Consider the following 57,181-nt stretch of genomic DNA (forward strand, 5'->3'; position numbering starts at 1 on the left):
TCGGCGGCGCCAGCGGCGGTTTCACTGCCGGGCGGCGCGAGGTGGTCGACCTGCTGCGGCAACGCTCCAGGCCCTACCTGTTCTCGAACACGCTGATGCCGGCGATCGTCGGCGCTTCGATCGAGGCGCTCAACCTGCTGGAGGCGTCCACCGAACTGCGCGACCGCCTCGAGCGCAACACCGTCTATTTCCGCAAAGCCATCACCGACGCCGGTTTCGAGATCAAGCCGGGGACCCATCCGATCGTGCCGCTGATGGTGTACGACGCCGTGGTGGCGCAGAAGCTGTCGCGCCGCCTGTACGAGCTGGGCGTCTACGCCGTCGGTTTCTTCTATCCGGTGGTGCCGCAAGGACAGGCGCGGATCCGGGTGCAGATGTCGGCAGTCCATGACGAAGCGACATTGCAGCGCGCCGTGGGCATTTTCCGGCAAGCCGGCGAAGAGCTGGGCCTGGTAAAAAACTGAAGAGACGAACGATGAAAAAAATATTGGTAATCGGCGCCAACGGCCAGATCGGCACCGAACTGACGGCGGCGCTGGTCAAGCTGCATGGCGCAAAACAGGTGGTTGCGAGCGATATACAAGCCCTGGGCCGGCACCAGGAACTGGCCTACGAAAAACTGGACGTGACCGACGCCAAGCGCCTGGCCGAAGTGGTGCAGCAGCACGGCATCGGTGAAATCTACCACCTGGCGGCCGCCTTGTCGGCCAAAGGCGAGGAGCATCCCGAGTGGGCCTGGAACCTGAACATGACCGGCCTGCTGAACGTGCTGGAAGTGGCGCGCCAGGCCAAGCTGTCGAAAGTGTTCTGGCCCAGCTCGATCGCCGCCTTCGGCCCGTCGACGCCGCGCGACAATGCGCCGCAAGTCGGCGCCATGGATCCCAAGACCGTCTACGGCATCTCCAAGCTGGCGGGCGAGCACTGGTGCACGTGGTACGCGGAAAAATACGGCATGGATATCCGCAGCCTGCGTTATCCGGGCTTGATCAGCTATTCTGCCGAACCGGGCGGCGGCACCACCGACTACGCGATCCAGGCCCTGTTTGCAGCTGCCGCAGGCCAGGATTACACCAGTTTCCTGGATATCGACAGCACGCTGCCGATGATGTACATGCCGGACGCCGTGCGCGCTACCATCGAACTGATGAGCGCACCGAAGGAACAGCTGAAGGTGGCGGGTTCCTACAACCTGGCGGCATGGAGTTTTTCGCCGCGCGAACTGGTGGATATCATCAGGCAGCATTACCCGTCGTTCAGCGTCGCCTATAAGCCCGATTTCCGCCAGGCGATCGCCGATGCATGGCCGCGTTCGATCGACGATTCGAAGGCGCGCGAAGAGTGGTCCTGGTCTCCTGCATACAGCCTGGCCGACATGGTCGACGACATGCTGGCCCACCTTGCCGCCCGCAAGCAGGTCACGCAAGCGGCCTGAGGCATTGCCAGCTGCCGGCCGGATTGGCGTTGCGCCGATGCGGCCGGTTTTCTATTTTTCCAGCGCCTTGATTTGCTCCCGCAGTTTTTCCGGCACCGGATAAGCAGGATAGGCTTTGTCGAATTTCTCCCATTCTTCCTGGGCATCCCGGCGCAAGCCGGCCTTGATCATTTCCTCGATGACCGACAGCCAGGCTTCGGCCTTGGCGTTTGCCTCGGGTTTTGGAGGAGGCGCGGCTGGCGCCGGAGCAGACGGCGCCGGTGCGGCGGCAACCGCGGCCGGCGGCGCAGGAACGACGATCGCCCTGACGCGCGAATCGGCCGCTTCCTTGCGTGCAAGCGGTTCTGGCGCAGCCGCATAATTCTGACGGATTACAATTTCAGCGGCGCCAAGCTGGGCATTGGAATCGGCCTCCGGCATTGAGGTTCTGGCCTGGGCGGGTGCAGGCGGTGCATCTTGCTTGGCGGCTTTGGGCGGGGATGCTGCAGGAGCGGCATGCGGCTTGCTCGCTACCGGCGGCGGTGGCGCGGCAACGGCCGCAGCCGGCGGCGCTGGCGACTCTGCTTGTGGCGCTTGCGCGACCTGTGCCGGCTGTTCAATTTTTTCTGCCTGTTCCACTGGTTCCACTACCGGTTCGTTCTGCCAGCGCAGCATCACCAGGGTGGCCAGCACTACGCTGGCGGCCATCGCCAGCTGTGTGCTCCAGCGCATCATGAAATGCGGTTGCCGAGGTTTGGCCGTGTTCGGCGCCAAGGCGTCGTTGGCAGCCTCGCGCACCGGCGCCGCAGCTGCAGCCAAGGTTTCTGCCTGCGCCAGTATCGCCGCATCCAAAGCCGCCGACGGCGACGGCTGCGGCAGGGCTTGCAATTTGCGCGCAAGTTCCCCGCGGCCCTGCAGGAATGCTTCGAATTCGGCGTCGTCGTGCTTGTTGTCTTCGGCAGTCATACCGCCTCCTCGTTGGACGTCAGGTCCGGCACCAGGTGCTGGCGCAATTTGCGCATCGCATAGCGCAAGCGGCTCTTGACGGTTTCTACCGGCACAGCGGCAACCTGCGCGATTTCTTCCAGGCTCATGTCATTGAACTGCTGCAAAATCAGGGCCTCTTTCTGTTCGCCGGGCAAACTGCGTATCGCCGCGTGCAGCTCGGCGATGCGCTGCCTGTGTTCCAGTGCGGCTTCCGGCGACATCTGTTCATGGGCGGCGTCGGCCAGGTCATCGAATTCCACCCCGGCTTCGCCGTCGCCTTGGTTGGCGCCGCCGATATCGCTGCTCAACAGCGCCTGGTGCTGGCGCAGCAGGTCGATCAGGCGGTTGCGCGCGATCTGGAACAGGTAGGTGCGGAAACGCGATTCCGGCTGGTAGCGCGCACGCGCGTGATGCACGCCGGCCCAGGCATCCTGGGCGATTTCATCTACCCAGTCGCGGCGCGGCGAGCGCCATGCGATGAAACGATACAAGCCGCGGCTGTGGCGCCGGTACAGTTCCTTGAATGCGCCGAGGTCGCCGTCGCGGTACTTGAGCATCAGCGTTTCATCGGAAGGTTCGGCGTACATGGCGGCTTGTTGTTGTGATTCTTTGCACTGTCGGGTGATAGCGGCGATTGTGAGCGCAGCGCTGCAAGAATGCAACCGCCGGATGCAGCGGCATCTTTTTTTGCGCCGCCGTCGATTTATTTAACCCCGTTCGCGGACCTGGCCCGTTTCATATGACAAGCCGGGGTATCGGCATCAACGGAGAATAAAATGTTACGACGCTTGCTTGGCGCTTTATGCATGCTGGTCCTGCTGCTTCCCGCAGCGCAAGCGATATCGATCGTGCGCCCGCCGCCGCTGATCGTGGCCGGCGGCGAGCAGCCGGTGGTGCTGCAGAGCCTGCGCATCAGCGGCGAAATCAGCGGCGGCCTGGCCCAGACCACGGTGCGGATGGTGTTTTTCAATCCCAACCAGCGCGCGCTCGAGGGGCAATTGCAGTTCCCGTTGCTGGACGGCCAGCAGGTCACGGCGTTTGCCCTGGATATCGAAGGCCGGATGCGGCCGGCGGTGCCGGTGGAAAAAACCAAGGGCCGCCAGATATTCGAAGCGATCGAGCGGCGGCGGGTCGATCCTGGTCTGCTGGAAACCACCCAAGGCAACAATTTCCGCCTGCGCATCTTCCCGATTCCCGCCTACGGCAGCCGCACCGTGGAGCTCAAGTACATGGAGCCGCTCTCGCGCCAAGGCCGGCACTGGGTGTACAACCTGCCGCTGGCCTATGGCGACCGCATGCGCGACTTTGACCTGAGCCTGGCGGTGCACGGCGCCAGCGCCGCGCCGCAAGCCAGCGGTGCATTTGGCGCGCTCACGTTTACCCAGGCCGGCGAGCAGTACCAGGCGCATGTGGCAAAAAGCCAGTTCGCCGCTACGGGTGCGCTCAACATTCAGATTCCCGCCGGCGACAAGCCGCAGAGTTACCTCCAGGCGCGCGACGACCAGACCTGGTTTATCACCGAAATACCAGTGGCTGAGACACGTACGGCGCGCAGCCTGCCGAAGGTGGTCGGCTTGCTGTGGGACAGTTCGGGTTCCGGCGCGGCGCGCGACCACGACGCCGAATTTGCCGTGCTCGACCGTTACTTCAAGGCTGCCGGCAACGCGGAAGTACGCCTGGCCAGGCTGCGCGACAGGCCGGAAGAAGGCGCGTCTTTCCGTGTCGTCAACGGCGACTGGAGCGCGCTGCGCCAGGCATTGCAAGGTACGGTGTACGACGGCGCCAGCGCTCTTGGCGATTGGCGGCCGCAGGCTGAGGTCGGCGAATACCTGCTGGTCAGCGACGGCTTGAGCAACTATGGCAACGCGCCTTTTCCCAAGCTGGCGGCAGGGCAACGGCTCTATGCGCTGAACGCGGCGCTGGCGGCGGATAACAGCCAGCTCGCAGCCTGGGCTGAAAACACCGGCGGGCGCCTGCTGCAGGTGTCGCCGCAACTGGTGACAGCGGCGGCGCAAGCCTTGCTGACCGAGTCGACCCATATAGACGCCTTGAGCGCGGTCGGCGCTACCGATTTGCAAGTCGAATCGCATGAGGTGGCAAACGGCGTCATCCGCGTTGCGGGCCGCCTGCGCGGCGCCGATGCGCAACTCACGCTCAACCTGCGGCAGGGCGGGCGCCAGCAGGTCAAGACCGTGGCGGTCTCGGCCACCGCGCCGGCCCATCCGCTGGCGGCGTACCTGTGGGCGGGGTATCGCTTGCGCGAGCTGGCGGCGAACCAGGACCTGCATCGCGCCGAAATCCGCCGCATCGGCCAGCAGTTCGGCCTGGCGACGCACGAGACTTCGCTGATCGTGCTGGAGCGCCTGGACGACTACGTACGCTACGACGTTGCGCCGCCGGAAGAATACCAGGCCGCATTCAAGCAATTGAAAGCGCTGCGCGAAGCGGATATCCGGCAAACGCGCGATAAACACCTGGAAACCGTGATTCAGCAATTCCAGCGCAAGGCTGCATGGTGGGAGAAAGATTTTCCTAAAGGCGCTGCGCAGCAATCGAAGCCGCCGGTGCAGGGCGAGGCCCGATACGAGGGGCGGATGCGCCTCAATGCCGCCGCGCCGGTGACGCAAGCGCCGTCTGCTCCGGCTCCCGCTCCCGCTGTCAGCGCCCGGCAGAATTTTGAAGCGGTTTCAAATTATTCGGCAAAATCCAAGGCGGATTCGGATACCGCTTCAGCTACGCCCGAGATCACGATGGCGCTGAAAAAATGGAGTGCGACAGCGCCCTATATCGACCGTCTCAAATCGGCCACGCCGGACACCGTGTATGCCATCTATCTCGACGAAAAACCCGGCTACGCCAACAGCAGCGCTTTTTTCCTCGACGCCGCCGATATCCTGCTGGAGAAAGGGCAGCGCGACCTGGCGTTGCGCGTGCTGTCCAACCTGGCCGAGATGGACCTGGAAAACCGCGCGGTGCTGCGCATACTGGGCTATCGCCTGCTGCAAGCCGGTGCGCCGGAACTGGCGATACCGGTGTTCGAGAAGGTCAGGCGGCTGGCTGAAGAAGAACCCCAGTCGTTCCGCGACCTGGGGCTGGCGTATGCCGCCAACAAGCAGTACCAGCAAGCCGTCGACCAGCTGTACGAAGTGGTGTTGCGGCCATGGGACGCCCGTTTCCCGGAAATCGAGACCATCGTGCTGGCAGAACTGAATGCGATTGTCGCCACCTCTGGCGCGCAGCTCGACACCGGCCGCATCGATCCGCGCCTGCTGAAGAACATGCCGCTCGATCTGCGCGTGATCATGACCTGGGATGCGGACAATTCCGACATGGACCTGTGGGTCACCGATCCAAACGGTGAAAAATGCTACTACGGCCATGCGCTGACTTACCAGGGCGGACGCCTGTCGCGCGATTTCACCCAGGGCTACGGACCGGAGGAGTTTTCTTTGCGCAAGGCCAAGCCGGGCAAGTACAAGATCGAAGCCAATTATTATGGCAACCGCCAGCAGGTGATTGCCGGCGCCACCACTTTGCAGGTCAAGCTGGCCACCGGTTTCAGCACCTCCAGGCAGAAGGAGCAGATGGTTACGCTGCGCCTGAAGGACCGCCAGGAAACGGTATTTGTCGGCGAATTCGAAGTGGCGCCTTGACCGCATAAGTATCGGCTATGGAGCCGGCCGTGAAATCGGCCATGAAGCAAAAGGGCGGGAAGACATGAAAGTCTTCCCGCCCTTTTTTCGCCTCCGGGGAGGCGGCAAGCCGGCTTGCTTATTGGCTTGCCTTACTTGCCGGTCATGCCCAGCAGCATTTCATTGAGGCGTTTGACGAAACCGGCCGGATCGGCCAGGGCGCCGCCTTCGGCCAGCAAAGCCTGGTCGAACAGGATGTGCGACCAGTCGCCGAACTTGGTTTCTTCGTACTTCAGGCGCTGCACCAGCGGGTGGTCCGGGTTGATCTCCAGGATCGGCTTGGAGTCCGGCGCTTCCTGGCCGGCGGCCTTCAGCATGCGCAGCAGGTTGCCCGACAACTCATTCTCGTCAGCCACCAGGCAGGCCGGCGAATCGGTCAGGCGGAAAGTGACGCGCACATCCTTGGCCTTGTCTGCCAGCGCGCCCTTCATCTTTTCAACCAGGTCCTTGAACTGGGTTTCGGTTTCTTCGTGCTGCTTTTTCTCGGCTTCATCTTCCAGGGTGCCGAGATCGAGGCCGCCCTTGGCTACCGACGCCAGTTCCTTGCCTTCGAAATCCTGCAGGAAGGACAGCATCCATTCGTCGACGCGGTCGGTCAGCAGCAGCACTTCAACGCCTTTCTTGCGGAAGATTTCCAGGTGCGGGCTATTCTTGGCGGCGGCAAAGGTTTCGCCAGTCGCGTAGTAGATCTTGTCCTGGCCTTCTTTCATGCGGCCGATATAGTCGGCGAAAGAGACAGTCTGCGCCTCGCTGCCGCTGCCATCTGCGTTGCTGGTGGAAGCAAAACGCAGCAGCTTGGCGATTCTTTCCTTGTTGCCGGCGTCTTCGCCTATGCCTTCTTTCAGGACCTGGCCGAACTCTTTCCAGAAGCTGGCGTACTTGTCTTTTTGCGCCTGGTCGTCGCTGTTCGCCAGTTCTTCCAGCAAACCCAGCACGCGCTTGGTGGAGCCTTCGCGGATCACGCGCACGTCGCGCGATTCCTGCAGGATTTCACGCGAGACGTTGAGCGGCAGGTCGCTGGAATCGATCACGCCCTTGACGAAGCGCAGGTAGACCGGCATCAGCTGTTCGGCGTCATCCATGATGAAGACGCGCTTGACGTACAGCTTGATGCCGCCGCGCTTGTTGCGGTCCCACAGGTCGAACGGAGCGCGGCTTGGCACGTACAGCAGCTGCGTGTATTCGCTGCGGCCTTCGACCCGGTTGTGGGTGTAGGTCAGCGGCGCTTCGAAATCGTGCGAGACGTGCTTGTAGAATTCGACATACTGCTCTTCCGTGATGTCGGATTTGCTGCGGGCCCACAGCGCGCTGGCCTGGTTGACAGTCTCGAACTCGTCCTTGACTACGGTTTCCTTCTTTTCTTCGTCCCATTCCTCTTTCTGCATCACGATCGGCAGCGAGATATGGTCGGAGTACTTGCGGATGATGGATTTCAGTTTCCAGGCCGACAGGTATTCGTCTTCGCCTTCGCGCAGGTGCAGGGTGATGTCGGTGCCGCGCGACGGCTTGTCGATGGCTTCGATGCTGAAATCGCCTGCGCCCGCCGATTCCCAGCGCACGCCTTCGGTGGCGCTGGCGCCGGCGCGGCGGGTGTCGACCGTGATCTTGTCGGCGATGATGAAGGCGGAGTAGAAGCCGACGCCGAACTGGCCGATCAGGGCCGCATCTTTTTGCTGGTCGCCCGACAGTTTCGAGAAGAATTCCTTGGTGCCGGATTTGGCGATGGTGCCCAGGTGCGAGATGGCTTCATCGCGGCTCATGCCGATGCCGTTGTCCGAGATGGTGATGGTGCGCGCAGCCTTGTCGAAAGCGACCTTGATCTTCAGTTCAGGATCGTTCTCGAACAGGGCGCCGTTGTTGATCGCTTCAAAGCGCAGCTTGTCGGCGGCATCGGATGCATTGGAAACCAGCTCGCGCAGGAAAATTTCCTTGTTCGAGTACAGCGAGTGGATCATCAATTGCAGCAGTTGCTTTACTTCTGCCTGAAAACCAAGGGTTTGCTTTTCGGATACGGCCATTGTTTCCTCTGTGTGTAAATTAAATAAGCGTAGAAAAAGTGATGTAAAAGCGATAAGGGCGGCAAGACGGCCTGCGTGGCTTCGCTTTTGCCTTGTACATTGCTCGAAAAATGGGGAGTAATCCGGATTTTACAAGAGCGGATCGGGCTGCAGCTGCATAACTTGCTTGTTTGTCATGTTCATTTGCTGCATTCCTGCTCCAGGAAGCGCCAGATGGCCGGGTCCGACATCGCCGCCACGTTGATCCGCATGCGCGAAGAAGGCAGCTGGCTGGGTGAAAACAGGGCGCCGGGGGCCAGCAAAAAGCCTTCGGCCAGGGCTTTTTCCGCCATTACATTGGTGTCGTGGCCGGTATCGGCCCAGACAAAGATGCCGGCCGGGGTGCTGATGTCGACCGTCATGCAGATTCTTTCCATCTGGCGGATGGTGCGGTCGCGCACGCTGTCGAGCTTGCTGCGCAGGCGGTCGAGATGCTTGCGGTAGTGGCCCTCGGACAGGATCTTGTAGACCACGCGTTCGCCGACTTCGGCGCTGGTGAGGTTGGTCAGCATCTTGCGGTCGGCAAAATGCTGGGCCAGTTCGAGCGACGTCGCGATGAAACCGGAGCGCAGGTTGGGCGACAGCGTCTTCGAGAAGCCGCCCATGTAGATCACGCGGTTGAGCTGGTCGAGGGCGGCAATGCGGGTCGCCGGCTGGATCGCCGAGCCGGGATGCATGTCGCAGTAGATGTCGTCTTCGACAATCATGAAGTCGTGCTCCTCGGCCAGCTTGAGGATCTGGAACGCCTTGGCTGCCGACAGCGAGGTCGAGGTCGGGTTGTGCAGCACCGATACCAGCACATACAGCTTCGGCTTGTGCAGCGCGACCAGTTCCGCCAGCTTGGCCATGTCGGGGCCGTCGGCCAGGCGCGGCACGCCGACCACCTTGGCGCCCAGCGCGGCGAACGAGGCGAACATCAGGAACCAGGAGGGATCGTCCACCAGGATCACGTCGCCGGGCTGGGTGAAGTGGCGCGCCACCAGGTCCAATGCCTGGGTGACCCCGGTGGTGGTGACGAATTGTTCCGGCGTGGCGGCGATTTCCAGTTCAGCCATCTTCAGCTGCAATTGCTGGCGCAGCGGCAGGAAGCCCTGCGGAATGCCGTAGGACAGCAGCTGCGCCGGATTCTGCCGGCTGATGCTGCGCAGGGCGTTGGCGATCAGGTCGGCGTCCAGCCATTCGCTGGGAAACATGCCGGAGCCCGGCATTTTCTTGTGCGGCGCCTGCTGGTGCATATTGCGCACCAGCCAGACCACATCGATCAGCTGCGGCTGCTTGTCACTGGCGGCACTGCTGCCGCGCTCGGCCAGCAGCGGCGAGCGTTCGCGCACATAGAAGCCGGAACCGCGCCGCGATTCCAGGCAGCCCTTGGCCACCAGCCGGTCATAGGCTTCCACCACCGTGAAGCGCGACACGCTGTGGCTGTCGGCGAACTGGCGGATCGACGGCATGCGGGCGCCGGTGCGCAGCAAGCGGTCGCTGATGCGGGTTTCGATGCTGCGCACGATCTGCTCGACCAGCGAGGTGTCGCTATCGCGCGACAGCGGCTGCGTGGCGGACGGCAGCTGGCTGTTGCTCAGCTTGCGGGGGGGGACTGTGTTGGTCACTGTGCTGGTTACTGTATTGGTGATTTGGCCGGGACAATGTCAGAAATTACTTGTTTAACTGTATTGGTACTGTATTGGTTTGTTGGCTTAGCATAGACCTAAATCTTCAATGCTGCAAATCCGGAAGCGAATTCGCCATGCAAACACTATTCAAACAGCAGTCCCATACCTTGTCGGGCGGCAGCGTGCTGTCCGGCGTTACTGAGCAGCCGTTGATCCTGAAGGTGGTCAGCGGCCGCGTCTGGGTGACTTTCGAAGGGCAGCCGGAAGATCACTGGCTGCACGCCGGCCGTTCGCTGGCCTTGCTGCCGGGACGGATGGTGGTGGTCGAGGCCGATCCCGGCAACAGCCGGATTACCTTGAGCGGCCAGTCGCAGCGCGGCACGGCCAGCTTGTTGCGCATCATGCTGGCACGCCTGCGCGGGCCCGGCTTCCATCCTGCGACGAGCGTGTCATGATGCTGGAGACCTTGCTGCCGCTGGCCGTATTTGCCTTCGTGTCGTCGATCACGCCAGGGCCGAACAACATCATGCTGACCTCGTCCGGCATCATGTTCGGCTTCAACCGCACCATTCCGCACATACTCGGCGTGACCTTCGGCTTCGGTTTGCTGCTGGTGCTGTGCGCTGCCGGCATCGGCGGCCTGGTGCTGGCGTTGCCATCGATCCATGTCATCCTGAAAACCCTGGGTTCGGCCTATCTGCTGTACCTGGCCTGGAAACTGCGCAACATGTCGTTCAAGTCGGACGCCGGCGGCCACCGGAAGCCGATGACCTTCCTTGGCGCGGCGGCATTCCAGGCGGCCAACCCGAAAGCCTGGATCATGGGCATCACCAGCGCGTCGGCATTTTTACCGCCGCTGCAGCCGATCTGGCTGTCGATCGGCATCTATTGCCTGGTGTTCTGCGTCATCAACCTGCCGTGCGTCGGCGTCTGGGCCGGCGCCGGTTCGGTATTGCGGCGTTACCTGGCGCAACCCTTGTGGCAGCGCGTATTTTGTACGGTGATGGTGCTGCTGACGATTTACTCAGCGGTTTCCATCTGGCTGTGACCGCAACGCGAAAGGCTGGCGCCATGACGGACGAATCCAAAGGCATGTGGCTGGGGCTGGCCGGCGTGGCGCTGTTCAGCCTGACCCTGCCGTTTACCCGCATGGCGGTGGCGGAACTGAACCCGGTGTTCGTGGCGTTCGGACGCGCGGTGGTCGCGGCGCTATGCAGCATGCTGCTGCTGTGGAGGCTGAAAGCCGCGCTGCCGACCGGCGCGCAATGGAAACCCTTGGCGCTGACGGCGCTGGGCGTGGTGGTCGGTTTTCCTGTGTTTTCATCGGTGGCGATGCGTTATGTGCCGGCTGCGCACGGCGCCATCGTGCTTGGCATCCTGCCGCTGGCGACAGCTTTGTTTGGCGCCTTGCGCTTTGGCGAACGGCCTTCGGCCGGATTCTGGATTGCCGCCGTGGCCGGCAGCGCCATTGTTGTCGTTTTTGCACTGAGCCAGGGCGGCGGCGGTTTGCAGGCTGCCGACCTGGCCCTGCTGGCGGCGGTGCTGGCCGCTGCCATGGGCTATGCCGAAGGAGGGCGCCTGTCGCAAACCATGGGCGGGCAGCAGGTGATCGCCTGGGCGCTGCTGCTGTCCTTGCCGGTGCTGCTGCCGGTAACCGTCTGGCTCGGATGGCGCTACGGCGTCAGCGCTTCGCCCAAGGCATGGCTGGGATTCGCCTACGTGTCGGTGTTCTCGATGTTCATCGGCTTCTTCTTTTGGTACAAGGGCCTGGCGCTGGGCGGCATAGCGCGGGTTGGCCAGGTGCAACTATTGCAGCCGTTCCTGACCTTGCTGGGGGCTGCACTGTTGCTGGGCGAGACCCTGGAAGCCCGCAACATGCTGTTTGCGCTGGCCGTGCTGGCGGTCGTGGCGTGCGGCCGCAAGATGGCGGTGCGGCGGCAGGCCGCGTAGGCGGCAAACGCAGCTGCCAAAATACCAAGCTACATTTCGCAATTTGGGCGCTGGGGTGAGATAATCCGATATTGGCCGGAATTTGGCGGGGCGCCAGCCGGCTGTATCCCATTTATCCCGTCATTGCTGCTGGCGTCAAAAGCGCCGGCAAATGATTTTTTTTCGGAGTGTCAGATGTCTGTATATGAAAAGTTGCAAGCCCTGAATATCACGTTGCCTGCGGTAGCCGCGCCTGCCGCCGCCTATGTGATGTACGCCCAAAGCGGCAACACGGTTTACCTGTCCGGTCACTTGTCCAAGAAAGACGGCAAGATCTGGGTCGGCCAACTGGGCAAGGACATCACGACCGACGAAGCCAAGCTGGCCGCGCGCGGCATCGCCGTTGACCTGATCGCCACCTTGCAGGCAGCTTGCGGCGGCGACCTGAAGCGCGTCAAGCGCGTCGTCAAGCTGATGAGCCTGGTCAATTCGACGCCTGATTTCACGGAACAGCACCTGGTCACCAACGGCGCTTCCGAATTGATCGGCGAAGTATTCGGCGAGCAGGGCAAGCATGCCCGTTCCGCATTTGGCGTAGCACAGCTGCCGTTGGGCGCTTGCGTGGAAATTGAAATGATTGCTGAAATAGCGTAGTCCGCGGCGTAATCCTGGCAGCGCCATCCGCTGCCAGCCCAGGAGACGGCAGATCATAAGAACCGCAGGCTGCTGCAATCCGCGTCCGACCCCGGCCGGGCGCTTGACGGCAGCCTCTTAAAATAGATCACTTGAAGAGAACAGTATGAAAATCGAAAATCCAACCCCGCTGCAATGGCGTTTTTCGCAGCGCGCGCAGAAACTGCAAAGTTCGGCCATCCGTGAAATCCTGAAGATCACCATGCGCCCGGAAATCATTTCCTTTGCCGGCGGCCTGCCTTCGCCTGCGACTTTCCCGGTCGAGCAGCTGAAGGTAGCGTTCGACAAGATATTGTCGGAGCAAGGCAAGGTCGCCTTGCAATACGGTCCGACCGACGGTTATGGCCCGCTGCGCGAATGGGTCGCCAACTCCCTGTCGACCAACGGCGCCAAGATCATGGCGAACCAGGTCATGATGACTTCCGGTTCGCAGCAGGGGCTGGATTTGCTGGGCAAGGTGCTGATCGATGAAGACAGCAAGGTGCTGGTTGAAACGCCTAGCTACCTGGGCGCCTTGCAGGCGTTTTCCCTGTACGGCCCTGAGTTTGTTTCGGTGCCCAGCGACGAGGGCGGCCTGATCCCGGAAACCGTGGCGACCCTCGGGCAGGGCGCGCGCATGCTGTACGCGCTGCCGAATTTCCAGAACCCCACCGGCCGCACCTTGTCGGTGGAACGCCGCCACGCGCTGGTGGATATCTGTGCGCGGCTCGGCTTGCCGCTGATCGAGGACGATCCGTACGGCGCCCTCAGCTATCGCGCCGAACCGCTGCCGAAGATGCTGAGCATGAATCCGGGCGGCGTGGTCTACATGGGTTCCTTCTCCAAGATCCTGACGCCGGGGATACGCCTGGGCTACGTGGTCGCGCCGCGGCCGCTGATCGAAAAGCTGGAGCAGGCCAAGCAGGCGACCGACCTGCACACCGCGCAGCTGACGCAGATGGTGGTGTACGAAACCATCAAGGACGGTTTCCTCGACCAGCACATCCCGACCATCCGCAAGCTGTATTCGGACCAGTGCGACGCCATGCTGGATGCGCTCAAGACCTATTTCCCAAGCGGCACCAGCTGGACCAAGCCGGAAGGCGGCATGTTCATCTGGGTCACCTTGCCCAAGCATATCGACAGCGTCAAGCTGCTGGCGGAAGCGGTGGAGCAGCACGTGGCGTTTGTGCCGGGCGGACCGTTCTACGGCAATACGCCGGAACAGCATACCTTGCGCCTGAGCTTCGTGACCGTGCCGCCGGCCAAGATACGCGAAGGCATCGAGCGCCTGGGCAAACTGATCGCTTCCAAGATCTGATGGCTGCGCCAGCGCCGTAGGCTTGCCAACGGAGCCGGGCACGCAGGACAAGAAAAAGCCGGCTTGAAGCCGGCTTTTTCATTTTCAGGGCTGCGCTGTCAGCGTCGCCGGTTTCAGCTTCGATTCCAGCATCTTTCCCTTGCGCGCCCGCTTGCCGATATGCGGCGCCAGTCCCGACGCCGACAAGGCCACCTGCTGCGCCTTGCCGCCGCGGCCGATGCCGGACACCAGCACGCCGCGCTGGCTGATCGGTTGCGCCGCCAGCAGTTTCTCGTTGTTCTCCAGCTCCATCAGGATCACGCCGCGGCCGCCGTTGCTGAGCGACTTGCATTCGTCCAGGCCGAACACCAGCAGGCGGCCCTTTTCCGACAGGCAGGCGATGGCGCTGACATTGGCGCTCAGCGCCTGCGGCGGCAACGGCAGGTCGCCTTCATCCAGCGTGACATAGGACTTGCCGGCCTTGACCCGGCTCAGCATGTCGCCGATCTTGGCGGTGAAGCCGTAGCCGCCGGAGCTGGCCAGCAGCAGCACCATGTCGGATGGGCCGGCGAAATAGTGCATGACGCTGCTGCCGTTAGCCAGGTCGATCAGGGTCGTGATAGGCACGCCGTCGCCGCGCGCGTTCGGCAAGGTGGCTACCGATACCGAGTAGATGCGGCCGTTGGAGCCGAAGGTCAGCAGGTTGTCGACGGTGCGGCACTCGAATGCGCCGTACAGGGCGTCGCCGGCCTTGAAGCCGAACTGGCCGGCGTCATGGCCATGGCCGGTGCGTGCGCGCACCCAGCCCTTTTGCGAAATGATGACGGTTACGGGCTCGTCCACGATGCGGGTTTCCACCACCGCTTTTTCCGCCGCTTCGATCAGCGTGCGGCGGGCGTCGCCGAATTGCTTCTGGTCGGCTTCGATTTCCTTGATCACCAGGCGCTTCATCGAGGCCGGGTTGTCGAGCAGGTCTTGCAGCGTGGCTTTTTCATTGCGCAGCTCGGCCAGTTCCTGCTGGATCTTGATGGTTTCCAGGCGCGCCAGCTGGCGCAGGCGGATCTCAAGGATATCCTCGGCCTGGCGGTCGGACAGCTTGAATGCCTCGATCAGCGCCGGTTTCGGTTCATCCGATTCGCGGATGATCTTGATCACCTTGTCGATATTCAGCAGGATCGCTTCGCGGCCTTCCAGGATGTGGATGCGGTCTTCGATTTTCTGCAGCTTGAACTGCGAACGGCGGGTAATGGTGGCGAAGCGGAAGGTGATCCACTCGCGCAAGATCATGCCCAGGCCCTTCTGGCGCGGACGGCCGTCGCCGCCGATCATCACCAGGTTGATCGAGGCGCTGCTTTCCAGCGAAGTGTGGGCCAGCAGCATGTTGGTGAATTCGGTCTGGTCCAGGTTTTTCGATTTCGGCTCGAACACCAGGCGCACCGGCGCATCGCGTCCTGATTCGTCGCGCACCGTATCGAGCACCGACAGGATCGAGACCTTGAGCGCCAGCTGTTCCGGCGTCAGGGTTTTCTTGCCGAGCTTGATTTTCGGATTGGTCAGCTCTTCGATTTCTTCCAGGATCTTTTGCGACGAGGCGCCCGGCGGCAATTCGGTGACCACCGCCTGCCATTGGCCGCGCGCCAGGTCCTCGATTTTCCAGGTGGCGCGCACCTTCAGGCTGCCGCGGCCGCTTTCGTACATTTCCGAGATCGCGCTGGCCGAGGTGATGATCTGGCCGCCGCCCGGGAAATCCGGGCCGGGAATGATCTGCATCAGCTCGGCATGGCTCAGGCCGGGATTGCGGATCAGGGCTACCGCGGCCTTGGCCACTTCCTGCAGGTTGTGCGACGGGATTTCGGTGGCCAGGCCGACCGCAATGCCCGAGGCGCCGTTCAGCAAGACAAACGGCAGGCGCGCCGGCAGCAGTTTCGGTTCTTCGGTGGAGCCATCGTAGTTGGGCTGGAAATCGACCGTGCCCATGCCGATTTCTTCCAGCAGCAGGCGAGCGATCGGCGTCAGGCGCGCTTCGGTGTAACGCATCGCCGCGGCGCCGTCGCCGTCGCGCGAACCGAAGTTGCCCTGGCCGTCGACCAGCGGATAGCGCAGCGAGAAATCCTGGGTCATGCGCACCAGGGCGTCGTACACCGACTGGTCGCCGTGCGGATGCAGCTTGCCCAGCACATCGCCGACCACCAGCGCCGATTTGCGCGGTTTGGCGGCGGCGTTCAGGCCCAGCTCGCTCATCGCATACAGGATGCGGCGCTGCACCGGCTTCTGGCCGTCGGAAACGTCGGGCAGGGCGCGGCCCTTGACGACCGAAATGGCGTAGTCGAGGTAGGCGCGTTCAGCGAAAGTAGCGAGGGTTAAGGATTCAGCGTCCGGGGTTGGTGCATCTGGCGTAGCAAACAGATCGTTTTGGTCGGTCATGAGGAGTCGGGAAATTATTCGATAAGAGGCGTTGCCGTTGCGGGTATTGCCGCAGCCGGCGGAATTGGAGCAGCGTCCGGCGTCATGGCGGCCGGCATGTTGCTGCGGCCTGGAATCACCAGGCGGATACGGTTCAAGCCGGATTTGGGACCGGCGTCATTGCTGCCGGCGGATTGCGCGAAGGCAGGCTGGTACAGCTGGTAGAACTGCCGCACCAGCTGCACGTAATTGCGCGTTTCGGCATACGGCGGCACTTTGTTATTGTATTTCTGCACCGCGCCTTCACCGGCATTGTAGGAAGCAATCACCAGCTCCTGCTGTGCCGGGTAGAGCTTCAGCAAGTCGCGCAGGTAGCGCGCGCCCAGGCGGATGTTGGTGCGCGGGTCGGTCAGTTTTTTCTCGACCGGTTTCTTGCTGTCGCCGGTCAGGCCGTAACGCTCGGCGGTGGCGGGCATGATCTGCATCAGGCCGATCGCGCCTTTGGGCGATACCGCGCCCGGGTTGAAGCCGGACTCGGCTGCCATCACCGCCTTCAGCAGCGCCGGCTCCAGCGCGAATTCCTGCGCTGCCTGGTTCACCAGCGGTTCGTATTTTTTCAGGTTCGGATGTTGCGACAGGTAGCGGAACAGCGGGCTGTCGCGCAGCTTGGGATTGAGCGGCTTGGCGCCGCCTGCCGCCAGTTGCGATGAATCGAAAAAGCCGTCGCCGCGCATGAAAAGCTGATAACGGTTATCAAGTTTTTCAGTCGAGAAATGCCCCATGCCATCGGCGTCGATATAGCCGAAAATATCCGCGCGTGCGCTGCCGGCAGTAGTCAGCAGTGCAAACGTCAGCAGAGTGGCGGTGAGGAGTTGGCCCAGGTGACGGCGAAGCTGGTTCATCTGCTGTCGGAGGCCAAGCTTGGTCTGTTACGGAATTTCATTAAAAACACTATCCTTTGCAAGCTCGGCGGTGAGCTGCGGTAAAGCCCTGGGCAGCAGGGCGGCTGCGCTATTGCTGCGGCGGACAACGGGGAAGTTCGGCTGCCTGGCGGCCGTCCGGCAAACCGGACCAAGGCGGCAGGAGCCTGGAAACTCTGCCCATGATAATACGTTTCGCCGCCATGCATGGCCGACGGTGAAAACGTTGTCATATCGCCATCGTCCATGGCGCCGGATTCAGATGTCGGCCTCCGCTTCATTGCCGTGTTCTTCGATCCAGGCCCGGCGCGCCGCGGCTTCGCCTTTGCCCATCAGCATGTTGAAGCGGTTTTCCGACGCTTCGATGTCGAAGTTGCCGAGCGAAACCGGCAGCAGCCTGCGGGTATCCGGGTTCATCGTGGTTTCCCACAGCTGTTCGGCATTCATTTCACCCAGGCCCTTGAAGCGCGAGATAGCCCAGGCGCTGTCCTTGACGCCATCCTTGCGCAGCTTGTCTTCGATGGCTTCCAGCTCGCCGTCGTCCAGCGCGTAGATTTTCTGCGCCGGCTTCTTGCCGCGCGCCGGAGCGTCGACCCGGTACAGCGGCGGCCGCGCGATGCAGATGTTGCCGCGATCGATCAGCTGCGGGAAGTGGCGGAAAAACAGCGTCAGCAACAGGACCTGGATGTGCGAACCGTCGACATCGGCATCGGACAGGATGCAGATCTTGCCGTAACGCAGGCCGCTGAAATCGATGGTGTCTGTCTTGCTGTGCGGATCGACGCCGATGGCGACCGCAATGTCGTGGATTTCATTGTTGGCGAACAGGCGGTCGCGCTCGGTTTCCCAGGAGTTCAGCACTTTGCCGCGCAGCGGCAGGATCGCCTGGAATTCCTTGTCGCGGCCCATTTTGGCGGAACCGCCGGCGGAATCGCCCTCGACCAGGAACAATTCATTGCGGCTGATATCGGTGGACTCGCAATCGGTCAGCTTGCCCGGCAGGACGGCTACCCCGGAAGATTTTTTCTTCTCGACTTTTTGCGCCGAACGCAAGCGGTTCTGGGCTTGCTTGATCACCAGGTCGGCCAGTTTCTTGCCGTACTCGACGTGCTGGTTCAGCCACAGTTCCAGCGCCGGCCGGGTATAGGTGGAGACCAGCCGCACCGCATCGCGCGAATTCAGGCGTTCCTTGATCTGGCCCTGGAACTGGGGATCCAGCACCTTGGCCGACAAGACGAAGGAGACGCGCGCAAACACGTCTTCCGGCAGCAGCTTGACGCCCTTGGGCAGCAGCGAATGCATTTCGACGAAACTCTTGACGGCGCCGAACAAGCCTTCGCGCAGGCCGGATTCATGGGTGCCGCCGGCCGAGGTCGGAATCAGGTTCACATACGATTCGCGCACGATGGCGCCGTCTTCGGTCCAGGCCACGACCCAGGCCGCGCCTTCGCCTTCGGCAAATCCTTCAGCGTCGGCATTGGCGTATTGCTCGCCTTCAAACAGCGGGATCAGCGGCTCGGCGTTCGACGACTGCGCCAGCGATTCCATCAGGTAGCCGCGCAAGCCCTGGTCGTATTGCCAGGTCTGGCTGTCGCCGGTCTTGGCGTTGAGCAGCGTGACCTTGACGCCGGGCAGCAGCACCGCCTTGGAACGCAGCAGGCGCTGCAGCTCCGGCTGCGAGATGGCCGGCGAGTCGAAATATTTCGGATTCGGCCAGGCGGTGACGCGGGTGCCGGTCTTTTTATTGTCTTCGCGGCCGAGCGGACGCGACTTGAGTTTTTCAACCACGTCGCCGTCGGCAAACACCATGTGGTGCACGCCGCCTTCGCGCCATACGGTGATTTCCAGCCGCGAAGAGAGGGCGTTGGTGACCGATACGCCGACGCCGTGCAAGCCGCCGGAGAAAGAATAGGCGCCGCCGCTGCCTTTGTCGAACTTGCCGCCGGCGTGCAGGCGGGTGAAGACGATTTCTACCGTCGGGACTTTTTCTTCCGGGTGCATGCCGACCGGGATGCCGCGGCCGTCGTCCTCGACGCTGATGCTGCCGTCGGCATTCAGGGTGACCAGGATATTCTTGCAGAAACCGCCGAGCGCTTCGTCCGAGGCGTTGTCAATCACTTCCTGAATGATGTGCAGCGGATTTTCGGTGCGGGTGTACATGCCAGGGCGTTGCTTGACCGGCTCCAGGCCTTTCAGTACACGGATCGATGATTCGCTATAGTCAGATTGCGGTGATTTTTTGGTTGCCATTCAGTGGTGTAAGGTAAATGTAAATTATTGTTAATTTGCAACTAATTCTCAATGGGGGCGGAGATTACTCGTTATTATCCCTGCGCATTCTAATGAAAAAGCCGTTCGCTTGCGCAAGCAACATACTGAAAACTGCGCGGAAGCCGTGGGAAATCAAATATCCGGGGGAGGCGGCCGGGATGCAGATGCGATTTTGTTGGCCGCCAGCAATCGAATGTTGTTGTTTTGCACAGTGAGCCAATCAGGGTGTAAGTTGAGCAGGGCCGCTGTTATGATGGTTTCGCCAGCGTTCGCGCAGCAGGGATATATAAAAAATGAAAAATCATGATGCATCATTCGCCATCCGTTTCATCGGGTTTTCCACGCGGGAAATCAATATTTTCGACGCCACTTTTTCAGTCGAGCAAAACCGCCGGAAACAGTATTGCCGTTTGCCCGCCGACAGCCTGCAGGAGCCGGACCTGTACCTGGTCAACGCCGACGACCTGAAAGCCCTGGCTACCCTGGCTGACATGGAGCCGAACAACCTGCGGCCGGTGTTGCTGGTCGGCGCTCCCCACGTCGAATTGCCGTTTGCCGCGGTCGAACGGCCGATTCGCTGGCTGAAGCTGTTCGATGCCCTGGATACCTTGATGGAACGGCGCCAGATCATGCTGGCCAAGCAGAACCCGGCCGACGTGGCGCTGGCCGGCAATGTGGCCGAACGCCGCCGGCGCGAACGCCTGGACCTGGACCTGACCGATCCGCTCGAATATGAGCGCATGCGCAGCAAGCCGCCGCAGAGCGACCGCATCCTGGTGATCGATGACCAGTCGACGTTTCGCGACGACCTGGCAATTACCATGGCGCACCATGTGGTGCCGGTAGAGTGGGCCGGCACCCCGGAGGCCGCGGCCGAGGTCTACCAGCACCAGGATATCTCGGTGGTGCTGATCAATCCGCAGCTGGGACGGTTCGATCCCTATGCAGTGTGCACCGCCATCAAGCAGCAGTATCGCGACACCAGGGTAGCGGTGATTTTCCTGATCGACCAGAATTTTGCCTACGACCACGTGCGGGCGCGGCAAGTGGAGTGCGACGGTTTCCTGGACCGGCACCTGGGCCAGCCGCAGATATTGCTGGCGCTGGGGAAATTCCTGTCGCTGCGGCGCTAGAGTCCGTGCTACTTGCTTAGCAGGCGCATGCCGCGTTCCAGGCCGTCCATGGTCACCGGAAACATGCGGTTGCTCATCAGCTGCCGTATCACTTCCACCGACTGCCGGTATTGCCACAGGCCCTCGGGTTCAGGATTGAGCCAGATGAACTTCGGGAAAGCCTTGGTGAAACGCTGCAGCCATTCGGCGCCGGCCTCTTCATTGTTGTATTCCACCGAACCGCCCGGCTGCAGGATTTCATAAGGGCTCATGGTGGCGTCGCCGACGAAGATCAGCTTGGTGTCCGGCGTGTACTTGCGCAGGATTTCCCAGGTCGGGAAACGTTCCGCATGGCGCCGCTGGTTGTTTTTCCACATGTAGTCGTAGACGCAATTGTGGAAATAGAAGAATTCCATGTTCTTGAACTCGGTCTTGGCGGCGGAGAACAGTTCTTCGGTGCGGGCGATGTGGTCGTCCATGGTGCCGCCGACGTCGAGCAGCATCAGCACCTTGATGTTGTTCTTGCGCTCCGGCCGCATCTTGATGTCGAGGTAGCCGGCATTGTTGGCGGTGGCGCGTATGGTGTCGTCCAGCGCCAGCTCTTCGGCTATGCCTTCGCGCGCGAACTTGCGCAGCCGGCGCAGGGCGACCTTGATATTGCGCGTGCCCAGTTCGCGTTCGTCGTCATAGTCGCGGTAAGCGCGCGCATCCCATACCTTGACCGCGGTGCGGTTGCCGCCGCTGCCGCCGATGCGGATGCCTTCAGGATTGCTGCCGCCGTGGCCGAACGGCGAAGTGCCGCCGGTGCCTATCCACTTGCTGCCGCCTTCGTGCCGTTCTTTCTGTTCCTCCAGCAATTCCTGCAGGCGGCCCATCAGCTTGTCGTAGCCGAATTTCTCCAGCTGCGCCTGCTGCTCCGGCGACAATTCGCGTTTCATGCGCTGGATCAGCCATTCCAGCGGGATTTCGGCATTTTTCTCGAAGACGGTCTGGATGCCCTTGAAATAGCGGCCGAAAGCCTGGTCGAACTTGTCGAAGTGGGCTTCGTCCTTGACCAGCGTGGTGCGCGCCAGGTAATAAAAATTATCCAGCGTAGGCGAAATGACCTTGCGCTGCAGCGCTTCCAGCAGGAGCAGGAATTCCTTGATCGACACCGGGATCCTGGCGTCTTTCAAGGTGAAGAAAAAATCGATCAGCACGGGATTTACCGGTTTTTCCTGGCCATGAACACCAGGCGTTCAAACAGATGCACATCTTGCTCGTTTTTCAGCAGGGCGCCGTGCAGCGGCGGCACTACGGCCTTGGCATCGCTGCTGTGCAAGGCTTCCGGCGGGATGTCTTCGGCCAGCAGCAGCTTGAGCCAGTCCAGCAGTTCCGAGGTCGAGGGTTTCTTTTTCAGGCCGGCGACGTCGCGCACCTGGTAGAAAGTTTCCAGCGCTTGCGCCAGCAGGTCTTTCTTCAGGTTGGGGAAGTGCACATTGACGATGTCCTGCATGGTCGCCTTGTCCGGAAACTTGATGTAATGGAAGAAACAGCGGCGCAGGAAAGCGTCCGGCAATTCCTTTTCATTGTTCGAGGTGATGATGACCAGCGGCCGATGCCTGGCGCGCACCATTTCACGTGTTTCATAAACGTAAAATTCCATGCGGTCCAGCTCGCGCAGCAAGTCGTTGGGGAACTCAATGTCGGCTTTGTCGATCTCATCGATCAGCAACACCACCTGTTCATCCGCGTTAAACGCTTGCCACAGGACACCTTTGACAATGTAGTTGTGGATGTCCTTGACCCTGGCGTCTCCCAGCTGCGAATCGCGCAGGCGCGATACGGCGTCGTATTCGTACAAACCTTGCTGGGCTTTTGTGGTCGACTTGATATGCCATTGCAGCAAGGGCATGTCGAGGGCGGCGGCCACTTCCTCCGCCAGCATGGTTTTGCCGGTGCCTGGTTCGCCCTTGATCAGCAGCGGCCTCTGCAGCGTCAGGGCTGCATTGACTGCCAGTTTCAAGTCGTCGGTGGCGACGTAGCTGGGGGAACTTTCAAAACGTGTCTCGGGTCGCATGTCGTTAGTGATGAGGAAGCATCAAGGAAGTAAACAAGGCCGAGTATAAACGAGATGGCCAATTGGCTGGCCCGGGCTCAAAAACGCATTGTCCTTACGAGGCGTGCATATCCTCACTGTTATAAGAATAGCCAATGAAAATTCTGTTTCTCCGCCTGCGGGTGATGTGGCGCCGGTTTCGACACGGCGAGCGGCACCTGGAGGCTGATAGCCGGCACTACGCCACCCAAGCCGACGCCTTGATGCGCCGCGCCAATCCGTTTTATTCCTGGCAGGAACGCGCCAACTGGATCATCGATATCGTCCAGTGGCTGCGCCACGTCCCCAAAGTCTCCATGCTCGACGAAGACGCCAGGCTGCGGGCCAAGCAGCAGCGCCTGCATTTCTTGCTGGAATGGCTGGACAGCAACCGCGACGTGCGGCGGGTGGTGCAAGCCACGCTGCAGAAAACCTTGCGCGAGGCAGCCGGGCCCGAACTGTTTTGCGCCACAGGCTTGCCGCATGAACCGGCGTTCTTCGGCGAGCTGACCGAACACGCGGTGAAGCTGGTGCTGCCGAAACCGCCGTTCGAGGCCGACCTGTCCGCTTTGTTTACCGCCTTGTTTCCAACCCCGGAAGATGCCGACTGGCTGCTGGCGCTGGACAGGCAAAGCGTGGCGCAAATCTGGAAACTGATCGCCGACGACGGCATCGCCCACAGTTACCAGCAGCAGATCGACGAGGCCCTGATCTACCTGGCGGCGACAGTGCTGGCCGACGGCATCAGCAAAGCCTTCCGCCAGAAGCTGGACCCGAAGATGCCCTTGCAGGCAACTCCGTTCATGGTGTTGCGGCGCGAGCTGGAAACCTACCTGTATGTCAGCCCGCGGGATGAAGCCGCCCTGCGCAGCGTGCGCATGCTGATCGCTGTCTGCCAGGCGCAGACCGACAGGATCTACGCCCACCTGGACGAGCACGGGGTGTCGGTCAGCCTGGTCTACCGGGTTGAACGCATGCGCGCCCAGCTGACGCGGATGGCGCTGCTGACTGACCTGCGCTCCGCGATTTTCGGCCACGATACCGAGCCGGGAGCAGGGCAGGTCCAGGCTCTGCTGGGAGACCTGATCGCCGCCCATCACCAGCGTTCTTCGGTGCGCGGGCTGATACAGCGCAGCTTCTCCCTGCTGGCGCGCAAGATGGTCGAGCGCAACGCCGACCACGGCGAGCACTACATCGCCCGCGACAGCAAGGAATACCGCGCCATGCTGAAGGCGGCCGGACGCGGCGGCGTCATCACGGCGTTTACCGTGCTGGGCAAATCCCTAGTGTCGGCGGTCGGCGCGGCGCGTTTCTTCGAGGGCCTGTTTGCGTCCCTGAATTATGCTGTCAGCTTCATGGCGATTTCCGCCGTCGGCGGTGTGCTGGCGACCAAGCAGCCGGCAGTCACGGCGCCGGTGCTGGCCTCCAAGATGGGACAGCTGGATACCGTAGAGGGCTTGCGCGCGCTGCTGAGCGAAATCGCCTTGCTCTTGCGTTCGCAAGCTGCCGCGGTGTTCGGCAACCTGATGGGCGTGGTGCCGGTGATGCTGCTGATTTCCGGCGCCATCCTGCTGGCTACCGACGCGCCGATGATGACTGCCGAGCACGCCAGCGCCAGTTTGCACAGCCTGTCGGTGATCGGGCCGACTCCCTTGTTTGCCGCTTTCACCGGGATCTTGCTGTGGCTGTCGAGCCTGGCCTCGGGTTTTGCCGACAACTGGTTTGCGCTGCGCCGCCTGCGCGAAGCGCTGACCCATCAGCGGCGCCTGGTATTCGTGCTGGGGGCGATGCGGGCCGAGCGCTGGGCTGCCTGGCTGGACCGCAACGTGGCGCAGATTGCCGGCAACGTTTTGCTCGGCCTGCTGCTGGGGATGACGCCGGTGCTGGCCCAGTTCTTCGGCCTGCCGCTGGATGTGCGCCATGTGACGCTGGCCACCGGCACGCTGACCGCGGCCGCCAGCAGCCTGGGCTGGGAAGCGCTGGCAACGCCGCAATTCTGGCTGGCGCTTGCCGGCATCGCCAGCATCGGCGTGTTGAATGTGGGCGTCTCGTTTGCCTGCGCGCTGACCCTGGCCTTGCGCGCGCGCGACGTGCCGGCGCGCATCCGGCGGCTGGTGTTCCGGGCGGTATTGCGCCGGTTCAGCGCCTCGCCGCGCTCCTTCCTGTTTCCCGAGCGGCCGGCGGCTCCAGCCGGCGCAGGAGCGCTGGCCGATGCAGCCACGGCTGGCATCGTCGACAGCGATCCCGCCGGGCCCGTGTCGCCGTCGGAGGCGTCGCCTCCGCGGCACCGCCAGCCCGGCAGCCGTCATGGATGAGGCGGCCGGCGCCGGCAAAAGCCGGCCAATGCGACGAAAAATGATTGTCCCGGTCCCGCAAATGCTGCGATTTTGGCATTGGCGGGCGTGGACTGTGCTTGTTTCTTGGGGTAAAATTAGCCGGTTTTGGTGTAGGGTGGCGACGGCAGTCGGCGTCGGGCAGGGCTACCTTGGCAATAAATGCCGCAGCATATGCAGCAAGGCATAGAGACTATATCTATGGCCTGTGCTGTATTTCCTGCAGTATTTGAGGCAATATTCGCGGCAAGTTCGCAGTAAAAGGCACCAGGAAAACTGAAGTGGGCTGAAGTGAGCCGTAATAAACGGCGCAGGGGCGGCGGGAGACACGCAGCCTGGGCTCGCAACAGGTTTTCCATGGTTCCTTAAACCGGTTTCGCTACAAATTACCCAGCTAATATGAAAAAACTAATTGCACTTCTCGCGCTCGCGAGTCTTGCCAACCTGGCCGCAGCCGCGGACGTGGTAGGCAACGCTAAGGCAGCTGAAAACAAGGTATCGATGTGTATCGGCTGCCACGGTATTCCCGGCTATAAAGCTACCTTCCCGGAAGTCTATCAAGTGCCCATGCTTGGCGGCCAGTCGGCAAAATATATCGAGAATGCACTGGCAGCCTACAAAAAAGGCGAACGCAAGATGCCAACCATGCGCGGCATCGCGGCCAGCCTGTCCGAGCAGGACATGGCGGACATCGCAGCTTATTACTCGCAGCAAAAATAAGGGACCCACATAATGAAAAAGATTTTTGCTGGCGTGGCGTTCCTGCTTTCCACCGCATTCATGCAAGCCCATGCCGCCGGGAACATCGCGGCGGGTGAAGCGGCTACGAAAAAATATGCCTGCGCGTCCTGCCACGGCGCCGATTTCCATACCCCGATCGATCCCAGCTATCCGAAGCTGGCCGGCCAGCCGCAGGATTACCTGCAGCATGCCTTGATCGCCTACCAGCGCGGCAGCGACGGCCCGAACGGCCGCAGCAATGCGATCATGGGCGGCCAGGCCAAGGCCCTGTCGCACCAGGAAGTGCAAGATATCGCTGCTTACCTGCACAGCTTGCCGACCACCCTGGTGCTGCGCAAATAAGGCTTATCCGCTTGCGGACAAAAAACCACGCAATCATCGTTGCGTGGTTTTTTTTCATTTGCCATCCGGGAAAAGCAGCGTGAATACGGTGGCCTGGTCCGCGCTGCGGTTCAGTTCAACCCGGCCGCCATGCAGTTTCATGATCGACTGTACGATAGCCAGCCCGAGGCCGGCCGATGAGGCTGAGTCGCTGCGCGCCGGATCGGCCCGGTAGAAGCGGTCAAACAGTCTCGGGATGGCCGAATCCGCGATCTGCGGACCCGGATTGCTGACCGTGACCACGGTTGCCCGTTCCACCTGCGCAGCTTCCAGCAGGATCGTCTGGCCTGCTTCGGTATAGCGGATCGCATTCGCGACCAGGTTGCTGATCGCGCGCCGCAACAGCATGGCGTCGGCCCGTACCTGGCCGGATGCGGCGATGCTCAGGCGTACGCCGCTGTCCTCCGCCACTCCTTCAAAATAGTCAGCGATGCGCTGCAGCTCCAGGCGGCAGTCGAGCTGCTCGAAGGCCAGCGCCACGTGCGCATGGTCGGCGCGCGCCAGGAACAGCATGTTGTCGAGCATGCGCGCCAGCCGCTCATATTCTTCCACGTTGGACACCAGCAGCCCCTGGTATTCTTCCGGCAAACGCGCCTGCGCCAGCGCGACCTGGGTTTGCACCATCAGGTTATTGATCGGCGTGCGCAAGTCGTGCGCGAGGTCGGCGGAAAACTGCGACAGGCGCTGGAAGCTGTCGTGCAGGCGATCCAGCATGCCGTTGAACGCCGCCACCAGCTGCTGCAATTCATACGGCGCGCTGGCTACGTCCAGGCCGCGGTCCAGGCGTTGCGCGGTGATGGAGTGCGCCTGCTGCGCGATCAGGCGGGCCGGGCGCAAGCCGCGCCGCACCAGCGCATAACCCAGCAGCGCCGCCAGGATTGCTCCCGACAGGGCCGCGCCGAGTATCTGCTTGCGATAGCCGGCCAGCATCTCGATGCTGTCGCTGGTGTTATGGGCGACGATGATCTGCATTTTTTCCCCGGTGCTGTCGATGCTGGCCCAGAGCGCCGTGGCCCGTACCGGCAAACCGGCCGAGGTGCGCAGGTTCTGCCTGGATTTTGCATCCGGCGCCTGGCCGACTGCAGTCATCGGCAGCGGCGGCAAGCTGCCGGCCTCGGGCCGCGTGTCCAGCAGCGGCGCGCCGTCGGCGCTGCGCAATATCAACAGCAGGTCGTCGTGGCCCAGCGTGGCGTCCATGAAGGAATGCGGGTCGTCGCGAATCGCCTGGACCGACCTGGCCTTGGCAGCCAGGTGCCGCATCAGCGTGATTTTTCCCATCAGCTCCTGGTCGTCGTGCTGTTCCAGCTGGCGCGCCAGCGAAAAATACAGGTAGCCGCCGACCAGGGTGAACGTGAGCAGGGTTGCCAGCGCAAACAATAGCGCCAGGCGTACGGTCAGCGAGCGCGGCGCCCGCAGTTTCAAGTCCGGTCCTCCAGCACGTAACCCATGCCGCGCACGGTATGGATCAGCGGCGGCGCATAGGGTTCGTCGATCTTGATGCGCAGGCGCCGGATGGCGACATCGACGACGTTGGTGTCGCTGTCGAAATTCATGTCCCACACCTGCGACGCAATCAGCGAGCGCGACAATACTTCGGACTGGCGCTTGGCCATCAGGTGCAGCAGGGAAAACTCTTTGGTGGTCAGGTCTATCCGTTCGCCGTTGCGCGTGACGCGCCGTTTCATCACATCGATTTCCATGTCGGCGATATGCAGCAGGTCCGATTCGCGGATCGGGCCGCGCCGCAACAGGGTGCGGATCCGCGCCACCAGTTCGGCAAATGCGAAGGGCTTGACCAGGTAGTCGTCCGCGCCCAGTTCCAGGCCCTTGATGCGGTCGTCGACTTCGTCGCGCGCGGTCAGGAACAGCACCGGCGTCGAATGGGTCTTGCGCAGTTCGCTGATCACCAGCCAGCCGTCCATGCCGGGCAGCATGACGTCGAGCACGATCAGGTCGTAGTCTTCCGTGGTGGCGCAGTGCAGGCCGTCGGCGCCGGTGCGCACCCAGTCCACCACATAGCCGGATTCGCTCAATCCTTTGCGCAGGTATTCGCCTGCCTTGGGTTCGTCTTCCACCAACAGGATGCGCATATATCGCCCTTCCGCTTGCGTGTGTTGTTGCTGCCTACCGCCGATTATCTTACAGAACCCGGCAGCGGTGGATTACAAAAGCGTAATCCAGCCGTCACCTTCCGGTTTCCGTCCCCTTCCTACACTTGGCTTTAACGATACGGCCCCGGCAAACGATTCGATGCATCTTCGCAGGCGGGGACTGTGCCGTTGAACTCTTTCTTAATTTTCTGGAGATTGAAATGAACGCTAAACAAATATTCGCCGTACTGACTTTGATGGCCGCCAGCGGCGCCGCATTGGCGCAGGCGCCTGCCGCCGACAAGCAGGCGGCTCCGGCCAACGCCGAAACCGCAAAGGAAACGGGCAACGCGGCCGCCGGCAAGAACAAGTCCGGCTCGCATGACCACAAGCAAGACGGCCCGAAAAAATCGATTTATTCCGGCGCCTGAACCTGGGCGTCAATCTAAACCGTAATTACCCATCGCTCCGACGCAGTGGCCGCGCCGATATCGCCGGCTGGCCGTTGGAGTGTTTCCAGACGAAATGGAGAAGCAGATGAAGATCAAAAAAATGTCCGTCGTAGTTGTCCTGCTGGCTGCGGCCGGCGGCGTGATGGCCCAGCCTGCGCCGCCAGCCGCGGGAAAAACCCGCGCGGAAGTGGTGCGCGAACTGGAGCAGGCGCGCGCCGCCGGCCAGATGTCGGTGGCGGATGCCCATTATCCGAAAACGCCGGCGGGCGGCAGCAAAGGCGGCACGGCGGCGCCGTCGGAACCGGTGGCAGATGAATCGCACCAGAAGGTCGATCCAGCCTACGCCGGCAATTGAGCCATGCCGCGGATTTCATGGCGCGGGCCTGGCGAGCCGTTTGCCCTGCAGGCCGGCATAGCTGTTTTTGGGGAGTAGGGTATGTATAAGCTTTTCTTGCCGCTCGGTCTGGCGGCATTGGCTTGCCAGCCTTCGTTGGCGCAGGAAGCAAAACCGGCGGCCGCACCGCCGGTCATCGATTACAGGCTGCCGCCGCTCAAGAGCAGCGATGCCGGCAGCCGGCTGACGCTGGAACAGGCGCTGGCGCAGGCATTCAAGAGCAATCCGGAACTGGCAGCGGCGGTGCTGGAAGTCGCCGCCGTAGATGCTTCCGTGCTGCAAGCCGGCGCCAGGCCCAATCCGGAGCTGTCGACCTTGCTGGAGGACACGCGCAAGGTGACCCGGACCACCACCATACAATTGAACCAGGCGCTGGAGCTGGGCGGCAAACGCGGTGCGCGGATTGCCGCCGCGGAGAAAGGCCGGGATGCCGCCAAGGCGGACCTGCTGGCCAAACGCGCCGACATACAGGCGGCGGTAGTCGCTGCTTACTTTGCCGTGCTGGAAGCGCAGGAGAACCTGCAGCTGCTGCAAAGCTCCCTGCAGCTGGCGCAACGAGCCACCGCCCTCACCGCGAAGCGGGTGAGCGCCGGCAAGGTGGCGCCGATCGAAGAGACCAAGGCGCGGGTTGCCGAAGCCGGCGTCCAGGTCGAACTGCAGCAGGCCGGCAGCGCCTTGAATATCGCGCGCCGGCGCCTGGCCGCTACCTGGGGCGACAGCAGCCCCGCTTTTGCCGCCGTCGACGGCGAAATCAACGATCTGCCGGCGCTTCCTGCCATCGAAACATTGCAGGCGCGCCTGCGGGATTCGCCTGCTTATGCCAGGGCGCGGCTGGAAGTGGAGCGCCGCCAGGCCATGGCCGAGCTGGAGCGCCGCCGCCGGATTCCCGATGTTACCGTCAGCATCGGCAGCAAGCGGGCCGAGGAGATCGGCCGCAACCAAATGATCATCGGCTTGTCGATGCCGATTCCCGTGTTTGACCGCAACCAAGGCAACCTGCTGGAAGCCTTGCGCCGCACCGACAAGGCCCGCGACGAACAGAAAAGCGCTGAACTGCGCCTCAACGGCGAACTGGCGGACGCCTATGAACGGCTGAAGCTGGGGCGGCAGCAAGTGGTGGCGCTGCAGGATGAAATCCTGCCGGCCGCTCAGAACACCTACGACATCGCCACCAAGGGTTTTGAGCTCGGCAAATTCAGTTTCCTGGAAGTGCTGGACGCGCAGCGCGTGCTGTTCCAGGCCAAGTCGCAGGCCCTGCGCGCACTTGCAGATATCCATCGCGCCGCCGCCGAAATCGAGCGCGTGCTGGGAACCTTTCCGTCAACCGGCCCCTTGTAGTCGGCAAATCAATCAGCCTATCAATCAGCTTATGAAGCAGCCAATATGAACATCAATCTGAGCAAAAGCAAAGCTATCGCGGCCGGCGTCGCGGCGATTATTGTGCTGGCAGCCGCGGGCATATACCTGGGTGGCGGCAGCAACGGCGGCGACAAGCCGGATGACAGCTCGCACAGGGAGGCGGCTGCGCACGCGGATGCCGAACACCACGGAGAAAAGGCATCCGAGAAACATGGCCACGACAGCCAGCATGCGGACGGCGAACACCACCCGGCAGGCGCGGCCGCAAGCGCCGGCCCGCATGGCGGGAAATTGTATGCTGAGGACAAGCTGGCGCTGGAGGTAAGCATGATGGAGGCCGCGGGCGAAGCGCGGCTCCAGGTCTGGCTGTTCAATGACGGCAAGCCGTTGGCGCCCGACGCGGCGAAGCTGGAGCTGGTATTGACCAGGCCGGATGGCGAAGTCCAGGAAATCGGCTTCACGCCGGAAAAGGATTTCCTCAGGAGCGCCGTACCGATAGCCGAACCGCATGTGTTTGAGGCCAGGCTGCAGCTGCAATACGGCAAGCAGGCCATGCAAGCCAGGTTTGCCCAGGAAGAAGGCAAGGTCGAGCTGGACCAGGCCCAGGTTGCCGCGTCCGGCGTCAAGCTGGAGAGCGCCGGCGCCGCCAAGGTCAAGACGTCGATCACCTTGCCGGGAGAGATCCGCTTCAATGAAGACAAGACAGCCCACGTAGTGCCGCGCCTGGCGGGAGTAGTCGAGCAGGTGGCGGTGAGTCTTGGGCAGCAGGTCAAGAAGGGACAGCTGCTGGCGGTGGTGGCCAGCACCGGCCTGGCGGAACAGCGCAGCGAATTGCTGGCGGCGCAGAAGCGCTTCACGTTTGCGCGCACTACCTATGAACGTGAAAAAAAGCTATGGCAAGAAAAGATCTCCGCCGAGCAGGATTACCAGCAAGCACGGCAAGTCATGAACGAGGCTGAAATCGCCTTGCAGAATGCGCGCCAGAAGCTCGATGTGCTGGGCACAGGGACCGGCAGTCCAGGCGCCTTGAACCGCTATGAGATCCGGGCGCCGTTCAATGGCCTGGTGACCGAGAAACACATTGCGCTGGGCGAGGCGGTAGCGGCAGACGCCAGCATTTTCACGGTCTCCGACTTGTCCACCGTGTGGGCCGAGATCATCGTGCCGGCCAAGGACCTGAACCTGGTGCGGCTGGGCGAAAAGGCCAGGATCAGCGCCACCGCCTTCGAGTCGACGGCGAGCGGCAGCATTTCCTACGTCGGCGCGCTGCTGGGCGAACAGACCCGCACCGCCAAGGCGCGGGTCACCCTGGCCAATCCCGACATGGCCTGGCGGCCGGGGCTGTTTGTCAATGTCGAGGTGGTTTCCAGCGATGCCGAGGTAGCGGTGGCGGTGCAGCCGCAGGCGATCCAGAGCGTCGACGACAAGCAGGTGGTGTTTGTCCGCATCGCCGACGGGTTCATGGTGCAGCCGGTGACCGCCGGCCGCGCCGACAGCCAGCACGTGGAGATCGTCAAGGGACTGAAGGCGGGCGCACGCTATGCGGCCGAAGGCAGTTTCGTCCTCAAATCGGAACTCGGCAAGAGCAGCGCCGAGCACGCACATTGATGAAGCAAAGGATCCGATCCCATGTTTGAACGCATCATACGTTTCTCGATCGAGCAGCGCTGGCTGATCATGCTGGCCGTGTTTGCGATGGCGGCGCTCGGCATCTACAACTACCAGAAACTGCCGATCGATGCGGTGCCTGACATTACCAACGTCCAGGTGCAGATCAATACCGCTGCGCCCGGCTATTCGCCGCTGGAAACCGAACAGCGCGTGACCTTTCCGATAGAAACGGTGATGTCGGGCTTGCCGCACCTGCAGCAGACGCGTTCGCTGTCGCGCTACGGCCTGTCGCAAGTGACCGTGATTTTCAAGGATGGCACCGATATCTATTTTGCGCGCCAGATGGTGAATGAGCGGATCCAGGAGGCGAAGGGCAAGCTGCCGGCGGGCGTGACGCCGGCGATGGGGCCGATTTCCAGCGGCCTGGGAGAAATTTACCTGTGGACGGTGGAAGCGAAGGACGGCGCCAAAAAAGCCGACGGCAGCGCCTACACCGCGACCGACCTGCGCGAAATCCAGGACTGGATCATCAAGCCGCAGCTGCGCAATGTCAGCGGCGTCACCGAGATCAATTCGATCGGCGGCTTCGCCAAGGAATACCAGGTGGCGCCGGTGCCGGAGAAGCTGGCGTCCTACGGCCTGACCCTGCAGGATATCGTCACAGCGCTGGACCGCAACAACAGCAACGTCGGCGCCGGCTATATCGAAAAGCGCGGCGAACAACTGTTGATCAGGGCGCCCGGCCAGGTGCAGTCGATGGAGGACATGCGTAACATCATCCTCGGCAATGTGCAGGGCGTGCCGATCCGTATCCGCGATATCGGCGAGGTAGCCATCGGCCGCGAATTGCGCACCGGCGCCGCCACCGAAAACGGCCGCGAGGTCGTGCTGGGCACGGTATTCATGCTGATCGGCGAAAACAGCCGCGCGGTCTCGCAGGCGGTCGACCGCAAGATGGTGGAAATCAACCGCAGCCTGCCGGCCGGGGTCGAGGCGGTCACGGTCTACGACCGCACGGTGCTGGTCGACAAGGCGATCAATACGGTCAGGAAGAACCTGCTGGAAGGCGCGATCCTGGTGATCGCCATCCTGTTCATGTTCCTTGGGAACATGCGCGCCGCGATCATTACCGCGATGGTGATCCCGCTGTCGATGCTGTTTACCTTTACCGGCATGGTCCAGTACAAGGTGAGCGCCAACCTGCTCAGCCTGGGCGCGCTCGATTTCGGCATCATCATCGATGGCGCCGTGGTCATCGTCGAAAACTGCGTGCGGCGCCTGGCCCATGCGCAAGCCCACCATGGCCGGCCGCTGACCCGCAGCGAGCGCTTCCATGAGGTGTTCGCCGCTTCCAGGGAAGCACGCCGTCCTTTGCTGTTCGGCCAGGTCATCATCATGGTGGTTTACCTGCCGATCTTTGCGCTGACCGGCGTCGAAGGCAAGATGTTCAATCCCATGGCCTTGACGGTGGTGATCGCCCTGGTCGGCGCAATGATCCTGTCGATTACCTTTATCCCGGCGGCGGTAGCGCTGTTCATCGGCAAGCGCGTGGCGGAAAGCGAAAATTTCCTGATGCGCGGCGCCAAGCGTATTTACGCACCGGTGCTGGAATGGGTGATGCAGCGCAAAGCCATGGTGCTAGGCGGTGCGCTGGCGGTGCTGCTGCTGTCCGGTCTGCTGGCGACCCGCCTTGGCAGCGAGTTCGTGCCTAGCCTGAATGAGGGCGACATGGCGATCCAGGCGCTGCGCATCCCCGGCACCAGCCTGACGCAATCGCTGGAAATGCAAAAGCAGATCGAGCGCACGCTGAAGCGGCAGTTTCCCGAGATAGAGCGGGTATTCGCCCGCACCGGGACCGCGGAAATCGCTTCCGATCCGATGCCGCCGAACATATCGGACGGCTACATCATGCTCAAGCCGGAAGCTGATTGGCCCAAGCCGAAGAAAACGCGGCCCGAACTGCTGGCGGCCATCCAGGAATCCGCCGGCAAGATTCCCGGCAATAACTATGAGTTTTCGCAACCGATACAGCTGCGTTTCAACGAACTGATTTCCGGCGTGCGCAGCGACGTCGCCGTCAAGATATTCGGCGACGACATGGCAGTCCTGAACGATACCGCCGACAAGGTTTCGACCGTGCTGGGCAAGATCGCCGGTGCTGCGGAAGTGAAGATTGAGCAGACGTCAGGGCTGCCCATGCTGACGGTGAATATCGACCGCGACAAGACCGCCCGCTACGGCCTGAACGTCGCCGACGTGCAGGATGTGGTGGCCACCGCAATCGGCGGCAAGGAAGCCGGCACCCTGTTCCAGGGCGACCGCCGTTTCGATATCGTGGTGCGGTTGCCGGAGGAGTTGCGCAGCGACCTGGAAGCCTTCAGGCGCCTGCCGATATCCCTGCCGCGCAGCGCCGGCGGAGAAGGCCGCACAAGCTATATCCCGCTGGGCGAAGTGGCCAGCCTGGAGCTGGCTCCCGGGCCGAACCAGATCAGCCGGGAAAACGGCAAGCGGCGGATCGTGGTGAGCGCCAATGTGCGCGGCCGCGACATCGGCTCGTTCGTGGCCGAGGCCGAAGGCAAGCTGCAGCAGCAAGTGAAGATCCCGCCCGGCTACTGGACCAGCTGGGGCGGCCAGTTCGAGCAGCTGCAATCGGCCAGCCAGCGCCTGCAGATCGTGATCCCGGTCGCCTTGCTGCTGGTATTCACGCTGCTGTTCGCCATGTTCGGCAATATCAAGGATGGCTTGCTGGTATTCAGCGGCATTCCGTTTGCCTTGACCGGCGGCATTGTCGCCTTGTGGCTGCGCGGGATTCCCCTGTCGATTTCGGCGGCAGTCGGGTTTATCGCGCTGTGCGGGGTGGCAGTGCTGAACGGCCTGGTGATGATTGCTTTCATCCGCGGCTTGCGGGAAGACGGCCGCAACCTGGAGACGGCGATCCGCGAAGGTGCGCTGACCCGCTTGCGGCCGGTGCTGATGACGGCGCTGGTGGCGTCCCTGGGTTTTGTGCCGATGGCGATTGCTACCGGCACCGGGGCGGAAGTGCAGCGGCCGCTGGCAACGGTGGTGATCGGAGGAATCCTGTCGTCGACCATCCTGACCTTGCTGGTGCTGCCGATCCTGTACCAGCTGTTCCATCGCCGCGACGAAGGCGAAGACGGCAAAACCGCCGAAGGGACCGCCGTCCCGCATTGAATTCGCCAAGCCTCGGTTCCCTGCCCAAATCTCCTTGGGTTTGCGCCTGGAAAACATCCAGGCGTTTTTTTTGCAGGATAGAACCGCGTTAAACGCGTTTCCTGACGCAGTCGATATAGGCAGCGCCATCCGGCGGCAAGCCGCTGCGTTGCGAATTCCAGATCATCTCGCCCAGGCATTCCATGATGTGATGGTGGGCTTCGTGTTCCGATTGCAGGCGTTGCGTCAAGGCAGTGGCGGCGGCGCGTATGCCTGGCGGCTGGTCGATCGAGATCTGCTCGGCGATAGACAAATGCATGGACAGGTGCAGGAAGGGATTGGTCTGGCCGTTCTCGACCGAGTAGTCGGCGCCCAGCGCGGCGTCGACGTCCTTCAGGTCGTCGTCATACTCGGGATGCTGTTTCAGCCAGTCGCTGGCGATGGCTTCCAGCGGCGTCAGGATTTCATTGGCGCGGTGCTTGCGGTAGGTTTCGCAAAAAAAGCGCCGCACGTCGTCTTGGGATGGATTGAACATGGTGGTTAGCTGATCAGTCTGGCGATGCCGAAAGCGACGGCCGCGGCCAGGCCGCCGACCATCAGGGTTTGCAATGCCGATTTGACGGCGCCGGTGCCGGTGACGCTGCCTTTCAGGTAGCCGAAGACAAACAGCGCCAGCAGCGTGACCACGGTAGAGGCGGCGAGCGCGCGCGGGATGGATGTCATCAGCATGTAGGGCGCGAGCGGGATCAGGCCGCCGACCAGGTAAGACAGGGCGATGGTGACCGCGCTCTTCCTGGCTGCGGCCGGCCGCGGTTCTTCCAGGCCGAGTTCAAAGCGCATCATGAAATCGCGCCAGGCGACCGGGTTGCGTTCCAGTCCGGCCAGCATTGGTTCGCATTCCTGTTTGGTCACGCCATACTGGGCCATGATGTCGATCACTTCCTTGCGCTCGCGATGCGGCACGTTCAGGATTTCCTGTTCTTCGCGCTCGCGCTCGGCGTAGTAATGCTGGCGCTGGGTGCGTCCCGCCAGGTAGCCGCCCAGGCCCATGGCGATCGAACCGGCGGCAATTTCGGCGACGCCCGCGGTGACCACGATATCGATGCCGACAGCGGCGCCGCTGATGCCGGCAGCCAGCGCAAACGGCACCGTCAGGCCGTCGGCCATGCCGATGACGATGTCGCGCACGGTGTCGCTGGCTTCGAAGTGGTGTTCGGTATGCGGATGAGAATGCTGCATGGCTTTATATCCCTTTTTCCGGCAACGGTGTTTTCGCCTTGAAATCGCACAGGTCGGCAATGCTGCAGTTCCAGCATAGCGGTTTGCGGGCAATGCAGGTGTAGCGTCCATGCAGGATCAGCCAGTGATGGGCGTCCAGCAGGAACTCGGCGGGCACCAGTTTCATCAGCTTGTGTTCGACCGCATCCACATCCTTGCCCGGCGCGATCCCGGTGCGGTTGGAGACCCGGAAGATATGGGTGTCGACGGCAATCGTCGGCACCCCGAAAGCGGTATTGAGCACCACGTTGGCGGTCTTGCGTCCGACCCCGGGCAGCGCCTCCAGCTGTTCTCGGGTGCGCGGCACCTGGCCGTCGTGCAGGGCCACCAGCATGCGGCAGGTTTCGATCACGTTCTTGGCCTTGGTGCGGTACAGGCCGATGGTCTGGATGTATGGAATCAGGCCGTCGACGCCGAGTGCGTAGATTTGCGCCGGCGTATTGGCGACCGGGTACAGCTTGCGCGTCGCCTTGTTGACCGAGACGTCGGTGGCCTGCGCCGACAGGATCACCGAGATCAGCAATTCAAACGGCGTGGTGTATTCCAGTTCGGTGGTCGGATGCGGCAGGGCGGCGCGCAGGCGGGTGAATATTTCCCGGCGTTTTTCGGCATTCATTGCGAGTCCTTGGCAGCCTGTTCTGCTTGTTGTTCTTTCTTCAGCCGGGCACGTTCGATGGCGGCCTGGATGATGGCTTTCTTGCGTTGCTGTTCGGCTTTCTGCTCGGGCGTTGCGGCGGATTCTGCGGCAACCGCCTTGAGTTTTTCCGCAGCCTTGGCCGCCAGGCGCTCATCGTTTTCCCGCTTCTCGCGCGCCAGCCTGAACAGATGGAAATCGTGGCGGGCGCGGGCGCCGTCGGCTTGCTGCTGGGTCCATGCATCCCAGCCGGTAGCCGGGCCGCTCGTTTCGACCATGGTGATGCAGTCGACCGGGCAAGGGGCCACGCACAGGTCGCAGCCGGTGCACAGATCGTTGATGACCGTGTGCATCTGCTTGGCGGCGCCGGCGATGGCGTCGACTGGACAAGCCTGGATACAGAGCGTGCAGCCGATGCAGGCGGCTTCGTCGATGACCGCCAGCGGCCGCGGCCGTTCGGCGCCGTTGGCCGGGTTGAGCGGGATGGCGGGCTTGTGCAGCAACTGCGCCAGCCGGGCCACGCCTTGCTGGCCGCCAGGCGGGCACTGGTTATAGCCGGCGCTGCCGTCGGCGACGGCTTCGGCGTAGGGACGGCAAGCCGGATAGCCGCACTTGGTGCATTGCGTCTGCGGCAGCAGCGCTTCGATACGGTCGGCGAGGGAAGGCGAGGACACGGGCGGCAGGGAGCTGGGTGATGACAACATGGGGCATATTATACCGGCGCCGCGCCGAATAAAAAAAACCGCTCCCGGCGAAGGAGCGGTTTTTGCAGCGGATTTACCGGATCGGCAGAGGACAGGGCTTGCTTAAGCGTTGTCCTTGATAAAGGCGGTGATTTTCGGGCAAATCAGTTCGCGCCAGCGGCGGCCCGAAAAAATCCCGTAGTGGCCGCACTTTTCGGCGGTGTAGTGCTGTTTTTTCGATTTCGGGATGGAACTGCACAGGTCGTGCGCGGCCTGGGTTTGTCCGGGGCCGGAAATGTCGTCCAGCTCGCCTTCGATGGTAAACAGCGCCACGCTCTTGATATCCTGCGGCCGCACCAGCTTGCCTCCGACCTCCCAGGTGCCGTGCGGCAGGGCGAAATCCTGGAACACGGTCTTGATGGTTTCCAGGTAGTACTCGGCCGGCATGTCCAGCACCGCGTTGTACTCGTTATAGAACTTGCGGTGGCTGTCGGCCGATTCGTTGTCGCCTTCGCGCAGGTGCATGTAGAAATCCCAATGGCTCTGGGCATGGCGGCTCGGATTCATCGCGACGAATCCGGCATGCTGCAGGAAGCCGGGGTAGACCATGCGGCCGAAACCAGGATAATTGGACGGCACACTGTAGATCACGGTGTTCTCGAACCAGCTGAACGGCTTCTCGGTGGCCAGGTTGTTGACGTCGGTCGGCGATTTGCGCGGATCGATAGGGCCGCCCATCATGGTCATGCTCTTTGGCAAGTGGCTGTCCTTGGCGCTTGCCATCAGCGAGATTGCGGCAAGTACCGGGACGGTCGGCTGGCAGACTGATACCACATGCAGGTCCGGCCCCAGCTGGCGGATGAAATCCTGTATGTAATATATATAGTCGTGCAAATGAAAAGGGCCGTCGCTGGCCGGCACCATGCGGGCGTCGGTCCAGTCGGTGATATAGACGTCGTGTTCCGGCAGCAGGCCGCGCACGGTGTCGCGCAGCAGGGTCGAATGATGGCCGGACAACGGGGCGACCAGCAATATGGTCGGCTGCTTGAGGGCGGCCAGTTCCTTGTTGCCCAGGTCTTTCTTGAAATGCAGCAGGCGGCAGAACGGCCGGGTGGTGGTTACTTCCTCGATGATCCTGACAGGCTTGTCGTTGACCAGCGTGCTGTCGATTTCGAATTCAGGTTTTTCATACTGCTTGCCGAGGCGGTACATCAATTCGTAGCCGGCGGCGATGCGCTGCGCGAACGGCGTGTGGGAAAGCGGCGAGATCGGGTCGGTGAAGAGCCTGCTGCCGGCATCGGCCCATTGCACAAGCGGATGGAGTAAAGAGCGGTTGAATTCGTGAAATTGGTAGAGCATGCATTACCTCTTGGGTGGTCCACTACAACATGGTTGCTTATAACGCAACTTGCCTGTCATTTTATCTTATGCAAGGAAATGCCGCAGAAATCCTGTAGTTTAACAACAACGACAGAAAAACAGGATAAACGATTTGGGCGCAAATATACCACTTACGGCTTCCCGCCACCTTGGTTTTCAGCGTGTTTTTTACTTGGCGATCAAGTCCGGCGACATGACCGCTTTCAGGTAGTTGGTGGTGATGTCGCCCCGTTCGCGCTGGGCAATCCACCAGACATTGCCTTTCCTGATCGACCATTCCTGCATCTGGCCCGCCACCAGCAAGGCGGCGGCCTGGCCCAGCGTCGGCTGGTGGCCGATGATCAGCACCGGTTCGCGGCTGTTGGGCCAGTTGGCTGCCGCCAGCAGCTGCTCGGCGCTGCAGTCGGGAGCGAGGTCGGGATGGGTCTTGAATTTGCGGCCCAGCGCTTCCGCCGTCTGCACCGTGCGGGTGGCCGGACTGCTGATGATCTTGCAACTGTGCGGCAGGTTGCGGTCCAGCCAGTCTGCCATCTTCCAGGCTTGCTTGTGGCCCTTGCCGGTGAGGGCGCGGCCCTCGTCCGGCTCGCCGATTTCTGCCTCCGCGTGCCGCCATAGGATCAGTTCCATGATGTGCCCTTGCTCACTTGTTTGTGTAATGCGTAGGGGAAAGCGCGCCTAAAGCCAGCATCAGATGTCGTTGCGCACTGTATTGTTTCTGTCTCCGGTGAGGCTTGTTCTTGTGCCAGTTGCCGTCGGACCCGAGGCTCCAGGCATTGGTGTTGTCTTTAAGGTAAGGAGTCAGGCCCTCGTTGATGACCCTTCTCTTGAGCGCCTTGTCGAGCACCGGGAAGGCGACTTCGACCCGCCGGAACAGATTGCGGTTCATCCAGTCGGCGCTGGCCAGGTAGACATCGTGCTGCAGGTTGTTGCGGAAATAATAAATGCGGCTATGTTCCAGGAAGCGGCCGATGATGGAGCGCACGTGGATATTCTCGGACAGCCCGGGCACGCCTGGCCTGAGCGCGCAGGCGCCGCGCACGACCAGTTCGATCTTGACGCCGTCGGCAGAAGCTTCGTAGAGGGCGCGGATCACGGATTCGTCCAGCAGCGCATTCATCTTGGCGACGATGCGCGCCGGCCGGCCCTTGCGGGCGATCTCGGCTTCATTGTGGATGGCCCGGATGATTTCCTTTTGCAGCAGGAACGGCGCCAGCCACAAGTACTCCATTTTCTTGGGTTTGGTCAGGCTGGTCAGGTGCAGGAAGACTTCATTGACTTCGGTGGCCAGCTTCTGGTTCGACGTCAGCAAGCCGAAGTCGGTGTAAAGCTTGGTGGTGGTCGGATGGTAGTTGCCGGTGCCGAGGTGGGCGTAATAGCGCAGTTCGCCGTTGCCGTCCTTGCCGGCTTCGCGCCGGATCACCAGCGACAGCTTGGCGTGGGTCTTGAGGCCGACCACGCCGTAGACCACCTGGGCGCCGGCGCGTTCCAGCTTGTCGGCCCAGTTGATGTTGGCTTCCTCGTCAAAGCGCGCCATCAGCTCGACGATCACCATGACCTCTTTACCGCGCTGGGCCGCGACAATCAGCGCTTCCATCAGGTCGGAGTTCATGCCGGTGCGGTAAATGGTTTGCTTGATTGCTACCACATTGCTGTCAAATGCCGCGGAACGGACAAAATCGACCACCGGCTGGAACGACTGGAACGGATGGTGCAACAGCACGTCTTTCTGTTGCAGCTGCTCGAAAATGTCGTTGCCGTTGTCCAGGTGCAGCGGCAAACCTGGCGCAAACGGCGGGAAACGCAGGCTGGCGTCGCTGATCTGGTCGATCATTTCCGACAAGCGCACCATGTTCACCGGGCCATCGACCGCGTACAGGCGGTTGGCGGCGATGCCGAATTGGTCGAGCAGGAACTGGGACAGGTGCGGCGGACAGCTGCGGGCCACCTCGAGCCGCACCGCAACCCCGAACTGGCGGCTCTGCAGCTCGCTCTGCAGCGCCTGGCGCAGGTTCTTGACTTCTTCTTCGTCGACCCACAGGTCGCTGTTGCGGGTTACCCGGAATTGCGAATAAGCCAATATCTGGCGGCCGACGAAAAGATCGCCTATGTGGGCGTGGATGATGGACGACAGCAGGCAAAACGAGGCGCCGCCGGGCGACAGCACGTCCGGCAGCTTGATCACGCGCGGCAAAACGCGCGGCGCCTTGATGATGGCGATCGAGGTGCTGCGTCCGAACGCATCTTTACCCGCCATTTCGACAATGAAATTCAGGCTCTTGTTCAATACCTGGGGAAAGGGGTGGGCCGGATCCAGCCCTATGGGAGTCAGCAGGGGGCGGATTTCCTGCTCGAAGAAGGATTTTACCCATGCCCGCTGCTCTTCGTTGCGGTCGCTGTGCCGCAGCAGGTGGATATGGCTGGCCGACAGCTGCGGCAAAATGGTCTGGTTCAGGAGGGCGTACTGGCGGTCGACGATCTGATGACACTCTACGCTGGTGCGCTCAAGCGCCGCGGCCAATGCCGGCGACTCGGCGCTGACGCCTTCAACCTGGCTGTTCGCCAGCAGGCTGGCGATCCGTACTTCAAAGAATTCGTCGAGATTGTTGCTTACTATGCATAAATATCGCAATCGCTCCAGCAGCGGCACATGCCGGTCCTCGGCCTGGGCCATGACGCGCCGGTTGAAGGCCAGTTGCGACAGTTCGCGATTCAGATAGCTTGGGTTGGCGCCTAATCTGGCGCTGGGGTGCTTTGAGTCATCGTCCGGCTTGGTTTTCTTATTCATGAATCAGGCAACAGGTCTGATGGTTACGGCGCAGTGTATGCATTGAATATGACAGCTTCATGAAGAAAAAGGAAGCGTCGCAGGGGGGCTTGGCATTCCGAGGCGGCGCCGGGATGAAGAAAATATTACGACGTAACAGGCTTTTCTGCCTGTTTTTCATGACTTTTCTGACAATTTAATGACATTCACATTCATTTTCCACTCGTCATAAAGCTGTCATAAATCTTGGTTAGAGTTCGCCCTGTCTCAGGGGCTGTTGTGAAATCGGCTTCCTTGCAAGGAGATGGATTTCACAACAGTCTCGACTTGGGCACACCACATCTATAGTCAACAAGGGAGTAACAAATGCGATTGAATCACTTCGTTAAAGCCGCCATCCTGGCAATGGGTTCGACACTGGCGGTTTCTTCGGTCATGGCAGCGGAAATCACCGGCGCCGGCGCTTCTTTTCCTTACCCGATCTACTCCAAATGGGCTGAAGCCTACAAAACCGCAACCGGCAACAGCCTGAACTATCAATCGATCGGCTCCGGCGGCGGCATCAAGCAGATCAAGGCGAAAACCGTAGATTTCGGCGCTTCCGACATGCCCTTGAAGGTAGAAGACCTGAACGCCGACAACCTGGCGCAGTTCCCGGCGATCATGGGCGGCGTGGTGCCGGTCGTTAACCTGGATGGCGTTACTCCTGGCCAAGTCAAGCTGACCGGCCCTGTGCTGGCTGACATCTACCTGGGCAAGATCACCAAATGGAATGCGCCTGAAATCACGGCCCTCAATCCAGGCGTGAAACTGCCGGCCGACGACATCACCGTGGTGTACCGCGCTGACGGCTCCGGCACGTCGTTCGTGTTCACCAGCTACCTGTCGAAGACCAGCCCTGCGTTCAAGACCGGCGTTGGCGCCGGCACTGCGGTCAAATGGCCGGTCGGCGTGGGCGGCAAGGGTAACGAAGGCGTCGCTGCCAACGTGCAAAAGATCAAGGGTTCGATCGGTTATGTTGAATACGCTTATGCCAAGAAAAACAAGCTGCAGCATACCCAGCTGAAAAATCGCGACGGCGGCTTCGTGCAACCGGACGACGAGACTTTCAAGGCTGCCGCGGCCGGCGCCGACTGGGCCAAGACGCCAGGTTTCGCGGTGGATTTCACCGACGCAGCCGGCAAGAGCAGCTGGCCTATCACCAGCGCTTCGTTCATCCTGATCCACAAAACCCAGGCCGACGCTGCCAAGGGCAAGGAAGTCCTGAAGTTCTTTGAGTGGGCATACAAGAACGGCGGCGCTTCTGCTACGGAACTGGACTATGTCGCGATTCCTGCATCGGTGGTGAAACTGGTGGAAGAATCCTGGAAAGCCCAGATCAAGGATAACGCCGGTAAAGCCGTTTGGTAATCGTCCTGCCTTGGTACGTGCTTGAGCCGGCTCAAGCACGTACTGCAAGTATTGTTCGTGTCGCAAGTGTTGAAAATGCTGGTTGTTGAAGATACGCGTGGCGGACAGTTGTTCGGGGAATGTCGAAGAACTGTCCGCATCGTTGAATGTTATTGGATCACCTAGTCTCCACGCGAAATATCTCCAGGTCGAGCGCGGTCTGGCAGTTGAAATTTCCGCCGCCGCTCCTTATTCTTCATTGGATATCGCTACTCATGAGTGCAAATATTCCTGTCATGGCACAATCGATCTCACCCCAGGCAATCAGCGCTGAAGAAGCGGGTTTATCGCATCAGAGCCTGCTTGCCGCGATGCGCAAGCAGCGCATCCAGGATTTTCTTTTCCACAAGGTCACGCTGCTGTTTTCGCTGATCGTGCTGCTGGTCTTGCTCGGCATTATCGTCTGCCTGGCGATCGGCGCCTGGCCGGTGTTCCGCGAGTTCGGGCCATCGTTCATCACCACCGTCGAGTGGGATCCGGTCAACGACCACTATGGCGCCATGATCGCCATCGTCGGCACCCTGGTGACCTCGTTCATCGCGCTGGCGATCGCGTTTCCGGTGAGTTTCGGGATCGCCTTGTTCCTCACCGAAATCTGCCCGGCGAAACTGCGCCGCCCGCTGGGCACCGCCGTCGAGCTGCTGGCCGGCGTGCCGAGCATCATCTACGGCATGTGGGGGCTGTTTGTATTCGCCCCGCTGTTTGCCAAATACGGGCAGCCTTTCCTGTCTTCCACGCTTGGCCAGCTGCCGTTGATCGGCGCCTTGTTCAACGGCCCGAAAATGGGCATTGGCTTGCTGACCGCCGGCCTGATCCTGGCGGTGATGATCATCCCATTCATCTCTTCCGTCATGCGGGACGTCTTTGAAGTGGTTCCTGCGGTGCTGAAAGAATCCGCTTACGGCCTCGGCTGCACGCGCTGGGAAGTGGTACGCAAGGTGGTGCTGCCGTACGCCAAGACCGGCGTCGTCGGCGGCGTCATGCTCGGCCTCGGGCGCGCTTTGGGCGAGACCATGGCGGTGACGTTCGTGATCGGCAATGCGCAGCGGCTGTCCTGGTCGCTGTTCGCCTCCGGCAACAGTATTGCCTCGACGCTGGCCAATGAAATCGCCGAGGCTTCCACCACGCTGCACGTATCGGCCTTGTTTGCGCTAGGCCTGATCCTGTTCGTGATTACCTTCATTGTCTTGTCGATCGCCAAAATCATGTTGATGGGCATGTCCCGTAAAGAAGGTGCCAAATGAAGAATTCCCTGCAAGCGGATGCCGATATCCAGGCTAACCCGCTGGTCAACCCGGTCTACCGCAAGCGCCTGCTGATGCATCGTTTCGGCATGGTGCTGTCATTCCTGGCGATGGCCTTGGGCATAGCCGTGCTGGCCTGGATCCTGGCGACGCTGGTGATCAAAGGTTTCGGCGCGCTGAACCTCGGCATCCTGACGCAAAACACGCCGGCCCCGGGTTCCGGCGCCGGCGGCTTGCTGAACCCGATCATCGGCAGCCTGATGCTGGTGGGGCTGGCGACCGTGATCAGCACCCCGGTCGGCATCCTGGCCGGCATCTACCTGGCCGAATACGGCGAAGAGAGCAAGCTGGCGCAGGTGACGCGTTTTGTGACCGACATCATGCTGTCGGCGCCGTCGATCGTGATCGGCTTGTTTGTCTACGCCATCTACGTTGCCAAGGTCGGCCATTTCTCGGGCTGGGCCGGCACGTTCGCCTTGTCCCTGATTGCGGTGCCGGTGGTGGTGCGCACCACCGACAACATGTTGAAACTGGTACCAGGCAACCTGCGCGAAGCAGCATTCGCACTGGGCGCGCCGCGCTGGAAAGTTGCCTTGCTGGTGCGCCTGCGTGCGGTCAAGGCTGGCGTGGTCACCGGCGTCCTGCTGGCGGTGGCGCGGATTGCCGGCGAAACGGCGCCGTTGCTGTTCACGGCGCTGAACAACCAGTTCTTCAGCACCAACATGAACAAGCCGATTGCCAACCTGCCGGTGGTGATCAGCCAGTTTGCGATGAGCCCGTTCGACAACTGGGTGCCGCTGGCGTGGGGCGGCGCATTGCTGATCACTTTCAGCGTGCTGGCCTTGAACATCGTGTCGCGTTCGCTTTTTAGCCAGAAAATTCCAGGTTAACGAATTTACTCAGATTGCCATCCTTACTGGTCAATATCATGCAAACCTCAATCAAACCGAATACTCTCGACAAGCAGCCGACCATAGAAATCTCGCAGCTGAATTTTTTCTATGGCGCGTTCCAGGGCCTGAAGAATATCAACCTGCATGTCAATGAAAAGAAAGTGACTGCATTCATCGGCCCTTCGGGCTGCGGCAAATCGACCTTGCTGCGCACCCTGAACCGGATGTACGACCTGTACCCGGGCCAGCGCGCGGAAGGCAAGATCATGTACGCTGGCCGCAATATCCTGGAAGCGGGGCAAGACCTGAACATGCTGCGCGCCAAGGTCGGCATGGTGTTCCAGAAGCCGACGCCGTTTCCGATGTCGATCTACGACAACATCGCATTCGGCATCCGCCTGTATGAAAACCTGCCCAAAGGCGAGATGGACGAGCGCGTCGAGTGGGCCTTGTCGAAGGCTGCCCTGTGGGGCGAGGTCAAGGATAAGCTGAGCAAGAGCGGCCTGAGCCTGTCCGGCGGCCAGCAGCAGCGTCTGTGCATCGCGCGCAGCGTGGCGGTGCGCCCCGACGTCTTGCTGCTGGACGAGCCGACCTCGGCGCTGGATCCGATCTCGACCGCCAAGGTGGAAGAGCTGATCAGCGAGCTGAAGCAGGATTACACCATCGCCATCGTGACCCACAACATGCAGCAGGCGGCGCGCTGTTCCGACTACACCGCCTACATGTACCTGGGCGAGCTGGTGGAATTCGGCGAGACCGACCAGATCTTCATGAATCCGGCACGTAAAGAGACGCAAGACTACATCACAGGCCGCTTCGGTTAATGCCAGCGGCAGCCTCAACCTTGACGCGTAAAGAACAGAAGGAAACAAGATGACCGGCGAACACTCTTCAAAACAGTACGACACGGACCTGGAAACCATACGTTCCAAGGTATTGCTCATGGGCGGCCTGGTCGAGCGCCAGTTCCAGGAAGCGATCAACGTTTTCCGCAACGGCAACCTGGATGCGGCGGAGCGCGTCATCAAGGACGACGACCAGGTCAACCGCCTGGAAATCGAGCTGGACGACGCCTGCAGCCACCTGATCGTGCGCCGCCAGCCGACCGCCAACGACCTGCGCACGGTGATGGCGACCATCAAGGTGATCACCGACCTGGAACGGATCGGCGACGAGGCGGCGAAAATCGCGCGCACCGCGATCCATCTGCACAAGCGCGGCGCCGGCACCATCGACCATACCGAAACGGTGCGCGTCATCGCTGTCGGCGCGGCTGACCTGCTGCACGATGCGCTGGATGCGCTGGCGCGCCTGGATGAAAAACAGGCCATGAAGCTGATCGCGCAAGACGAGGTGATCGACCGCGATTTCCGTTCGATCATGCGCAACCTGATTACTTTCATGATGGAAGATCCGCGCACGATTTCGGCGTCGATGGATACCCTGTGGGTGGCCAAGGCGGTCGAGCGCATCGGCGACCATGCCAAGAACATTGCCGAATACGTGATCTATATTGTCGAGGGCAAGGATATCCGCCATACCGATTACGCCACCAGCCAGTTCGATGACGAAGCGTAATGTCATGTCAACCGCGTGTTAAAAAATGGCCGCTGATAAAACATCCATCCTGATCATTGAAGACGAGCCGGCGATTGCCGAACTGATTGGTTTCACCATCAAGGAAGCCGGCTGGACTCCCTCCATCGTGCATACCGCCGCCGACGGCTGGGAATTCGTCCAGCGCCGCACGCCGCACCTGGTGCTGCTGGACTGGATGCTGCCGGACCAGAGCGGTTTGCGCCTGCTGTCGCAAATGCGCGCCGACCGCCAGCTGCAGTCCATGCTGATCATGATGCTGACCGCGAAAAGCATGGAAGAGGACAAGATCTCCGGCCTCGACAACGGCGCCGACGACTACATGACCAAGCCGTTTTCGCCGCGTGAGCTGACCTCCCGGGTCAAGGCCTTGCTGCGGCGCAAGGGGACTGACGAAGTCCCAGGAATGATGTCGGCTGGCGCGGTGTCGCTCGATCCGGCCAGCTGTTCGGTGTGCCTGGAAAACCAGAAAATCGATATCGGCCACGCCGAATACCGCCTGCTGAAATTCTTCATGGCCAATCCAGACCGGGTGTTCTCGCGCAGCCAGCTGCTGGACAAGGTCTGGGGCGACCATGTGGTGATCGAAGAACGCACCGTCGATGTCCATGTGCTGCGCCTGCGCAAGGCGCTGCGCGAATCGGAACACCTGATCCGCACGGTGCGCAGCGTCGGCTACATGCTTTCGGCAAAATAGCGCAATATATACAGCTGGGTTTCAAGCGCAGGCCGATTGCCGTGGCCGGGCGCTGTGAACGATGCTCCCCTCGCATAATAGTGATTTATGAATCCACAGATGTTGTTCTGGATCCCGGCATTGCTGCGGATCCTGCTGATCTTTGTCATCTCAGGCGTGGTCTGGGCCTTGTTTGGCGTATTGCCCGGCCTGCTGCTGGGTTTGGCCCTGATGTCGGTTGCGGTTGTGGTGCAGCTGCATTACCTGTTCCGGCTCAGCGGCTGGCTGGATAATCCGCGCAGCGAAAAGCTGCCGGACGGCTGGGGCGCGTGGACCGACATTTTTTCGCGCCTGTACCGCTTGCGGCGCGACGACGAGAAACACCAGACCGAACTGAGCGAGTGGCTGGCCCGCTTCCGCCAGGCCATGCACCTGCTGCCTGACGGCGTTGTCATCATGGACGACGTCCTGTTCCTGGAGTGGTGCAACCCGGCCGCCGAACGCCACCTGGGGCTGCAGCATGGGCGCGATAAAGGCATGCGGGTAACCAACCTGATCCGCACCCCGGATTTCATCGATTACATCATCCTGGGCCGTTACGACCAGCCGCTGACCCTGAGCTTGCGCGAGCGCAAGCTGATCGTGCAGATCATCCCGTTCGAGAACCGGCGCCAGATCCTGGTGACCCATGACGCCACCGAATCGGAAAGGATCGACATGATGCGGCGCGATTTCATCGCCAATGCATCGCACGAATTGCGCACGCCGCTGACCGTGATCAACGGTTTCCTGGAGATCGCGCAGGCCCAGCCCGACCTTGACCGAAAAACCCGCGCTGCCCATTTGCAGCTGATGACGGAACAGGGGCATCGCATGCAGAACCTGATCGGCGACATGCTGACCCTGACGCGGCTGGAATCGATCGACTATCCCTTGCGTCCCGAACCGGTGGACATGCAAGCCATGCTGCGCAGCCTGCTGCTGGAAGCCGAAGTGCTGTCCGCCGGCAAGCACAGCTTTTCGCTGGCGGTCGACGGCCCCGACATCAACGGCAGCAACGACGAGCTGCGCAGCGCTTTCAGCAACCTGATTTCCAACGCAGTCCGCTACACGCCGGCCGGCGGCAAGATCCAGATCTTCTGGCAGAACGGCAAGGCCGGGCCGCAGCTGGTGGTCAGGGATTCCGGCATCGGCATCAGCGCCGAGCATATCTCGCGGCTGACCGAGCGTTTTTACCGTGTCGATAAAAGCCGTTCGCGCGAAACCCAGGGCACCGGCCTCGGCCTGGCGATCGTCAAGCATGTGCTGCTGCGCCATCACGGCAGCCTGGTGGTCGAGTCGCGGCCTGGCGAGGGCAGCGTGTTTACCGTCAAATTGCCGGCAACGTCAATCGTTGCTGCCGTGAAAGATTAAGCGCGATTCCGGCTGCCGGAGCGGTTCGAACTCTTCAACATCGGCTACAATTCTGCGGCGGCACTTGCCGCCGGCCGCGTTCGTTGTCGATGATTGACAGCGTTTGCGCTTCTTCTTCATCTTGCTCAATGTCCCGCCTCCCTCTTATGTCCTTGCCACGCTTATTGCCGCCCCTGAGCCTCGTTTTATGCGTATTGCTGGCCGCTTGCGGCAGCAACCCGATCGCGCCGCCGGCGCCGCCGGTGGCGGTTGCCCCGATTGTCCAGCCGAAAGTCCCCAAGCCAGTCAAGATCGGCCTGGCGCTGGGCGGCGGCGCTGCCCGCGGTTTTGCCCATATCGGCGTGATCAAGGCGCTGGAAGCGCAGGGGATCGTGCCGGACATCGTGGTCGGCACCAGCGCCGGCAGCGTGGTCGGCGCGCTGTATGCGGCCGGCAATAACGGCTTTGCGCTGCAGAAGATCGCCTTGCAGATGGACGAAGCCGCCATTTCCGACTGGTCGGTGCCGTTTTTTGCCAAGGTCAGCGGCGTGCTGAAGGGAGAGGCGATCCAGAACTATGTCAACAAGACCATCCGCAATGTGCCTATCGAAAAGCTGAAAATCCCGTTTGGCGCAGTCGCCACCGATTTGAACAGCGGCGCGCCGATCCTGTTCCGCCGCGGCAATACCGGAGTTGCGGTGCGGGCTTCTTCGGCGGTGCCGGGCGTGTTCCAGTCGGTGAACATCGGCGGCCACCTGTATGTCGATGGCGGCCTGGTGTCGCCGGTGCCGGTGCGTTTTGCCCATGAAATGGGGGCGGATTTCGTGATTGCCGTGAATATTTCGGCCTCGCCGGAAGTGCAGGCCGCTTCCAGTTCGGTCGATGTGCTGCTGCAGACTTTCGCCATCATGGGGCAAAGCATCAATAGCTACGAATTGAAAGACGCGGACATTGTCATTCGTCCCGACCTGGGGGCGATGAAGGGCAACGACTTCGCCGCGCGCAACACTGCGATCCTGGCCGGCGAGCAGGCGGCGATGGCGCAGATGGCGGCCATCAAGAAGAAATTGAAGGAAAAGCGCGAGGAATAAGAGTGCATGGCGGGAGCCAAGCCAAGGCCAAGCGAGCGCCGAGAAAAAAGCCCCTGGCAGTCTTTGGCTGGCAGGGGCTTTTTGCCGGTAGGGCGGTTATTGATGGTTGTCGCTGTCAGGCTCTGGATCGTTGATGCGGCGCGCGCCGTTAAAGCGCGATTTCCAGTAAGCCAGGTCCATGCTTTCGATGCGGACTTTGCCGCCGGAGGACGGGGCATGGATGAACTTGTTGTCGCCCAGGTAGATGCCGACGTGGGAGAAGCTGCGGCGCAGCGTGTTATAGAACACCAGGTCGCCCGGCTTCAAGTCCTGCTTGTCGATTTTTTCGCCGCTGCGGCTCAGTTCGGCTGCCGTGCGCGGGACATTGACGCCCCATGCATCCTTGAAAACATAACGTACCAGGCCGCTGCAATCGAGGCCGTTTTCCGGGTTATTGCCACCGTATTTGTAGTGAATGCCGATCATGCCCATTGCGCTTACAGCCAGGTCCGACGCCCGATCGGTAAATTGCTGGAGTTTGCTGCGGGTGCTGCTCGGTTGCGGCCGCATGTCGATATCGGTGATATCGGAAGCGCGGGCGGGGCTGCACAGCCATAAGCCGGCGAGCAGCGCACAAGCGAGCGCGAAGGTCTGGAATAGGGGGAAAGCTTCTTTGATCGTCATCGTTACGGGTGGGCGTGGGGACATTACGATCGCACGAATGTAAGTGAATAAGAGGTACCTGTCAAACTTGGCAGGCGGCGGGGCAAACCATATCATATCAAAACATTAATTAAAATCAGATAAAATCCAAACGGCGGCACGGACTTTCCTGATTTGGATTTTCTTCCAAGCAAATATCGCGCCAGAAATAATCTGCCCGGAATGACGGCGGCGCGGATGCCTATTGCAGAGCACTAAAGTACAATAATCAGTTATTTCACAAGGAGCAAAAATGAAATCCAAACAAGTGTTGACACTCGACGATGTCAAGAAAATCGCTGCGGCTGCAGAGGCTGAGGCGGTGAAGAACCGCTGGGCTGTGACAATTTCGATCGTTGACGATGGCGGCCACTTGCTGTGGCTGCAGCGGCTGGACGGCTGCGCGCCGATTTCGGCCCATATTGCGCCGGCCAAGGCCAAGACCGCTGCGCTGGGCCAGCGCGAATCGAAGATCTACGAAGACATGATCAACAATGGCCGTTTCTCGTTCATTACTGCACCAAACCTGGAAGGTTTGCTGGAGGGCGGGGTGCCTATCGTGGTCGGCGGCGAATATCTTGGTGCGGTCGGCGTTTCCGGCGTGAAGTCGAGCGAAGACGTGCAAATCGCCAAGGCTGGCATTGCCGCTTTGAGCGCCTGATCCGGGACCGGGGGTCACGGTCAGCTGCCGCGGCTTGCCGGTTCGGAATGCCGGACCGGCAAGCTGACCAATATTGTCTGCGGCATCCTCTGTTGCGGCGCTGTTTGTCAGTTAAGTTGTCAATTACATCATCGCCGCATGTCTTTACTAATTATTTATACAAAAACCCTCGGCTTGGCGCCGGATCGGATTGCCGGGCAGGTCGTTGTCGGCTATAATTGCAGGGTTTAGCCCAATTTACTCCGCCGTAGCGCATACCACCTTCCATCTCGTCCCAAAAAGACTAATAAAGCCGCCAAATCAACACTGTTTGGGGTTTCATAGCGGTCGTTTGGCGCAGCGCAGCGGCGGTAACAACATCAGGAGTTACCCCTTGCAGCCATTTTTTTCTGGCCTCACCGTACCGGCCATCCTCGCGCTAGCAGATGGGACGATTTTCCAAGGTATTTCCATTGGCGCTGCCGGTCATACGACTGGCGAGGTCGTATTCAATACCGCCATGACCGGCTACCAGGAAATCCTCACCGATCCAAGCTACAGCCGCCAGATCGTCACCCTTACTTATCCGCATATCGGCAATACCGGCGTCAATGAAGAAGATGTCGAATCTTCGCAGATCCACGCCGCCGGCCTCATCATCCGCGACCTGCCGCGCCTGGTCTCGAATTTCCGTTCCACCAAGACCCTCGACGCCTACCTGCAGGAATCGAATATCGTCGCCATCGCCGGCATCGATACCCGCAAGCTGACCCGCATCTTGCGTGAAAAGGGTGCGCAGGGCGGCGCCATCGTCGCCGGCGAACAGGACATCGCCGCCGCCACCGCCAAGGCGCTGGAACTGGCGCGCGGCTTCCCCGGCCTAGCCGGCATGGACCTGGCCAAGGTGGTTTCGACCACCAAGGCTTACAGCTGGAGCCAGACAGAATGGCGCCTCGGCCGCGGCTACGACCAGCAGATCACGCCTAAGTACCACGTGGTGGCGTTCGACTACGGCGTCAAGTTCAACATCCTGCGCATGCTGGCGCAGCGCGGCTGCAAGATCACCGTGCTGCCGGCCCAGGCTTCGGCTGCCGATGCGCTGGCGCTCAACCCGGACGGGATTTTCCTGTCCAACGGCCCCGGCGACCCGGAGCCTTGCGACTACGCGATCGCCGCCACCAAGGAACTGATCGAGCGCGGCGTGCCGACCTTCGGCATCTGCCTCGGCCACCAGATCATGGCGCTGGCCTCCGGCGCCAAGACGCTGAAGATGAAGTTCGGCCACCACGGCGCCAATCATCCGGTGCAGGACCTGGACAGCAAGCAAGTGCTGATCACTTCGCAAAACCACGGTTTTGCAGTGGATGGCGCTACCTTGCCGGCCAATTGCCGCGTCACCCACGTTTCCTTGTTCGACGGTTCGCTGCAGGGTTTCGCCCGCACCGACAAGCCGGCGTTCTGCTTCCAGGGCCACCCGGAAGCGTCGCCCGGCCCGCATGACATCGCCCCCTTGTTCGATCGTTTCATTCAATTGATGAATCAAACGATGTTGGAGAAAAATAAAAATGCCTAAGCGTAGTGATTTAAAAAGTATCCTGATCATCGGCGCCGGCCCGATCATCATCGGCCAGGCTTGCGAGTTCGACTACTCCGGCGCACAGGCTTGCAAGGCGCTGCGCGAAGAGGGTTACAAGGTGATCCTGGTCAACAGCAACCCGGCTACCATCATGACCGACCCGGAAATGGCCGATGTCACCTACATCGAGCCGATTACCTGGCAAGCGGTGGAGCGCATCATCGCCAAGGAAAAGCCGGACGCGATCCTGCCGACCATGGGCGGCCAGACCGCGCTGAACTGCGCGCTGGACCTGCATCGCCACGGCATCCTGGAAAAATACAAGGTTGAACTGATCGGCGCTTCGCCGGAAGCGATCGACAAGGCTGAAGACCGTTCCAAGTTCAAGGCTGCGATGACCAAGATCGGCCTCGGTTCGGCCCGTTCCGGCGTGGCCCACACCATGGAAGAATCGTGGGGCGTGCAGAAGGAGCTCGGCTTCCCGGTCATCATCCGGCCGTCGTTCACCATGGGCGGCACCGGCGGCGGCATCGCCTACAACGCCGAAGAATTCGAAACCATCTGCAAGCGCGGCCTGGAAGCATCGCCGACCAAGGAACTGCTGATCGAAGAATCGCTGATCGGCTGGAAAGAGTACGAGATGGAAGTGGTGCGCGACAAGGCGGACAACTGCATCATCGTCTGCTCGATCGAAAACCTGGATCCGATGGGCGTGCATACCGGCGACTCGATCACGGTAGCGCCGGCGCAAACGCTGACCGACAAGGAATACCAGATCATGCGCAACGCCTCGCTGGCGGTGCTGCGTGAGATCGGCGTCGATACCGGCGGCTCCAACGTGCAGTTCTCGGTCAATCCGGCTGACGGCCGCATGATCGTGATCGAAATGAATCCGCGCGTATCGCGTTCTTCGGCGCTGGCCTCCAAGGCGACCGGTTTCCCGATCGCCAAGATCGCGGCCAAGCTGGCCGTGGGCTTCACGCTGGACGAATTGCGCAATGAAATCACCGGCGGCGCCACGCCGGCATCGTTCGAGCCTTCGATCGACTACGTGGTCACCAAGATCCCGCGTTTTGCGTTTGAAAAATTCCCGACTGCCGACAACCACCTGACGACCCAGATGAAATCGGTGGGCGAAGTGATGGCGATCGGCCGCACCTTCCAGGAATCGTTCCAGAAAGCCTTGCGCGGCCTCGAAGTCGGCGTCGACGGCATGAACGAAAAGACCCAGGACCGCGAAGTCATTGAAGAAGAACTCGGCGAGCCGGGCCCGGACCGCATCTGGTATGTGGGCGATGCGTTCGCCCAGGGTTTCACGCTGGAAGAAGTGCATCAGCTGACCCATATCGATCCGTGGTTCCTGTCGCAGATCAAGGAAATCGTCGATATCGAACTGTGGCTGGAAAACAGCCAGACGCTGGAAGCGCTGGATCGCGACACCTTGTTCCGCCTCAAGCAAAAGGGTTTCGGCGACCGCCGCCTGGCCAAGCTGCTGAAGACGACCGATACCGACGTGCGCAAGAAACGCCTGGCCCTGAATATCCGCCCGGTCTACAAGCGGGTCGACACCTGCGCCGGCGAGTTTTCGACCAATACCGCCTACATGTACTCGACCTACGAGGAAGAGTGCGAATCGAACCCGACCAGCAAGAAGAAAATCATGGTCCTGGGCGGCGGTCCTAACCGCATCGGCCAGGGTATCGAATTCGACTATTGCTGCGTCCATGCGGCGCTGGCGATGCGCGAAGACGGCTACGAGACCATCATGGTCAACTGCAATCCGGAAACCGTGTCGACCGACTACGATACCTCGGACCGCCTGTATTTCGAGCCGGTGACGCTGGAAGACGTGCTGGAAATCGTCGACAAGGAAAAACCGTACGGCGTGATCGTGCAGTACGGCGGCCAGACGCCTTTGAAGCTGGCGCTCGACCTGGAAGCCAACGGCGTGCCTATCGTCGGCACTTCGCCGGACATGATCGACGCCGCCGAAGACCGCGAGCGTTTCCAGAAGCTGCTGCACGACCTGAACTTGCGCCAGCCGCCTAACCGCACCGCGCGCACTGAAGAAGACGCATTACGCCTGGCGCAGGAAATCGGCTATCCGCTGGTGGTGCGTCCGTCCTATGTATTGGGCGGCCGCGCGATGGAAATCGTCCACGAGCAGCGCGACCTCGAGCGCTACATGCGCGAAGCGGTCAAGGTTTCGCACGATTCGCCGGTATTGCTGGACCGCTTCCTGAACGACGCCATCGAAGTCGATGTCGACTGCCTGTCGGACGGCGACCGCACCTTCATCGGCGGCGTCATGGAACATATCGAGCAAGCTGGCGTGCACTCCGGCGATTCGGCCTGTTCGCTGCCGCCTTATTCGCTGGCGCCGGCCACCATCGAAGAGATCAAGCGGCAGACTGCGCTGATGGCCAAGGGCTTGAACGTGGTCGGTTTGATGAACGTGCAGTTTGCGATCCAGCAGATCGACGGCAAGGATGTCGTGTTTGTGCTGGAAGTCAATCCGCGCGCTTCGCGCACCGTGCCGTTCGTATCCAAGGCGACCGGTTTGCAGCTGGCCAAGATTGCAGCCCGCTGCATGGTCGGCCAGTCGCTGGACAGCCAGGGGATCAAGGAAGAAGTGGTGCCGAAGTATTTCAGCGTCAAGGAAGCGGTGTTCCCGTTCGTGAAGTTCCCAGGCGTCGATACCATCCTCGGGCCGGAAATGAAATCGACCGGCGAAGTGATGGGCGTCGGCAAGACCTTCGGCGAAGCGTTCGTCAAGTCGCAGCTCGGCGCCGGCATCAAGCTGCCGAAGTCGGGCAAGGTATTCCTCAGCGTCAAGGGCAGCGACAAGCCGCGCGCGGTGCAGGTAGCCAAGGACCTGGTAGCGATCGGCTTCTCGGTAGTGGCAACCAAGGGTACGGCAGCGGCGATCAGCGCGGCCGGCATCCCGGTGGAAACCGTGAACAAGGTAGTCGAAGGGCGCCCGCACGTGGTCGACATGATCAAGAACAATGAAATTTCATTGGTGATCAACACCGTCGAAGAAAAGCGCAGCGCGATTGTCGATTCGCGGGCGATCCGTACTTCGGCGCTGGCGGCCCATGCCACGACCTACACCACGATTGCCGGTGCAGAAGCGGCGGTCGAGGGGATGCGTCATCTGGACGAGTTGCATGTCTATGATTTACAAGGGCTGCATAAAACCTTACACTAAGGCCAGATCAGGATGTGCCTAGGCGCATCCTGAATCGCTTCCGGGCTGCAATTGGCGCCGGGAAGCCGACGAAACGCACAATTTAGCTACAGAAGTTCCTGCGGAGGTCATCAGCGCATCTTTTCCCGGTGCGTTTTTGACCTCCGTGACCTTTTATCGTGTGCGTGGCGCACCCTGCGTCATAAACCTTATTTAATATTTGTTGAATACCATCCCTATGAGCTCAGTACCTCTTACCAAGCATGGCGCGCAATTGCTGAAAGATGAATTGCATCATTTGAAAACCAAAGAGCGTCAAGCGGTCATCAAGGCCATCGCGGAAGCGCGCGCGCATGGCGATCTTTCGGAAAACGCGGATTACGATGCGGCGAAAGAGCGGCAAGGTTTTGTCGAAGGCCGGATCGCCGACCTGGAAGGGAAGCTGGGCGCCGCGCAGGTTATTGATCCGGCAACGCTGGATGCGGACGGACGCGTAGTGTTCGCCTCTACGGTCGACCTGGAAGACCTGGAGTCGGGCGACAAGGTGACTTATCAGATCGTCGGCACCGATGAAGCCGATATCAAGCTGTCCAAGGTTTCCGTGACTTCGCCGATCGCACGCGCGCTGATCGGCAAGACCGCGGGCGACGTGGTGGGCGTGCAAGCGCCATCCGGCATTCGCGAATATGAAATCCTGGAAGTCCGCTACGTCTAAAGCGTGGCGATGACGGCGCCCGGCGGCGCCAGCGCAGCATTCGATCAGAAAATCCGGGAGCAGCAATGTTTGTAGTGCGATGCAGGTTGTTAGTCGCGACCTTGTGGGTCGGTAGTTTGTGGACGGTAGGCTATCTGGTTGCACCGACCTTGTTCGCCACCTTGCCCGACCGTGTGCTGGCCGGCACCATCGCAGGGAGCCTGTTCCGGATCGAGGCCTGGCTGTCGGTGGCGTGCGGCATAGTCCTGGTCATGCTGTTCAGCTACCGTACCCACGACGATGCGGCGCCGTTGCGCAAGACCCTGATGCGGCTGGCGCTGGCGATG

General features: G+C 61.3%; 49 protein-coding genes (2 of these 49 cut by a window edge). 30 read left to right on the forward strand and 19 right to left on the reverse strand.

The genetic code is table 11. From position 1 onward, the window contains the following. On the forward strand, positions 1–464 hold the 3' portion of the coding sequence (gene kbl / locus AC07RZ_RS05375) for a glycine C-acetyltransferase (RefSeq protein ID WP_494667189.1). It extends 760 nt beyond the left edge of the window; only the last 464 of its 1,224 coding nucleotides appear in the window; its start codon lies beyond the left edge, outside the window; its stop codon occupies positions 462–464. Between the two features lie 11 nt (positions 465–475). Further along, positions 476–1,432, forward strand: a complete 957-nt coding sequence (locus AC07RZ_RS05380; protein WP_494667190.1) for an NAD-dependent epimerase/dehydratase family protein — start codon at positions 476–478, stop codon at positions 1,430–1,432. Positions 1,433–1,483: 51 nt separating this feature from the next. On the opposite strand, the gene AC07RZ_RS05385 is transcribed toward AC07RZ_RS05380, so the two are convergent. Together AC07RZ_RS05385 and AC07RZ_RS05390 are read right to left on the reverse strand one after the other, a co-directional pair. Further along, positions 1,484–2,377, reverse strand: coding sequence for a hypothetical protein (locus AC07RZ_RS05385; protein WP_494667191.1), 894 nt, complete (start codon positions 2,375–2,377; stop codon positions 1,484–1,486). Beyond that, positions 2,374–2,985 (reverse strand): sigma-70 family RNA polymerase sigma factor, encoded by a 612-nt coding sequence (locus tag AC07RZ_RS05390; protein ID WP_494667192.1) that lies wholly within the window; start codon positions 2,983–2,985, stop codon positions 2,374–2,376. The genes AC07RZ_RS05385 and AC07RZ_RS05390 overlap by 4 nt, the downstream gene beginning before the upstream one ends. 189 nt (positions 2,986–3,174) lie before the next feature. Between AC07RZ_RS05390 and AC07RZ_RS05395 the strand changes: the two genes are divergently transcribed. Then, positions 3,175–6,051: a DUF2135 domain-containing protein gene (locus AC07RZ_RS05395; RefSeq protein ID WP_494667193.1), complete on the forward strand. Its 2,877-nt coding sequence runs from the start codon at positions 3,175–3,177 to the stop codon at positions 6,049–6,051. A 131-nt stretch (positions 6,052–6,182) separates the two neighbouring features. Here AC07RZ_RS05395 and htpG read toward each other — a convergent pair whose 3' ends face one another. Continuing rightward, positions 6,183–8,108 carry a molecular chaperone HtpG gene (gene htpG / locus AC07RZ_RS05400; protein WP_494667194.1) on the reverse strand — a complete coding sequence of 642 codons (1,926 nt, stop codon included), beginning with the start codon at positions 8,106–8,108 and terminating at the stop codon, positions 6,183–6,185. 179 nt (positions 8,109–8,287) lie between these two features. Then, positions 8,288–9,754: an aminotransferase-like domain-containing protein gene (locus AC07RZ_RS05405; protein WP_494667195.1), complete on the reverse strand. Its 1,467-nt coding sequence runs from the start codon at positions 9,752–9,754 to the stop codon at positions 8,288–8,290. Positions 9,755–9,891: 137 nt separating this feature from the next. On the opposite strand from AC07RZ_RS05405, the gene AC07RZ_RS05410 reads away from it, so the two are divergent. The 5 genes from AC07RZ_RS05410 to AC07RZ_RS05430 all read left to right on the forward strand — a co-directional run bounded on the left by AC07RZ_RS05410 (position 9,892) and on the right by AC07RZ_RS05430 (position 13,679). Continuing rightward, positions 9,892–10,212: a DUF2917 domain-containing protein gene (locus AC07RZ_RS05410; RefSeq protein WP_494667196.1), complete on the forward strand. Its 321-nt coding sequence runs from the start codon at positions 9,892–9,894 to the stop codon at positions 10,210–10,212. Further along, positions 10,212–10,805 carry a LysE family translocator gene (locus tag AC07RZ_RS05415; protein ID WP_494667275.1) on the forward strand — a complete coding sequence of 198 codons (594 nt, stop codon included), beginning with the start codon at positions 10,212–10,214 and terminating at the stop codon, positions 10,803–10,805. Before AC07RZ_RS05410 ends, AC07RZ_RS05415 begins: the two co-directional genes overlap by 1 nt. 23 nt (positions 10,806–10,828) lie before the next feature. Further along, positions 10,829–11,707 carry a DMT family transporter gene (locus tag AC07RZ_RS05420; protein WP_494667197.1) on the forward strand — a complete coding sequence of 293 codons (879 nt, stop codon included), beginning with the start codon at positions 10,829–10,831 and terminating at the stop codon, positions 11,705–11,707. 174 nt (positions 11,708–11,881) lie between these two features. Further along, a complete protein-coding gene (locus AC07RZ_RS05425) occupies positions 11,882–12,340 on the forward strand; it encodes a RidA family protein (RefSeq protein WP_092394353.1) in 459 nt (152 codons plus the stop codon). A gap of 145 nt (positions 12,341–12,485) precedes the next feature. Then, positions 12,486–13,679, forward strand: a complete 1,194-nt coding sequence (locus tag AC07RZ_RS05430; protein WP_494667198.1) for an aminotransferase-like domain-containing protein — start codon at positions 12,486–12,488, stop codon at positions 13,677–13,679. Positions 13,680–13,763: 84 nt separating this feature from the next. On the opposite strand, the gene parC is transcribed toward AC07RZ_RS05430, so the two are convergent. From parC to AC07RZ_RS05445, 3 genes are all read right to left on the reverse strand, one after another. Continuing rightward, positions 13,764–16,082: a DNA topoisomerase IV subunit A gene (gene parC / locus AC07RZ_RS05435; protein ID WP_494667199.1), complete on the reverse strand. Its 2,319-nt coding sequence runs from the start codon at positions 16,080–16,082 to the stop codon at positions 13,764–13,766. A gap of 14 nt (positions 16,083–16,096) precedes the next feature. Beyond that, the gene (locus AC07RZ_RS05440) at positions 16,097–16,963 is read right to left on the reverse strand and encodes a lytic transglycosylase domain-containing protein (protein WP_144736910.1); all 867 of its coding nucleotides are present in this window, start codon (positions 16,961–16,963) and stop codon (positions 16,097–16,099) included. Positions 16,964–17,239: 276 nt separating this feature from the next. After that, positions 17,240–19,231 (reverse strand): DNA topoisomerase IV subunit B, encoded by a 1,992-nt coding sequence (locus AC07RZ_RS05445; protein WP_494667200.1) that lies wholly within the window; start codon positions 19,229–19,231, stop codon positions 17,240–17,242. Between the two features lie 314 nt (positions 19,232–19,545). Between AC07RZ_RS05445 and AC07RZ_RS05450 the strand changes: the two genes are divergently transcribed. Further along, positions 19,546–20,385 (forward strand): response regulator, encoded by an 840-nt coding sequence (locus tag AC07RZ_RS05450; protein ID WP_494667201.1) that lies wholly within the window; start codon positions 19,546–19,548, stop codon positions 20,383–20,385. An 8-nt stretch (positions 20,386–20,393) separates the two neighbouring features. Here AC07RZ_RS05450 and AC07RZ_RS05455 read toward each other — a convergent pair whose 3' ends face one another. After that, positions 20,394–21,563 (reverse strand): vWA domain-containing protein, encoded by a 1,170-nt coding sequence (locus AC07RZ_RS05455; RefSeq protein WP_494667202.1) that lies wholly within the window; start codon positions 21,561–21,563, stop codon positions 20,394–20,396. A gap of 5 nt (positions 21,564–21,568) precedes the next feature. Continuing rightward, positions 21,569–22,423, reverse strand: coding sequence for an AAA family ATPase (locus tag AC07RZ_RS05460; RefSeq protein WP_092394222.1), 855 nt, complete (start codon positions 22,421–22,423; stop codon positions 21,569–21,571). A gap of 134 nt (positions 22,424–22,557) precedes the next feature. On the opposite strand from AC07RZ_RS05460, the gene AC07RZ_RS05465 reads away from it, so the two are divergent. From AC07RZ_RS05465 to AC07RZ_RS05475, 3 genes are all read left to right on the forward strand, one after another. Beyond that, on the forward strand, positions 22,558–24,756 hold the full coding sequence (locus AC07RZ_RS05465; RefSeq protein WP_494667203.1) for a site-specific recombinase: 2,199 nt from the start codon (positions 22,558–22,560) through the stop codon (positions 24,754–24,756). 417 nt (positions 24,757–25,173) lie between these two features. After that, positions 25,174–25,494: a c-type cytochrome gene (locus tag AC07RZ_RS05470; RefSeq protein ID WP_092394216.1), complete on the forward strand. Its 321-nt coding sequence runs from the start codon at positions 25,174–25,176 to the stop codon at positions 25,492–25,494. A gap of 12 nt (positions 25,495–25,506) precedes the next feature. Next, positions 25,507–25,857, forward strand: a complete 351-nt coding sequence (locus AC07RZ_RS05475) for a c-type cytochrome (protein WP_144736900.1) — start codon at positions 25,507–25,509, stop codon at positions 25,855–25,857. 54 nt (positions 25,858–25,911) lie between these two features. Here AC07RZ_RS05475 and AC07RZ_RS05480 read toward each other — a convergent pair whose 3' ends face one another. Both AC07RZ_RS05480 and AC07RZ_RS05485 read right to left on the reverse strand, forming a co-directional pair. After that, a complete protein-coding gene (locus AC07RZ_RS05480; protein WP_494667204.1) occupies positions 25,912–27,318 on the reverse strand; it encodes a heavy metal sensor histidine kinase in 1,407 nt (468 codons plus the stop codon). Next, complete coding sequence (locus AC07RZ_RS05485; protein ID WP_144736896.1) at positions 27,315–27,986, reverse strand: heavy metal response regulator transcription factor; 672 nt, start codon at positions 27,984–27,986, stop codon at positions 27,315–27,317. The genes AC07RZ_RS05480 and AC07RZ_RS05485 overlap by 4 nt, the downstream gene beginning before the upstream one ends. Before the next feature lie 221 nt (positions 27,987–28,207). Here AC07RZ_RS05485 and AC07RZ_RS05490 point away from each other — a divergent pair, with 221 nt between their 5' ends. The 5 genes from AC07RZ_RS05490 (at position 28,208) to AC07RZ_RS05510 (ending at position 34,994) form a co-directional block, all read left to right on the forward strand. After that, positions 28,208–28,417 (forward strand): hypothetical protein, encoded by a 210-nt coding sequence (locus tag AC07RZ_RS05490; RefSeq protein WP_494667205.1) that lies wholly within the window; start codon positions 28,208–28,210, stop codon positions 28,415–28,417. A gap of 106 nt (positions 28,418–28,523) precedes the next feature. After that, positions 28,524–28,793 carry a DUF4148 domain-containing protein gene (locus AC07RZ_RS05495; RefSeq protein ID WP_494667206.1) on the forward strand — a complete coding sequence of 90 codons (270 nt, stop codon included), beginning with the start codon at positions 28,524–28,526 and terminating at the stop codon, positions 28,791–28,793. 81 nt (positions 28,794–28,874) lie between these two features. After that, positions 28,875–30,170, forward strand: a complete 1,296-nt coding sequence (locus tag AC07RZ_RS05500) for a TolC family protein (protein ID WP_494667207.1) — start codon at positions 28,875–28,877, stop codon at positions 30,168–30,170. A gap of 45 nt (positions 30,171–30,215) precedes the next feature. Next, a complete protein-coding gene (locus AC07RZ_RS05505; protein WP_494667208.1) occupies positions 30,216–31,799 on the forward strand; it encodes an efflux RND transporter periplasmic adaptor subunit in 1,584 nt (527 codons plus the stop codon). 21 nt (positions 31,800–31,820) lie between these two features. After that, a complete protein-coding gene (locus AC07RZ_RS05510) occupies positions 31,821–34,994 on the forward strand; it encodes a CusA/CzcA family heavy metal efflux RND transporter (protein WP_494667209.1) in 3,174 nt (1,057 codons plus the stop codon). Between the two features lie 88 nt (positions 34,995–35,082). Here AC07RZ_RS05510 and AC07RZ_RS05515 read toward each other — a convergent pair whose 3' ends face one another. From AC07RZ_RS05515 to ppk1, 7 genes are all read right to left on the reverse strand, one after another. Then, the gene (locus AC07RZ_RS05515) at positions 35,083–35,508 is read right to left on the reverse strand and encodes a DUF1841 family protein (RefSeq protein ID WP_092394189.1); all 426 of its coding nucleotides are present in this window, start codon (positions 35,506–35,508) and stop codon (positions 35,083–35,085) included. A gap of 5 nt (positions 35,509–35,513) precedes the next feature. Next, positions 35,514–36,212, reverse strand: a complete 699-nt coding sequence (locus tag AC07RZ_RS05520; protein WP_494667210.1) for a VIT1/CCC1 transporter family protein — start codon at positions 36,210–36,212, stop codon at positions 35,514–35,516. 4 nt (positions 36,213–36,216) lie between these two features. After that, the gene (gene nth / locus AC07RZ_RS05525; RefSeq protein WP_144736882.1) at positions 36,217–36,867 is read right to left on the reverse strand and encodes an endonuclease III; all 651 of its coding nucleotides are present in this window, start codon (positions 36,865–36,867) and stop codon (positions 36,217–36,219) included. Then, the gene (rsxB, locus tag AC07RZ_RS05530) at positions 36,864–37,589 is read right to left on the reverse strand and encodes an electron transport complex subunit RsxB (protein ID WP_494667211.1); all 726 of its coding nucleotides are present in this window, start codon (positions 37,587–37,589) and stop codon (positions 36,864–36,866) included. The genes nth and rsxB overlap by 4 nt, the downstream gene beginning before the upstream one ends. A gap of 102 nt (positions 37,590–37,691) precedes the next feature. Further along, entirely contained in the window at positions 37,692–38,927 is a 1,236-nt protein-coding gene (locus tag AC07RZ_RS05535; RefSeq protein ID WP_494667212.1) for a polyhydroxyalkanoate depolymerase, read from the reverse strand. 189 nt (positions 38,928–39,116) lie between these two features. Next, the gene (locus tag AC07RZ_RS05540; protein WP_144736876.1) at positions 39,117–39,575 is read right to left on the reverse strand and encodes a histidine phosphatase family protein; all 459 of its coding nucleotides are present in this window, start codon (positions 39,573–39,575) and stop codon (positions 39,117–39,119) included. 13 nt (positions 39,576–39,588) lie between these two features. Further along, positions 39,589–41,733, reverse strand: a complete 2,145-nt coding sequence (gene ppk1 / locus AC07RZ_RS05545) for a polyphosphate kinase 1 (protein ID WP_494667213.1) — start codon at positions 41,731–41,733, stop codon at positions 39,589–39,591. Positions 41,734–42,078: 345 nt separating this feature from the next. Here ppk1 and pstS point away from each other — a divergent pair, with 345 nt between their 5' ends. The 8 genes from pstS to AC07RZ_RS05585 all read left to right on the forward strand — a co-directional run bounded on the left by pstS (position 42,079) and on the right by AC07RZ_RS05585 (position 50,053). After that, positions 42,079–43,122, forward strand: coding sequence for a phosphate ABC transporter substrate-binding protein PstS (pstS, locus tag AC07RZ_RS05550; protein WP_494667214.1), 1,044 nt, complete (start codon positions 42,079–42,081; stop codon positions 43,120–43,122). Between the two features lie 275 nt (positions 43,123–43,397). Continuing rightward, on the forward strand, positions 43,398–44,405 hold the full coding sequence (pstC, locus tag AC07RZ_RS05555; protein ID WP_254784932.1) for a phosphate ABC transporter permease subunit PstC: 1,008 nt from the start codon (positions 43,398–43,400) through the stop codon (positions 44,403–44,405). Beyond that, positions 44,402–45,295: a phosphate ABC transporter permease PstA gene (pstA, locus tag AC07RZ_RS05560; RefSeq protein ID WP_494667215.1), complete on the forward strand. Its 894-nt coding sequence runs from the start codon at positions 44,402–44,404 to the stop codon at positions 45,293–45,295. Before pstC ends, pstA begins: the two co-directional genes overlap by 4 nt. Positions 45,296–45,333: 38 nt before the next feature. Beyond that, entirely contained in the window at positions 45,334–46,122 is a 789-nt protein-coding gene (gene pstB / locus AC07RZ_RS05565) for a phosphate ABC transporter ATP-binding protein PstB (RefSeq protein ID WP_494667216.1), read from the forward strand. Positions 46,123–46,171: 49 nt separating this feature from the next. Then, complete coding sequence (gene phoU, locus AC07RZ_RS05570) at positions 46,172–46,876, forward strand: phosphate signaling complex protein PhoU (protein ID WP_494667217.1); 705 nt, start codon at positions 46,172–46,174, stop codon at positions 46,874–46,876. Positions 46,877–46,901: 25 nt separating this feature from the next. After that, positions 46,902–47,591 (forward strand): winged helix-turn-helix domain-containing protein, encoded by a 690-nt coding sequence (locus AC07RZ_RS05575; protein WP_144736864.1) that lies wholly within the window; start codon positions 46,902–46,904, stop codon positions 47,589–47,591. 87 nt (positions 47,592–47,678) lie between these two features. Further along, positions 47,679–48,983 (forward strand): phosphate regulon sensor histidine kinase PhoR, encoded by a 1,305-nt coding sequence (gene phoR / locus AC07RZ_RS05580; RefSeq protein ID WP_494667218.1) that lies wholly within the window; start codon positions 47,679–47,681, stop codon positions 48,981–48,983. Between the two features lie 146 nt (positions 48,984–49,129). Next, on the forward strand, positions 49,130–50,053 hold the full coding sequence (locus AC07RZ_RS05585) for a patatin-like phospholipase family protein (RefSeq protein ID WP_494667219.1): 924 nt from the start codon (positions 49,130–49,132) through the stop codon (positions 50,051–50,053). Positions 50,054–50,149: 96 nt separating this feature from the next. On the opposite strand, the gene AC07RZ_RS05590 is transcribed toward AC07RZ_RS05585, so the two are convergent. Continuing rightward, positions 50,150–50,602, reverse strand: coding sequence for a C40 family peptidase (locus AC07RZ_RS05590; RefSeq protein WP_494667276.1), 453 nt, complete (start codon positions 50,600–50,602; stop codon positions 50,150–50,152). A gap of 385 nt (positions 50,603–50,987) precedes the next feature. Between AC07RZ_RS05590 and AC07RZ_RS05595 the strand changes: the two genes are divergently transcribed. The 5 genes from AC07RZ_RS05595 to AC07RZ_RS05615 form a co-directional block, all read left to right on the forward strand. Beyond that, positions 50,988–51,395: a GlcG/HbpS family heme-binding protein gene (locus tag AC07RZ_RS05595; RefSeq protein ID WP_092394141.1), complete on the forward strand. Its 408-nt coding sequence runs from the start codon at positions 50,988–50,990 to the stop codon at positions 51,393–51,395. A 373-nt stretch (positions 51,396–51,768) separates the two neighbouring features. Further along, positions 51,769–52,947: a glutamine-hydrolyzing carbamoyl-phosphate synthase small subunit gene (carA, locus tag AC07RZ_RS05600; protein WP_092394350.1), complete on the forward strand. Its 1,179-nt coding sequence runs from the start codon at positions 51,769–51,771 to the stop codon at positions 52,945–52,947. Next, positions 52,940–56,161, forward strand: coding sequence for a carbamoyl-phosphate synthase large subunit (carB, locus tag AC07RZ_RS05605; RefSeq protein WP_494667220.1), 3,222 nt, complete (start codon positions 52,940–52,942; stop codon positions 56,159–56,161). Before carA ends, carB begins: the two co-directional genes overlap by 8 nt. Positions 56,162–56,378: 217 nt before the next feature. Beyond that, positions 56,379–56,855: a transcription elongation factor GreA gene (gene greA / locus AC07RZ_RS05610; protein WP_092394134.1), complete on the forward strand. Its 477-nt coding sequence runs from the start codon at positions 56,379–56,381 to the stop codon at positions 56,853–56,855. 65 nt (positions 56,856–56,920) lie between these two features. Further along, a protein-coding gene (locus tag AC07RZ_RS05615; RefSeq protein WP_494667221.1) for a DUF4149 domain-containing protein crosses the window boundary here: on the forward strand, positions 56,921–57,181 show its 5' portion. 195 nt of this gene lie beyond the right edge of the window; only the first 261 of its 456 coding nucleotides appear in the window; its start codon is at positions 56,921–56,923; its stop codon lies off the right edge, out of view.

Source organism: Collimonas sp. GW821-FHT07E08, from assembly GCF_059418905.1.

Coding starts and splice junctions, on each gene's coding strand:
- AC07RZ_RS05380 (WP_494667190.1), top strand. CDS start 476: ATGAAAAAAATATTGGTAATCGGCGCCAACGGCCAGATCGGCACCGAA.
- AC07RZ_RS05385 (WP_494667191.1), bottom strand. CDS start 2,377: ATGACTGCCGAAGACAACAAGCACGACGACGCCGAATTCGAAGCATTC.
- AC07RZ_RS05390 (WP_494667192.1), bottom strand. CDS start 2,985: ATGTACGCCGAACCTTCCGATGAAACGCTGATGCTCAAGTACCGCGAC.
- AC07RZ_RS05395 (WP_494667193.1), top strand. CDS start 3,175: ATGTTACGACGCTTGCTTGGCGCTTTATGCATGCTGGTCCTGCTGCTT.
- htpG (WP_494667194.1), bottom strand. CDS start 8,108: ATGGCCGTATCCGAAAAGCAAACCCTTGGTTTTCAGGCAGAAGTAAAG.
- AC07RZ_RS05410 (WP_494667196.1), top strand. CDS start 9,892: ATGCAAACACTATTCAAACAGCAGTCCCATACCTTGTCGGGCGGCAGC.
- AC07RZ_RS05415 (WP_494667275.1), top strand. CDS start 10,212: ATGCTGGAGACCTTGCTGCCGCTGGCCGTATTTGCCTTCGTGTCGTCG.
- AC07RZ_RS05420 (WP_494667197.1), top strand. CDS start 10,829: ATGACGGACGAATCCAAAGGCATGTGGCTGGGGCTGGCCGGCGTGGCG.
- AC07RZ_RS05425 (WP_092394353.1), top strand. CDS start 11,882: ATGTCTGTATATGAAAAGTTGCAAGCCCTGAATATCACGTTGCCTGCG.
- AC07RZ_RS05430 (WP_494667198.1), top strand. CDS start 12,486: ATGAAAATCGAAAATCCAACCCCGCTGCAATGGCGTTTTTCGCAGCGC.
- parC (WP_494667199.1), bottom strand. CDS start 16,082: ATGACCGACCAAAACGATCTGTTTGCTACGCCAGATGCACCAACCCCG.
- AC07RZ_RS05440 (WP_144736910.1), bottom strand. CDS start 16,963: ATGAACCAGCTTCGCCGTCACCTGGGCCAACTCCTCACCGCCACTCTG.
- AC07RZ_RS05445 (WP_494667200.1), bottom strand. CDS start 19,231: ATGGCAACCAAAAAATCACCGCAATCTGACTATAGCGAATCATCGATC.
- AC07RZ_RS05450 (WP_494667201.1), top strand. CDS start 19,546: ATGAAAAATCATGATGCATCATTCGCCATCCGTTTCATCGGGTTTTCC.
- AC07RZ_RS05460 (WP_092394222.1), bottom strand. CDS start 22,423: ATGCGACCCGAGACACGTTTTGAAAGTTCCCCCAGCTACGTCGCCACC.
- AC07RZ_RS05465 (WP_494667203.1), top strand. CDS start 22,558: ATGAAAATTCTGTTTCTCCGCCTGCGGGTGATGTGGCGCCGGTTTCGA.
- AC07RZ_RS05470 (WP_092394216.1), top strand. CDS start 25,174: ATGAAAAAACTAATTGCACTTCTCGCGCTCGCGAGTCTTGCCAACCTG.
- AC07RZ_RS05475 (WP_144736900.1), top strand. CDS start 25,507: ATGAAAAAGATTTTTGCTGGCGTGGCGTTCCTGCTTTCCACCGCATTC.
- AC07RZ_RS05485 (WP_144736896.1), bottom strand. CDS start 27,986: ATGCGCATCCTGTTGGTGGAAGACGAACCCAAGGCAGGCGAATACCTG.
- AC07RZ_RS05490 (WP_494667205.1), top strand. CDS start 28,208: ATGAACGCTAAACAAATATTCGCCGTACTGACTTTGATGGCCGCCAGC.
- AC07RZ_RS05495 (WP_494667206.1), top strand. CDS start 28,524: ATGAAGATCAAAAAAATGTCCGTCGTAGTTGTCCTGCTGGCTGCGGCC.
- AC07RZ_RS05500 (WP_494667207.1), top strand. CDS start 28,875: ATGTATAAGCTTTTCTTGCCGCTCGGTCTGGCGGCATTGGCTTGCCAG.
- AC07RZ_RS05505 (WP_494667208.1), top strand. CDS start 30,216: ATGAACATCAATCTGAGCAAAAGCAAAGCTATCGCGGCCGGCGTCGCG.
- AC07RZ_RS05510 (WP_494667209.1), top strand. CDS start 31,821: ATGTTTGAACGCATCATACGTTTCTCGATCGAGCAGCGCTGGCTGATC.
- AC07RZ_RS05515 (WP_092394189.1), bottom strand. CDS start 35,508: ATGTTCAATCCATCCCAAGACGACGTGCGGCGCTTTTTTTGCGAAACC.
- AC07RZ_RS05520 (WP_494667210.1), bottom strand. CDS start 36,212: ATGCAGCATTCTCATCCGCATACCGAACACCACTTCGAAGCCAGCGAC.
- nth (WP_144736882.1), bottom strand. CDS start 36,867: ATGAATGCCGAAAAACGCCGGGAAATATTCACCCGCCTGCGCGCCGCC.
- rsxB (WP_494667211.1), bottom strand. CDS start 37,589: ATGTTGTCATCACCCAGCTCCCTGCCGCCCGTGTCCTCGCCTTCCCTC.
- AC07RZ_RS05535 (WP_494667212.1), bottom strand. CDS start 38,927: ATGCTCTACCAATTTCACGAATTCAACCGCTCTTTACTCCATCCGCTT.
- AC07RZ_RS05540 (WP_144736876.1), bottom strand. CDS start 39,575: ATGGAACTGATCCTATGGCGGCACGCGGAGGCAGAAATCGGCGAGCCG.
- ppk1 (WP_494667213.1), bottom strand. CDS start 41,733: ATGAATAAGAAAACCAAGCCGGACGATGACTCAAAGCACCCCAGCGCC.
- pstS (WP_494667214.1), top strand. CDS start 42,079: ATGCGATTGAATCACTTCGTTAAAGCCGCCATCCTGGCAATGGGTTCG.
- pstC (WP_254784932.1), top strand. CDS start 43,398: ATGGCACAATCGATCTCACCCCAGGCAATCAGCGCTGAAGAAGCGGGT.
- pstA (WP_494667215.1), top strand. CDS start 44,402: ATGAAGAATTCCCTGCAAGCGGATGCCGATATCCAGGCTAACCCGCTG.
- pstB (WP_494667216.1), top strand. CDS start 45,334: ATGCAAACCTCAATCAAACCGAATACTCTCGACAAGCAGCCGACCATA.
- phoU (WP_494667217.1), top strand. CDS start 46,172: ATGACCGGCGAACACTCTTCAAAACAGTACGACACGGACCTGGAAACC.
- AC07RZ_RS05575 (WP_144736864.1), top strand. CDS start 46,902: ATGGCCGCTGATAAAACATCCATCCTGATCATTGAAGACGAGCCGGCG.
- phoR (WP_494667218.1), top strand. CDS start 47,679: ATGAATCCACAGATGTTGTTCTGGATCCCGGCATTGCTGCGGATCCTG.
- AC07RZ_RS05585 (WP_494667219.1), top strand. CDS start 49,130: ATGTCCTTGCCACGCTTATTGCCGCCCCTGAGCCTCGTTTTATGCGTA.
- AC07RZ_RS05590 (WP_494667276.1), bottom strand. CDS start 50,602: ATGCGGCCGCAACCGAGCAGCACCCGCAGCAAACTCCAGCAATTTACC.
- AC07RZ_RS05595 (WP_092394141.1), top strand. CDS start 50,988: ATGAAATCCAAACAAGTGTTGACACTCGACGATGTCAAGAAAATCGCT.
- carB (WP_494667220.1), top strand. CDS start 52,940: ATGCCTAAGCGTAGTGATTTAAAAAGTATCCTGATCATCGGCGCCGGC.
- greA (WP_092394134.1), top strand. CDS start 56,379: ATGAGCTCAGTACCTCTTACCAAGCATGGCGCGCAATTGCTGAAAGAT.